A 57,671-nucleotide genomic window follows, 5' to 3' on the forward strand; every position below is an offset into this window, starting at 1 on the left:
ACTACATCGCCCGCAGCCTGCTCGAGGCCGGCGGCTTCAGACCGCAACTACACCCTCGATTGTGAAGAGCCGCTTATGGTCCACCGGTCACGATCGAGTTGCCGAGATTGCCATTGTGACCTTGAGCCCCGAGGGGGAGGTCATCGAGCGTTGGGAAACCCTGATCAATCCGCAACGCGATCTGGGAAAACAATCGTTGCACGGGATTCGCGCGGCCGATGTCCTCTCGGCACCGACTTTCAAAGATGTCGCGGATGAAATTGCCTGGCGTCTGAGTGGAACTGTTCCGGTTGCGCACAACTTACGCTTCGACGCGGGCTTCCTGACCGCCGAGTGGCATCGCGCCGGAACACAGTTCCCCCTTGAGTTTTTCGAGTACGGCCTGTGCACCATGCAAGAAGCTTCCGTGTACTTGCCAGGCAACAACAGAAACTTGGCCGACTGCTGCGCAGCTTTCGACATTACGATTCCCCACGCGCACAGCGCCGGAGATGATGCGGAGGCAACAGCGCAGCTACTTGCGGCATATATGAGGACCGAGACCAACGCAGAAAAGTGGACTCGTATCTTCGAGGCAAGTCAGTCACTCCAGTGGACCGTTACCGAGCCAGCAGCTCGAACCATTTGCCGTTTGAGAAGTAGGAGCGACGCACCTCAAGAAACTCACTTCCTTGAACGCATCGTTCAGCACATTCCCGAAGCGGGTGAAACGGCGGCTGAAATTGACTACCTTGGCCTGCTTGACCGGGCGCTCCTGGATCGTCACTTGTCCCTTCATGAACAAGATGCCCTCGTTGCTCTGGCTAATGAACTGGGGTTGGGCCGATCAAGAGTTGTGACCTTGCACGATTCGTACATGGACCAGTTACTCGCGGCAGCGTGGGATGACGGTGTGATCACGGATAGCGAGGAAGAAGACCTCCGCGCAGTCGGTCAATTGCTCTCCGTCTCCCGAGAGAAAATCGACAGTGGCATCACCACCAGACCTGTTGTTCAGGAAACATCACCCTCATCAAAGCCTTCATTCGGCCCGGGGTCATCAATTTGCCTCACGGGCGACATGTCCAAACCGCGTCCTCAGATAGCCGAAGAGCTTGTTGAGGCTGGGTTCGTCGTTAAATCAGGCGTGAGCAAGAAGCTGGATCTCCTCGTTGCTGCCGATCCGGACTCCCTCTCAGGTAAGGCACGAAAGGCTCGTGATTACGGAATTCCTGTTGTGGGCGAGGAGTACGTGTGGAGTCACTTGCTGACCCGAGTCAATGTTTGATGATTAGCCATCACAGGAGGAGATTCCCGGGCTGAATTCCGGGAATTACGCCTTCTCCGGACTGGCTGATCGGACTAGCCTTGAGCATGCAATGCATGCATGAGGAGGCGACATGACTACCGTGATCATCCGAAACCTTGATGCCCGGGTCATTGCTGCGCTCCAACGCCGCGCAACTTTTCACGGCCGATCCTTGGAAGCGGAAATCCGAGCAATCCTGTCGGAGTCCGTGGCTGAATCACCGGGTTGCGCAACTCAGGGCCTGGGAACACGCATCCATGAATCATTCGCCGTGTCGGGTGGATTCGATCTTCCTGATCGTCCCACTGAGGAAGCACGAGCCGCGGACTTTTCCTGACTGGTGTTTCTGATCAGTTACCAGCGCTGGCGGGAATCGAACTCTCCGTGATGGTGACCGTGACACTTTCGACATCACCTTGCGAGCCATCCTGTCTGCCGGATTCACCCCGCCACCACCCCATGAACTCCCGGGCCGTGAACACCGGCTTACCCCACTTCGCCGCATTCTTGGCCTTATTGGACTGCGAACCGTCCTCGGCGGTGACCAGGACATCGCAGCGGGTCTTGGTCACGTTGACGACCGGCTGCAGACCCCGTTCTGCAGCCATATCTTCCAGATCCTCCCGATAGACCTCTCGCCCATCGGCACCGATCACGGTGCCGGTGAAGCAAATGCGAGCGCCGGCAACCAGCACCGAGTCGATGTCCTGAGTTGAGCCAGCTGACTCGTCCAGAATTTGCTCCCCGGTTTGCTCCTCCACCGCACGCACAACCGCCAGGCTCTCGGCAGAGAACCGCCCGCGCTCACCGGCCTCACGCAATTTCTCGGCCAAAACCGCACCCGGGGTCTCCGCGGCACCCGCACTGCACCGCACGGTGAATTCCGTTGTCTCGGCGGGCCGAGGCATCAGGTACCCGGAACGATCCTGAGCCTCAGGAAACGCGTCCGCTATGGCCTCCGACAGATCCTGTCCGGCGACCAGATCTTGCACGGCACGCGCTCGCTCCACCGCCGTCGGCGCTTCGAGCGCGCGGCGCTGGTGGGCGGAAAGTCGCGTTGCGGCGACGTCGTACCCCATGGGCATGTGCGTGACGTAACCGGTGCGTTTGAGTTCGTAATCGAGGTACCCGAGTTGTCGGTCGAGGTTGATACCCGCAGGCACCCGGCCGGCCAGGTGCGGAGCGAGCGCGGCCCACGCGTCCGTGAGGAGGGGGGCGAGCTGCACTTGACCTGCAGTGATGCCGTACGCGGTGCGGGCGTCGCCCATGTCGCGGGTGGGATTGACGAGGGTGCTGAGTTCCAGGCCGTCGTCGGTGACCAGGGCGATCTCCACGGGGCGGGGGCGCCAGCGGTCGCCCTCGTCTCCCACGCTGCAGATGCCCAAGTACACGCTGCCCTTGGTCGGCTGCGCCGCGTGGGAACCGGAGCGCAAGAATCGGCGGATCCGCTGATCGACCTTGAGGTCGCGGGGCAAAACGTTGCGGCGCAGCACGAGTCCCTCGAAGGATGTGCAGCGGCTCAGCGCAACGTACAACTGACCGTCCGCGAACGTGCCGCCGGTCAGGTCGACCACCACGTTGTCGAGGGTCTGCCCCTGACTCTTGTGGATCGTGATGGCCCACGCGAGGCGGAACGGCAGCTGGGTGTAGGTCCCGATCACGTCGTGGCGGAGCGTTCCGTGCTCGACGACGGGCCGCGTGACCTCCCACAGGTTGGGCTCGACCTTCACGAAATCACCATTGGGAAGTTCGACGAACACGATGAGCTCGCCATCCTCCCAGAAGTATTCGGCCACCTTGGCGATCGTGCCGTTGACCCAGCGGTCGCCGGGGTCATTGGTGAGCATCATGACCTGCGCACCGCGCTTGAACACGAGCTCCTTGTCCACGGGAATCTCGAAACCATCCAGGTCACCGGTGAGGATGGCCGCGTGATGGACCGGCTCGTCCTCGAGCTGCTCGAGCATCATGCGGTTACGGGACGTGGCCATGCGATTGGTGGTGGTCAGCGTCAGCCAGAACTCGTCGATGGGCGGGGTGAATTCCGGGTCGGTGCGGGCGTTGAGTTCGCGGCGGGCCTCCTCGAGCAGGCTGCCCTCGCGCACGGCGTTGAGGATGTCGACCAGGCGGTTGTCCCCGATTTGACGGAACACCGTGCTCAGTTCCACCGTGGCGAAATCATCCGGGTGGTAGGTGTCCGCGGAGAAAAAGTACGGAGTCTTGTAGCGGGTGGAGAAGTGCTCGCGTTCGTAGTCGGTGACCACGGGCGGGAGTTGATACAGATCCCCCACCAGCACCAGCTGTACCCCGCCGTACTTCCGACCGGGCTTGGGACCGAAACGCTCCAACGCGGCAACCAGGCAATCGAACAGGTCGGCCCGGACCATGGATGCCTCATCCACGATCAGGGTGTGCAGTTCCCGCAACGTCTGGGCGAACCTGCCGGGGAAGTACTTTCCGGTGCGCACCTGCTCCGGGGTCATGCCCGGATACAGCGACAGCAGTCGGTGGATCGTGTAGCCCTGCACGTTGAGCGCGGCGATCCCGGTCGGTGCCACGACCACAACATTGCGCCGGGTGTGGGCCATGAACTCCCGGATCAGCGTGGACTTACCGGTGCCCGCCTTACCCGTGAGGAACACGTTTTCGCCGTGGTGCAGCCGCTGTAGGGCTTCCTGAAACTCGTCAGTGAAGACCAGCCCGGAGGATTCGGCTATGTGCACCAGAGCGTGTCCTTTCCGGGGTTTTCACATCAGATTGCACGGGCGACCTTACCGGTCCCCGCGGCTCAGCCGCTGCGATAGGTCTGTCACCGGACTAAATTAGGCTGACTAGTAGAGCGGCGATCTATCCGACACATCCTAGGACGGTTTCAGTGAGCACACCCCAGCATCCCCATGACAACGATGCCGGGACGAATCTGATGGCCGTGGATCTCGCGGCTCGCATCACCGCCGCGGTGGTAGCCAACGGCGGAACCGTTGCGGAAGCCACCCGCTGCGGACGCGAAATATTGCACCATGCCCACGCCCCCACCCCGACCTGGATGCAAGCTACGGCGCAGTTGCAGTCAATTGGACCGACCCCGCCGGTGAACCCAGAGTGCGCATGGAACGTGTGGACTCCTACGGGTTCGACTTCGGGGTGCTAACCCGCGCAACCAATATCGCAGCGGACTACACCCAGAGCACCATTGACCTGCCCACAGCGCGGGAACAGATGGACAACATCGCCACGACTGGTAAGTCATGGTCCAAAAAGGCCACCATCATCGCCACTGCCGCAGCCGGTGCCGCCGCACTCCTGGTGTACGGCGGTGACTGGATCGTCTCTATCGCAGGCGTCATTGCCTACCTCACGCTGGTGTTCATGATGCAGAAGTTGGGCTCGCTGCGGTGGCCCTCCTTTTTCATCCAGATCGCTGCGGGAATCCTCGCGTCGACGGCCGCGGCAGCCATGCGCATCCTGGATCCCAACGTCGATCCCACGTCCGTGGTGATCTCAATCGTCATCATCATGATGGCCGGCATGACCTCAACGGGGGCCGTCCAGGACACCATCACCGGCAACTACATGCACGGCCTGGGCAGAATTTACGAGGGTCTGGTCAATACCGCCGGTCTGGTCGTAGGGGTCCGACTGGGTGCCGCGCTCTTCAATGCCCTGGGCGTTCCACTACCGGTGTCCAACGAGGTGAGCCTGGCAAGTATCCCACTGTGGCTCATGGTCATTGCCGCGGCCCTCGTGGCCGTCGGCAACGGCATCATTCTGCAGTCCCCGGCGCGCGTCGTTTTCTCGGCAGCAACGCTGGCCATGATCGTCTACCTGGTCTACGCGGCCCTTTCCACAGGACAGGGTGCGGACGCATGGGCCCGAGGTGTTGCAGCGTTCGCCGCCGGAATCGGTACAGCTATCTTGCCCCGAATGGTCAAAGCGCCAACCTCGTCCATGGCCATCTCATCGTTCCTGGTCCTACTCCCAGGAACCCTGACCTACCAGGGCATCTGGGGTTCTTCTCTCGCTGGCGACCAGGCGCTTTACTACTTGTCCTCCGCGTTCATCGCCGCGCTCAGCCTGGCCACGGGGCTCATGGTGGGCCAATACGTGGGAGTGGTCACGCTCAATACCCTCAACGTGGTGCGCAACCGGATCTTCACCCCCATGTTCTTCTCCCGCGCATCCAACCACCCGCTCACCCGCCGTGGCGGCAAGACCTCCAACGCTCGGGACACGGAGGGCACTTCGGACACGGACACCCAGGAATAGCCTGAGGTGAGGGAAACGCAGCCGCAAAGTCTCGTGTGATGAAAATGCCGAAAACCGGCGCGGATTCGACACTTCCATCACTTAACACTGTGTTCAAACAGTTTCCTCACTTGACGTTCCGCTCAGCCTGACGACGCAGCCGCGACCGGTCTTTTAGGTCCGCCCAGCATCTGCCCCCTCCGCACCTCGGTACCTCAGCACCCCGGCACCCCGAACACAGCCCACACCGCTCTCACCGCCCTCACGAGGCGACCACTCTCGTCTGCACTTATAGTGAGCTAGACTTTAAGGTGTTAGAGTCGCTCCGACACTAACCGCGCGGCTCCGTGCCGCGACGAGCAGACAAGGAGCCACCATGACTGATCAGCGCGTGCTCCTGGCCGTGTCCACGGTGATTTTCACGGTTCGCCCCACCGGCGCCAACGGCAGCCACGAGCTCTGGATGCCTCTGGTCCGCCGGATCCGCGATCCTTACCGCGGCATGTGGGCCCTACCTGGCGGGCCGCTCCGCCCCAATGAAGCTCTCGAGGATTCCGCCCTGCGCGACCTCACCCTCACCACCGGCCTCGCGCCCACCCACCTGGAACAGCTGGCCACATTCGGTGGTCTGACCCGCTCCGCCGGGGCTGAGGAACGCCAGGTCACGGTCGTTTACTGGGCCTCGCTTCCCCCGCAAGAAGCGGCCATGGGCGAGAACGACATCAATGTCACCTGGCTGCGCGCCACCGACCTACCGGACCTCGCCTTCGACCACTCGGACATCGTCACCCACGCCCTGGATCGGCTGCGGAACCGCATCGCCGAACCCACCGTGGCCAAGGCCTTCCTGCCCGAGACCTTCACGATCGCCGCACTCCGCGAGGTGCATGAGGCGATCATCGGAGACGCCCTGGACCCCGCCAATTTCCGCCGCCACGTCCTGTCATCCGGCCAACTCGAGGACACCGGCGAGCGCTTGGAAGGCACCCGACATCGCCCGCCCAAGCTCTACCGCTTCGCATCGGCCAAACCATCCAAGCTTTTCAGTCACCCCACGTCAGACCGTTCCGAGGAGACATCATGACCTCCGTAGCCACCCAGCTCAACCTTCTGCCCACCCGCCCGTCCGGCACCGCCGTGACGCTGGAGGGCGGCTCGTGCAACAGCTCCCTCACTCAGGATCCGTGGGATTTCCCCACCCCGCTCGTGGAGGGTTACGGCCCCGGCGCGTCCCAGAACGACGTCGCTCCGGCCGGCTCTCCCGCCCAGCCCACCATTCCGCAGCGCTACCGGGATGCCTCCCCCGAGGAACTGGACGCCATGATCGTGGCGGCCAAGGAAACCCTGGGCGAGCGCGCCGTCGTCATGGGGCATTTCTACCAACGTGACGAAGTGGTCAAGCACGCGGACTTCATCGGCGACTCCTTCCAGCTCGCGCAGCAGGCCAAGGCCCACCCCGAGGCGGACGCCATCGTGTTCTGCGGTGTGCACTTCATGGCCGAGACCGCTGACATCCTGTCCCAGGACAACCAGTCCGTGATCCTGCCCAACCCTGCGGCGGGCTGCTCCATGGCCGACATGGCCGACGAGGAATCCGTGGAGGACTGCTGGGCGGACCTCATGGACGTGCTCGGCCCCCACGCCGTGGATGAGAACGGCCAGACGGTCACGGACGAGAACGGCGAGCCCCTCGCCTCCGTGATCCCCGTGACCTACATGAACTCCTCCGCGGCGCTCAAGGCGTTCTGCGGCCGCAACGGCGGTATCGTGTGCACGTCCTCCAACGCGCAGACCGTGTTGGAGTGGGCGTTCAAGCGCGGCCAGCGCGTACTGTTCTTCCCGGATCAGCACCTGGGGCGCAACACCGCCAAGGCCATGGGCGTACCCCTCGAGCAGATGCCCATGTGGAATCCCCGCAAGGAACTGGGTGGCAACACCGCTCAAAGCCTCAAGGATTCGCGGGTGATCCTGTGGCACGGCTTCTGCTCGGTCCACAAGCGCTTCACCGTGGGTCAGATCGAGAAGGCTCGCGCGGAGTACCCCGGCTGCACCGTGATCGTGCACCCTGAGTCCCCCATGGAGGTCGTGGACGCCGCAGATTCCTCCGGTTCCACCGACCACATCCGCAAGGCCGTTCAAGCTGCCGAGCCGGGTCAGACCTTCGCGATCGGCACCGAGATCAACATGGTCAACCGCTTGGCCGCCGAGCACCCCGAGCACACCATTTTCTGCCTGGATCCCGTGATCTGCCCGTGCTCCACCATGTACCGTATCCACCCGGGTTACCTCGCGTGGGTTCTGGAAGAACTGGTGGCCGGTCGCGTGATCAATCAGGTCTCCGTCTCGGACAGCGTTGCTCAGGAGGCCTCCGTGGCTCTCGAGCGGATGCTGGCCGCCGTACCGAAGAAGTGACTGATGACTGACGTGATCGTCGTCGGCAGCGGGGTTGCCGGCCTCAGCGCGGCGCTGTCCGCGGCTGAGACGGGCGCCCGCGTCACCGTCATCACCAAGGCCTCGCTCACCCTCACCGCAACTGATCGCGCGCAGGGTGGCATGGCCGCAATGACCAGCAGCCTGCCCGACGGCCAACCCAAGGATTCCGTCCAGTTGCACGTCCAGGACACCCTGGTCGCGGGCGCGGGTTTGTGCGAGCCGCCGGTAGTTCAGGGCGTGGTCCAAGATTCCGCCGACGCCGTTCGCGACCTCACCGACCGCGGCGTCGCCTTTGATCGCGTGGCGGGGCCCGGATCGCCCTGGGTTCAGGGTTTGGAAGCGGCGCACAGCGTGTCCCGGATCCTGCATGCCGGAGGTGATGCCACGGGTCACGCGATTCAGGAGGCGCTGTCCGCGCGGACGCGTGATGCCGCGGCAGTCGGAGATATACGACTTATGGAATACACACTGGTCACCGGCGTGCTGACTGATGGTCAACATGCCATCGGCGTCACGATCCGCCCCGTACTTTCAGACGGCCAGTTGGGCGCCGAGGAGTTCCTCGCCGCCGATCACGTGGTGCTCGCAACCGGTGGTGCCGGTCAGCTGTATCCGTATACGACCAACCCCGAGGTGGCCACCGGGGACGGCATCGCTCTGGCTCTGCGCGCCGGCGCCGAGGTTCGGGACCTGGAGTTCTTCCAGTTCCACCCCACGGCGTTGGCGGCACCGGGATCGTTCCTGATTTCGGAGGCAGTCCGCGGTGAAGGTGCGGTACTTCGTGATCAGCACGGTCACCGCTTCATGACCGATGTGGACCCGCGCGCAGAACTCGCGCCGCGAGATGTCGTGGCCCGGGCGGTCTTCGCGGTTCGCACCGGCTCTCCGAATGGCGCCGTGTACCTGGACTGCTCGACCATCCCCGTTCCGGAGGGACTGTCGCGAGCGGAGTTCCTGGCCCGGCGGTTCCCGACCATCGACGCGAGCCTCAAGGCTCACGGCATCGACTGGTCCACGGAACTCGTTCCTGTGAGCCCGGCCGCGCACTACCACATGGGTGGCATTGTCACCGATGAGCTGGGGCATACCACCGTGGCCGGCCTGTGGGCCGCCGGGGAGTGCTCGAGCACCGGCATGCACGGAGCCAACCGTTTGGCATCCAACTCCCTGCTGGAAGCGGCCATCTTCGGCCGGCGCATCGGTGAACTGGTGGCCGAACCCTGGTCCGGGGCACAACGTGCGTCCTCGAGCAGCGATTCCGAACGGGCGCCCCACGAAGTACTGCGACCACTGGCCCGGTCCCGACAGGAACAAGAACCTCCGACACCACGGCAACCTTCAGGCTCGACCGATCCTCTTCACGCAGCCGAGGATTCTGCGCTGTCCTACACCGGGCGGACCGCGGAGAAACAGATCGATCCATCCCCCACAGGATCGGTGGAGCCCACCGAATCATTCTCCCGCGAGGCACTTCAGCACACCATGTGGCAGGGCGCCGGGGTCTTCCGAACAGCTGAGGGCCTCGAGCAGGCGAAGGCGAGGCTGGAAGGCTGGCTCGCGGCGTCGTCGGCGGTAGCGGATGCGAGCGCCCCCGAAACCCTGGCCGACGCCGAAAACCGAAATCTCCTGACCGTGGGGCACGCGCTGGCGACCGCCGCGCTGGCCCGCACCGAATCCCGCGGGGCCCATCAGCGTGCGGATTACCCCGCGACCGACCCCCTACAGGCCGTAAGCACCGGGTGGGTTGCCGCGCGATCCGTGACTCCCGCCCACGAAAGGACAGTCCATGCTGACTCGCTCAGCCGTTGAAGCCGTGATCCGCTCGAGTCTTGCCGAGGATGCGCCGTGGGGTGACATCACCTCGGAACTCGTGATCCCCGCGGAGGCTACCGCCACGGCGACCATCACCTCGCGCGAAGAGGGCGTGTTCGCCGGAGAGGAGGTCATTCGTACGGGCTTCACCACCGTGGACCCGCGCCTGGAGGTCACGCTCCACGCACGCGATGGCGACAAGATCACCCCGGGAACAGACATCGCAACTATCACGGGTCCCGCACGGCCCCTGTTGACCGCGGAACGCACGGTGCTGAACCTGGCGCAGCGGATGTCCGGGATCGCCACGCTCACCGCCCGGTACGTGGCCGAGGTCGAGAAGGCCGTTGCGGAGGTGGAGAGCGCCAACAAATTGCCCGCCGGAACCATCACCCGCACCCGCGTGGCCGACACCCGCAAGACCACCCCGGGACTGCGAGCGCTGGAGAAGCACGCGGTGACCTGCGGAGGCGGACACAATCACCGCTTCGGACTCTCGGACGCCGTGATGCTCAAGGACAACCACCTGGCCGTGCTCACCGCCGGCGGCGCGACGATTACCCACGCGCTCCGCGAGCTGCGGCGGAATATGCCTCATACGACGCACATGGAGGTCGAGGTGGATCGGCTGGATCAGATCGAGGACGTCCTGGCAGGCGGCGTGGACACCATCATGCTCGACAACTTTGCCCTCGCGGACCTGGTCAGCGGCGTGGCCATGGTGGACGGTCGCGCGATCGTGGAGGCCTCGGGGGGCATCACGTTGGAGACCACCGGCAAGGTCGCATCCACCGGCGTGGACGTCATCTCGGTCGGGGCCCTCACCCACTCGGTGCGGGCGTTGGACCTGGGCCTGGATATCGCGCTGGACTAGCCCTCACCCACGGCCGTGGATCAGCACCTGATGCCCCTGTTGAAGTGTTTCTTATTCTGATATGTTTCTTGATGTGAGAAACGAGTTCTATGAAGAAACAGTGGTCATGCCACGCTGTCTTGAGATCCTCGCCGCTGCGTTGCCTGACTCCTGGGACCTCGAAACGGTCAACCACAAGGACTTGGGACGCTCATTCCCTGATGCCTTTGTGACCATCAGACCGCCAGCTGGATCATCCGTACTCCTGGCAATCGAAACGAAAGGCACACGTCTCCGAACAGACGCTATCGCGCACTTGAGGTCAACCTTCAGCGACGTCCCTGGGATTCCATGTTTGTTGTCGGAATACTTCCCTCCACGCACTCGAGAGCTCATGGCCGAGGTGGGATTCAGTGGCGTGGATACCACAGGGTGGATCCATATCGTGAGTGATCAACCCCCCGTCCTCATAGACCGACAGGGGGCCACTAGAGCGCCTCGAGAACCAAGAAAAGAGAACATCGAACGATTAACCGGTACCTCCACTGCGCGGGTTCTTCGCTACCTAGTGACGGCGTCTTTGCCACGGGGAGTACGAGAAATTGCTGACGATTGTCATGTAAGCCCGGGCACGGTCTCCAAGTTATTGCCAACATTTGAACGCGAGGGGATTATGCCGCCTCGAGATCGGCGAGGCCCCGTGGAATCCATCAACCGGAAGGACCTGATCGACCGCTGGGCCCAAGACTACTCGCTGGCTAAGGGCAATTTCCGCGTCGAATCATTCTTAGATCCTCGCGGGCTACAGCACGCAGCAGATGCTCTGACGCGCGACGATCGAACCGTTCTCACCGGTGTCCACGGAGGCCTCGCCTACTTGAATGAAAGCCAGACTCCCGTGGTCAGCAGCAAACAACTCACTGCTTACTGTGACAACCCTCAACGTATCGCTCGCGAGATCGGCCTCTACCCCGTCGAAAAATCCAAGTCCAACGTGGTGTTGATAGTCCCGAAGGATCCCGAACTGCTCCAGAAAACCCGGTACAGCGAGAGAGCTGGTGGTTGGGTAGCCCCGTTGGGGCAAGTCTTGGTAGACCTAAAAACCTTTCCCGGCCGGGAAGCGGACTTAGCCAACCAGATCATTGACTCCCTTTCCGAACTAGGCTCCGATTCGGAGTATGGATGGACCATGTGGTCTGAGAAGAAGGAGGCGAAAACGAAATGAGTCTTCCTCCGGAGTACATAGCAGCTAGGTCGGTCCTGTTGGATGGCCTGGAGGCATTACGCGATCACCTCGATCACGTAATACTGATCGGCGCTCAAGCCGTCTATCTATGGGCCGGCGAGGGTGACTTCTCGGTTTCCATCATGACCACAGACGCCGATCTAGCCCTCAACGCCGCTGAGCTGAGTCCAGAGCCGCTGATTCAAGACGTTCTCGAAAAGAATGGCTTCATCACGACAGCTGGGGGCAATCCAGGCCAGTGGATCGGGCCCACCGGGATTGCACTTGACCTCATGGTGTCAGAGCACCAGGCAGGCGAAGGACGAAGATCCGCCAGGATTCCTCCTCACGGGAAGGAGACCGCAAGACGTGGCCGGGGTCTTGCGCCCGCTCTGGTGGATTTCGAAACTATAACGCTCGGCGCTTTGGAACAGGACGACGGCCGTACGTGTCAGGTGAACGTGGCCGGACCTGCAGCGCTCATCGTAGCCAAGTGCATCAAGCTGAAAGAGCGGCTCGAGGACAAAGACACTAACAAGCGGGATCGGGTCAAGCCGAAAGACGCCCTCGATATTTTGCGTCTCCTGAGGGCTGTTGATCTTGACAGAATTGCCGACGGATTCTCCCGCCACCAAATGGACTTGGCTGCCGCACAGGAGTCGAACGAGGCTCTAACTTTCCTGGTTGCCCAGAGCACGACCCTGACGCCCACACTTCCCGACTTAGCCGAACAGGCTGCAGCAGGGGACGAATCCGCAGCACTCAGTTTCACGATCCTGGTTCAAGAACTGTCGAATGTTCTGAATTCTCGATCATAAGGGCCTGCAACAGGACCGTCAGCCCTTACCCACGACCGTCAGCAGCACTACGGAGTCCTCATGAGCATGCAGGGAATGTCGTTGCTGCGGGATCGCAGTGTAATCGGAGGAGTGCAGGGTGATGGACTCGTCACCGGCGATGAGCTCGACCTGGCCGATGATCACCTGGATCGTGGCTTCGCCCGGATTCTCGTGTTCTTTAAGATCCTGACCTCGAATCAGCGCGATCATGGTCTGCTGCAGCGTGTGCTCGCGGCCGCCGTACAGGTTATGCGCGGAGCGGCCGCTGGTCGCTTCGCGAGCCTGGTTCAGCATGGACTGGGCAATGGTGGTCAGCGTGTTTTCTTCCATGCTCCATCTTTGCAGCTCACCGCATCACGCGTCACGGGCACAACACGAGAGTCACCACGAGAGGTCACGTCATGATCTACCTGGATCACGCAGCCACCACAGCACCGCGCCGCGAGGTACTCGAGGCAATGTGGCCGTGGCTCACCCACGAATTCGGTAACGCGTCCAGCCATCACGAGCGCGGCCAGCGTGCCGCACGCGCGTTGGACGACGCCCGCGAGCGCGTCGCGGCGGTCTTGGGCGCCCGCCCGGGAGAGATCATCTTCACCTCTGGCGGCACCGAGGCCGACAACCTGGCGGTCAAAGGCATCGCGTTGGCCCGTCGCGAGCGCCAGCCGGGGCGCAACAGGGTGCTGATCAGCGCCATCGAGCACGACGCCGTTCTGGAATCCGCCCGCTCGCTCGCCCAGTTCGATGGTTTCACCGCCGCGGAGCTGCCCGTGGACGGCTCCGGGTTCGTCTCGCCGGGTATCTTGCGCGCGTTCTTGACCGACGACGCCTCACGGCCCGGTGCGCTCCCCAGCGCGGGCGCATTACCGCGGCACCCCAAAACGGCTGGCGCGGGCGAGCCTGTCGTAGCCAATGCGTCCGGGACCGCGGGTTCCGACTCGGTAGCCATGGCGTCTGTAATGCTCGCCAACAACGAGGTGGGGACCGTGCAGAACATGTCGGCTCTGGCCGAAGTTGCCGCGGAATTCGGCGTACCTCTGCACACGGACGCAGTGCAGGCCGCAGGCACCTTACCGCTCAGGGTCACTGACCTCGGGGTCAGCGCCCTCACGCTGGCCGGTCACAAGATCGGCACTCCACAGGGCGTGGGTTTGCTGTGGGTCAAGCGCGGCACCCCACTACGTTCGCTCATGAGCGGCGGTGGTCACGAGCGTGGGCGCCGCTCCGGAACCTCCAACGTTGCCGGTGCCGTGGGATTGGCCACCGCCCTCGAACTGGCCGAGCGAGAACGAAAGGAATACACAGCCCGTGTCGCCGCTCTACGCGACCGACTGATCGACGGCATCCTCGGGGCCATGCCCGGCACGCTCCTGACCGGTCCGGATCCGCGTAAAACAGTGAATCTCCAGGAAACCGGCGTCGCAGCCAACGCAACCGCGAAAGGCACACACGTGACCGATCCGGACTCGGCAGACATCGCCGCAGGAGCCAGCGCGGCCACGGCAACCGCAGCGGCGTCGGCGTCGGCAGGATTGAACGGCAATACGCGCCTGGCGACCAACGCGTCCTTCTGCTTCCCCGGCGTGAACGGGGAGACCGTGCTCGTGGATCTGGAGAACCAGGGAGTGCTGGTCTCATCCGGTTCGGCGTGCGCGACCGGTTCATCGGAGCCGTCCCACGTGCTCACGGCCATGGGAGTTCCCGCGGAGGTGGCCACGACCTCGGTTCGCTTCAGCCTGGGCAGAGAGACCACGGAGAACGATATCGACACCGCGATCCGCGCCACTGCACAGATCATCGCGGAGCTGCGCAGCTAGCCCGCACTCTGATCAACGGTACGACCTGGACTCGAGCCGGATCCGGCGTTGTCGTCGATCAGTCTGCACAGGCCGCCGACCAAACCAAACGGCAGGTCAGAACACGGCGCGGTCGGCGAAACCTACGGCTTCACCTCGTACGGCGGGGTCTCACCGCGAGCCATGGCCACCGCGTTTTCCGCGGCTTTACGCGCCATACCCGCGCGGGAACCGCCCTCGGCGGAACCCACATGCGGCAGCAGAAACGCATTGGGCAGCTCGACCAGACCGTCGGCCATCTCGGGCTCGTTCTCGTACACATCCAACCCGGCCGCGAAGATCTCACGGTCCCGCAATGCACGAACCAATGCATTTTCATCGACCACGGGACCGCGGGCGGTGTTGACCAACACCGCGGTGGATTTCATCCGCCTCAGCACCTTCCGGTCGATGAGGTGCGTGGTCTCCTCGGTGAGCGGCACATGCAGCGAGATGAAATCGCTCATCTCGACCAGTTCGTCCCACGGCACCTGAGTCACGCGCCCGGCCAAGTCACCCAACTCATCGTCGGACACCGGGCGGTCGTGTGGTGGGCGCTGCGTGAAGATCACCTTCATGCCGAAGCCCAGGGCACGTTGGGCCACGGCCTTGCCGATCCGGCCCATCCCCGCGATACCCAGTGTGGCTCCGGTGATGTCCTGGCCGACCAGCAGGTTGGGTCCGATGCCCGTGAACCGCCCCTCCCGCAGATACTCGGAGGCCTCGTGCGCGCGACGAGCGGCGCCCAGCAGTAGGAGCATGGCGGTGTTGGCCGTGGCGTCGTTGAGGACGTCCGGGGTGTTGCCCACGGCGATCCCGTTCTCCGCGGCGGCCGGTACATCGATGTTGTTGTAGCCCACCGCGTAGTTGGCGATGCCGCGGATCTTGGCCTGCGACAGCAGCTCGGCATCGAATTTGTCCGAGACCTGCGGGAGCACCACGTCGTACTCGCCGCTCGTGACGGCCTCGCGCAGCTCGTCCGCGCTCACGCCGTCCTTGATGACGACGTCGCCCGCCTCCTTCAAGATGGACGGTCCCGGTTCCGGGATCTCACGGGTGACCAGAAAACGAGGTGTACTCACGAAATCTCCTCAGGTATGCAGATAACTCTGGGGTGGAAACGGCTCGGTGGGGCAAAGCGGGCGTGGCCGCGAGCGCCGTCGGCGATCAGTGCGATCGAAAGGTTCCTGCGCGGGGAGAACGAAACCCCGCGCGACAGCGAAGGCTGCCGGGCGGGGTTTCGATTCACCTCACAAAAGCGAGGTACAAGCTGGAAGTCTCAATCAGATGAGGGACTTGGCGCCGGTACGAGCCTTCTCGAAGCGCTCTGCGACGTCTGCCCAGTTGACGATGTTCCAGAAGGCCTTGACGTAGTCAGCCTTGACGTTCTGGTAGTCCAGGTAGAAGGCGTGCTCCCACATGTCCAGCTGCAGCAGCGGGATGGTGGCAACGGGAACGCCGTTCTGCTGGTCGTACATCTGCTCGATGACCAGGTTGCCGGCAATGGGCTCGTAAGCCAGGATGGCCCAGCCGGAACCCTGAATGGTGGTGGCAACCGCGGTGAACTGGTCACGGAAGTTGTCGAAGGAGCCAAAGAAGTTGTCGATGGCTGCGGCGAGCTCGCCCTCGGGCTTGTCGCCACCCTCCGGGGAGAGGTTCTTCCAGAAGATGGAGTGGTTAATGTGGCCACCCAGGTTGAACTGGAGATCCTTGGAGAGCTTGGCTGCACCGGCAGCGTCACCGTTGGCGCGAGCCTCTTCCATCTTCTCCAGGGCAGTGTTTGCACCGGTCACGTAGGTGTTGTGGTGCTTGTCGTGGTGCAACTGCATGATCTGAGCCGAGATGTGGGGCTCAAGAGCGGCGTAGTCATACGGGAGATCGGGCAGAGTGAACTTTTCAGCCACAGTGAATCATCCTTCCTAGCGCTTGGCGTTGATATTTCCACCTAACGCCAGGGCCCTCGACAGGGTCAAGAAGGTTCAGCCACTAGCGTAGGAAAGGTACTTTCCTCGTCATAAGTTGTCATGTGGATGTCTTATTCTCGTGTGCGTGCCTGATTCACCTGATTCATTCGAAGAACTCCAACCCACCCCCGGCCCCATCATCCCTGCCCGTGAGGAACACGCGCAGGGCATCGTCGACCTGCGCAACCGGATCGCCCGCTGGCTCCAGGGCCGCGGGATCGACCAGTGGCGGGAGGGGGAATTCGATCCGCGCGACGTTTCCGAGGAAATCGGCCGTGGCGAGTGGTCGGTGATCGAATCCCCCGAGGATCCGACCGTGGTGCTCGCCAGCGTCCAGGTGCTGTGGGAAGACCTACGGATCTGGGGCAAACAGGAGGAACCCGCCGGCTACGTGCACGGCGTGGCCGTGGACCGATCACTGCGCAGCACCGGCACGGGCCCGGCGCTGATCCGGCACGCCGAGAAGGTCACGCGGGATTCGGGGCGTTCAGTGGTGCGTCTGGATTGCGACGTGAACAGTCCTCGGTTGGCCGAGTTCTACCAGGGCCTGGGATACCTACCGTGCGGAACGCAGGATTTCTACGTGGCACACCAGGATTTCCACGTGACGGTGCTGCGCCACGAACTTCGGCTGAATTGATGCGCTAGGCGGGGCGGGTTACGTGAGCGATTCGAGACGCGGCTCGTCCGGGGTGAGGTCCGACGCCGCTCGGTAACGTTGCGCGCCCGTCTCCAGCAGGTGCTTCAGATTCTTGTTGTCATCGCGTGACTGGTTCTGAAAACTACGTTCCACCAGGCGTTTGATGAACTGCTTGTTCTTGGGCACGTACAACCGGTAGTGGCAGGTCAGCCGGGTGCTCCCGTGATCCTCGACCCACTCGTACGTGGTGTCGATGAAGAACAAACCCTTGGTGGTCCGGTACGCCAGCGTCTGTCCCGGAATGTACTGGGACACGATCTGGATGTAGTCGAAGTGCAGTCCGTACTGCGTGGTCACGAAGGTGACGGTGGTTCCGGGCCTCATGATCGGATCAGACGTTTCCACGTTCTCGCGCATGCACGTGCGCCACTGCGGCAGCGCCGGTGCGTCAACGAGCATGCGCTCCACCACGTTGGCCGGCGCATTAATAATCAGACGTTCCTCGAACTCAACAATGCTGGACTCAGCCAATCCAGTTTCCCCTCACGTTCGTAGACCCCACGAGCGTGCGCCTCCCTTGCCCTGTTGACGCTCGCTCTTCCCCTTCAGCTTAGAGGGTGAACCCTACCGACAACCATGGGTGTCAGGAAACGTCGAGTTCCCCCGCCCGCCGCTGCGCCGAGGGGAAAACATGTCGCGCATGTTCCGTGAGGCGGTGCGGACGAATTTCCGCGCCACTGCTCGCGTCGCCGGTTTCTTCCACCACAGGGGCCCCGTGAGGCGGTACATCGCATCCACCGTGACCAACGTGCCCACCCCCTGCGTCTTCCAGGAGTACTCGATGGTGACATCCACGAATCCCTTGGTAGTGCGCTGAATGAACGACACACCGGAAGTTCGCGCGGCCACGATCATCACATAGTCGAACGACAACGGCCCCACATTGACCGTGAATTCCATGGCGTCGCCCACGTCCAGAGGAACCCCGGATCCCGCGGGGCCAGACAGTTCCAGCTCGTTCCAAGCGGCAATGGATCCTGGGGCCCTGAGCACACGTTCGAACTCATCAGCAGTGGCCGGGACGAATTCCTGGGTGCTGATCAAAAAACCGTGCGGTGTATCCGTTTCGTGCATGGTTTATCCCTCAAGTAGATCCCCAGACGCAACATCTCCCACATACCCACCAGCCCATCCGGTAGGTCCGTGCTGCCGCGTCAATGCCTATTATCTTGGCCCACATTTCTTGGAAGTCCACTCCGCACAAGTGTGGGCGCTCTGTGCACAGGGGTGGAGAAAGTTATCCACAGGTGTGGACACAGTTGTGAATAATTCGAAGATCTGTCTGATTGCGCTCGAGAGCGAACATTCGTTCCGGTCCGCTGTGCCTTGTTTTCAAGGGCTGGGGCCGCTCACCAGTCGAACACTCGTGCGTCACAGCGGTGGAATCACAACCGTGTGAGTTTTCCACTGTGTGGACAACCTCTGTGGATAACCCACACAGGTGTGCGGAAAAGAAACCAAAGAAAATCCCGCCCGGGTCCACCAGGCGGGATTTTTCGGACACCTCAGCGTCCGTCAGACAGTTTTTTCTGCACCTTCGCGCGAGCGGACCGCGTTCTGCTGAACCGGGATCACACGGATCCACCAGAAACTGTGCGCGTCCAACAGGATGCCGCCGCGCAGATCCACAGTCCCGTTACCGTGTAGTTCCACACCCGTGGGCAGGAACCCGGACAGCGTCTCCCCAGTCACGTACTGCGACCAGTCGCTGAAGTTGGCCAGGCACAGCACCACACTGTGCTCACCGGGGCGCTGATAGCCCAGAACATGGGGGTTGTGGGTGTCGAACGGAATCAACCGGGTGCCGTCGAACTCCTCCGTCTGCTGACGCACCGAAATCATCCGCTGGATCCCACCGAAAATTCGACCCTGCACGGAGAAGAGATCGTGGCGACGCTCGTAGTCGGCCCGTGAATACTCGGGCCGGTGCACCCACCGGGCGTCGTGAGAGTTGTCCGGGTTCTCAGCCCAAGCGGGGTCGTTGAGCTGGCCCACTTCGTCCCCGAGATAGATCAGAGGGACACCGCCGGTGCTCATGGCCAGTGAGTACGCCAATAGAATGCGGTCCGCCGCCGGGCCGGGTTCGGTTTCGAGTCCCATGAGCGAGGCTGTGGTCCCGCAGATTCGACAGTCGCCGGTCCGGGGATTGTCCTGGAACGCCACGCCATGGGCGAAACTGCCCTGAAATCGTCCGGTATAAAAGGCGTTCAGGAAGCGACGGTGATCGTAACCGTCGACCCCCACCCGTGCGGCGTCGTCGTCGGAGAAGGTCCACCCGATGTCGTCGTGGCTGCGCACGTAGTTGACCCACGCGGTGCCCTCGGGGGTCGTGTGGCGCTCGTTGATCGCCTGCTGCAACAGCGCGACCTTGCGCGTCGCGCTCGCTTCCCAACCCAGGGCCATCTGGAGCGGGTTGTAGGACAGGGTGCACTGGTCCGTGTCGATGTACCGGATGACCTCGTCCGGGTGGACGATCGCCTCGGACTTGAACTCCACGGCAGGGGCAGCCAGCTTGACCATCGCGTTGAACGCGCGCAGCAGATCGTGGACCTGCGGCTGAGACTCACACGTGGTTCCCAACTGTTTCCAGATGAACGCCACCGCATCCAGCCGCAACACCTGTGCGCCCTGATTGGCGAGGAACAGCATTTCCGTTGCCATGGCCCGAAAGACCGCGGGATTGGAGTAGTTCAAATCCCACTGGAAACGGTGAAACGTGGTCCACACCCAGCGGGGATCCTCTTCCAAACCACTGGCCGCGCGACCGGCAGGGGTGGCGTCCACGCGGGTGAACACACCGGGGTGATCGTCCGGAAAGATCTCGCGAGCGGTTTCCTCGAACTGGGCCGGCACGGTGCGGTCCGGATAAATCCAGTAGAACTGCTCGTAGAACGGATCCCCGGCAGCCGCTGCCTTTGCCCATTCGTGTTCGTTGGAGGTGTGGTTGAAGACGAAGTCCAGCACCAGGGCAATGCCCTCGGCTCGCAGTTCCTCCGCGAGTTCCGCCAGGTCGTCCATGGTGCCCAATGCGGGATCCACACGCCGATAAGAGGACACGGCGTAACCACCGTCGGAGTTGCCCTCGGGGCACTCGTACAACGGCATCAGGTGCAGGTAGTTGAGACCAAGTTCCTTGAAGTACAGGATGCGCTCACGCAGTCCGGCAATAGAACCCGCATAGCGATCCACGTAGCAGACACCGCCCACGGCCTGACGGGACATGAACCACGACGGCTCGGACTCGCGCTCCACATCAAGCTCTTTGAGGCCTTCCGGGCGCTCGGAGAAGGAGTCCCATGCGGTGAGTACGCTGGCCGCGGCCAGATCCCAGAAGTCGGGGCGCTGGCCGTAGACGGCGCGCAGTCCCGTGACGAGTTGACCGACGTACTTGCTGAGCCTGCGCAGGAAGACTTCGCGGTCTGCGGAGCCAACACGGTCATCCTGGCTCAGGCGTCGTTTCATGGCACCGATGAGTTCGTCACGGCTCGTGACGATCGGGAGGATCATTTCTTGTTGAAACATGGTGCGGTCTCCTCGGTCTCCTCACGAACACGGATCTGTGAGGTGGTTCCGAGCTCGAGATCCCCCTTGACGCCGAGCCCTTTCGGACAGTGCCACCATCCGATGAATCGTGGCTTCCCCAGCATAGACATCTTTGTTAGTGCGCTAACAAGGTGACGCGTACGTGTCGCATTTTGTAACCCTACGTTTACTGCACAGGTTGTGCACAGAGTTATCCACAGGTGTGGAAACTACGGCGTGTCGAATGAGAATTGACCTGCTCAAACGTTGTGTTCGAGCAGGTCAACCCCGATTTCCCACAATGCCCACCGGCTGTGGACATCCCCTGTGGAAACTAGGACTGGTAGCCGTTCTCCGACAACCATTCGGCGGCAGCATCTGCCGGGTTCATTTGCTGTTCACCGCTCACCTTGCGGTTCAGATCGATCAGGTCCTGGGTGGTCAGCTTGCCCGAGAACTCGTTCAGCGCGTCCTGGGCCTCCTGCGGAAGGCGGTCCGGAGCGGTCAGCGGGAGCACCTGCTGCGCAATGAAATTGTTCTTGGGATCCTCCAGAACCACCAGGTTCTCGTCCTCGATAGCCGGGGTGGTCGTGAAGATATTGGCCACCTGTACGTCACCGCTCGTGAGGGCCTGCACGGTCAGGGGGCCGGAGCCGTCATTGATCGGTTCGAAGGACTTGAACGTGCAGTTGTACTTCTCTTCCAGACCCTTGACACCGTAGGCGCGTTCCTGGAACTCGGGCGGGCCGGCCATGATGAATTCACCGCACACCGGTGCCATGTCCTCGATGGACTTCAGGGAGTGCTCGTCCGCGGTGGCCTGGGTGACCGCCAGGGAGTCTTTGTTCTCGGCGTCGGAGGCCTCCAGCACGGAGAGTCCCTCGGACTCCAAAGCACCCGGAAGCGCGCTCATGATGTCCTCGGCGGAGGCCTGGGTGGCCTCGGTGTCGGCGAACAGCAAGAGGTTGCCTGAGTAGTCCGGAACCACGTCCACGGACCCGTCCTTGACCGCGCCCGTGTACGCCTCGCGGGCGCCAATGCCCGCATTGGTCTCCACCGTGAGACCCGCATCCTTGAGCACGCCCGCGTAGAGTTCCGCGATCACCTGGGACTCGGGGAAGTCCGCCGACCCAACCGTGATCGTCTCCGAGGACCCGCCCGAAGCGGCGTCGTCACCGGAATCGTCGAGTGGATCGGAACCGCCACCGCACGCGGTGAGCACCAGCGCCAGGGCGAAGAACCCGGCCAGCCACGCGCCCGCGCGCCGGAAAAGTGAAATGGTCATGAGCGTTCTCCTGCCAATCTGAGCCCCGGCGAGGTCACCAGGCGTTGAATCAGAGCCAATATTGCGTCCGCAGCGAGCGCAAGCACCGCCACGAGTACCACGGAGGCCAGCATGCGTGAGTAGTCGCGCACGGCCAGCCCGTCGATCAAGTATCTTCCCAGGCCACCCAGGTTGATGTAGGCCACGATGGTCACGGTCGCGAGCACCTGCAGTGCGGCGTTGCGAATGCCGCCCAGGATCACGGGCAGCGCCACGGGGATTTCCACGCGCGTGAGCGTCTGCCGCTCGGTCATGCCCATGGCGCGGGCGCCGTCCACGAGCGCGGGATTCACCGAGGCGATCCCGGAGTACGTTCCGGACAGGATGGGCGGGATGGCCAGCAGCACGAGCGCCAGGATCGGTGGCATCAGGCCGAGTCCCATGAGCAGGGTGAACAGCGTCAGCAGACCCAGTGTGGGCAGCGAACGCAGGGCGCCGGTGATACCGACCACTACACCGCTACCGCGCCCGGTGTGCCCCACCCACAGCCCCAGCGGCACGGCAATGATCAAAGCGATGGCCATGGTCAGGGCCGTATAGCCCAGGTGTTCGAGCATGCGCTGCGGGATGCCGGCGGCACCGGTCCAGTTCATCGGGTCGATAAGGAATTGGAGGGCCTGGTCGATCAGGTTCATGCCTTCGCACCTCCGGATTCCACGCTGGCGATGGAGCGGGCGCGCTGGGAGTCCTCGTCCTGAGTCTCGCTCTCGGGACCGGCAGCCGAGCGCTTGCCCGTGCCGTCACCACGCCGTTCTCGGCCTCCGTTGCCGCTACTGACCTGCCCCGCCCGGCGCCACTTAGTGAGCACGTGACCGACCAAGCGCAGCAACTGATCCAGCACCACGGCCAGGATCACGGTCGCGATGATGCCCACCACGATCTCCGACATGATGGAGCGCCGCAGCCCGTCCGTGAACAGCGTGCCCAGGGACTGAATACCGATCACCGCGCCGACGGACACCATGGAAATGTTCGACACCGTGGCCACGCGCAGCCCCGCAATCATTACGGGCACGGCTAGCGGCAGCTCCACGCCGAAGAAGCGGCGCACGGGCTTGTAACCCATGGCAGTGGCGGCCTGCAGAATGTCCTTGTCCACGGCCTCGAACGCATCCACGCACGAGCGCACCAAAATCGCGATCACATACAGGGTCAGCGCCACGATCACGTTGATCAGCGAGGTCATTTGGGTGCCCAGGATCAGTGGCAACACCACGAACAGCGTGAGTGAGGGAATTGTGTAGAGCAAAGACGATCCGGTTACGAACAGCGGCCGCAGCCACTTACTGCCGGCGGCCAGCCTGGCCAAGGGCACCGAGATCAGCAGTCCCACCACCACGGGAATCACCGATTGCAGCAGGTGGGTTCCCGTCAGTTCGAAGACCGTGGACCAGTTGTTCGACAGCCAGTTCATGGCCGCTCCCGCCGGTCGGATCGCTCGTTGCGTTGCTCCTCGATGGCCCGCATGATTTCGTCACCGCGCAGGATTCCGGCCAGCGAGCCGTCCTCGTGAACCGCCACAGCCTGTCCCGACGGCGAGGAGAGCGCGGCGTCCAGGGCGGTACGCAGCGAGTCGCCGGCGCGCCACAGCGTGCCGCCCACGCGCAGTTCTTCACGCGGCGCGGGGTTGCCGGCACCGTCCACGGGCAGCCAACCCAGCGGCGCGTTGCGTTCGTTGACCAGCAGGACCCAGCCGTCCGACGACGCCGCTATCGCACCGTTTCGTGCGCCGGCGTGCGTATCGCCGTGGGCGGCGTCGTGAGAACCGCCCTCAGCGCCGTCGGCCTGCCAGGGCGCGGACGAGCCGTGCCCGGAATCGATCCGCGAGCGCTGGCCTGTCTCCGCGTTGAGCACCGTGACGGGGTGGACGGCCACCGGGGCGCGGTAGAAGGTCAGGGAGCGGAAGCCGCGGTCGCGGCCGATGAAGTCCGCCACGAAGTCGTCGGCCGGAGCTCGAAGGAGTTCTTCCGGGGTCGCGTACTGGGCCAGCTTGCCACCGCGGGCGAAGACGGCCACGCGGTTACCCAGGGTGATGGCCTCGTCGATGTCGTGGGTGACGAACACAATGGTGCGGTGCAAGCGCTTCTGCAGGTCCAGGAGTTCACGCTGCAAGTCCTGGCGCACCACGGGGTCCACCGCGGAGAAGGGTTCGTCCATGAGCAGGATGGGCGGATCAGCGGCAAGCGCTCGGGCCACGCCCACGCGCTGCTGTTGACCACCGGACAGTTGCGCCGGGTAGCGGGTAGCCAGGGACTCGTCGAGCCCCACGGAACCGAGGAGTTCACGAGCATTGGCGCGGGCCTTGGATTTGGACACCCCGTTCAACCGGGGCACGGTGGCGATGTTGTCCTCCACCGTGCGGTGGGGCATGAGCCCGGACTGCTGCATCACATAGCCCATGGAACGGCGCAGCTGCGCGGCGGGGACGTCCGCCACGTTGCGACCGTTGATCTCCACGGTGCCGGAGGTGGGTTCCACCATGCGGTTGAGCATGCGGAGCGAGGTGGTTTTGCCGCAGCCCGAAGGGCCCACGAACACGGTGAGTGAGCCGGTGGGGATCTCCAGATCCAGGTGGTCCACGGCGGTGGTCCCGTTGGGATACACCTTGCTCACGCCTGAATAGCGAATGGCCGTTTCGGTCATGCCCTTGAAGTCCCTTCGATGGCGTGCGTTCATCCTATCCAGCGCAATCATCAGTGTGCTCCGTTATTTCGCGGTGTTGTCACATGTTTGTTTTTGAGAACCATTCTTATTAGAGTGACGGTATGCGTTTCGTCATCGTCAGCTCCCTGGATGCCCTGGCACGTCTGGCTGCCGTGAAGTACCTCGCCCGGCGCTGGCCCTCGGCGAGTTCATCCGATGGGACATCACCGCCGACGGCGCCCTGATGCGCAAGCATCACCGCAATGGGAACCTCCGCTTCCTGCACGCCTCACCACTGGATGTCACCGAGCCGGGCCACGCGGACCAAGGTGCCGCAGCCCGGCACGATCTTGCGCACCACGTGGTCGACCAGGCCTCCGCAACCGCGGATGACGAACTCATCGTGCTGCTACTCCCCATGGGGTTCCCGTCCGAAGATGCGGTGGCCGCCCTTAGAGCCCCCGAACGCACCTCCGAGTCCCCCGAGATCCGCATTCAGTCCGTGCTGTTCGCCGTGGATCCCGAAACCGTGGAGGACACTCTCTGGGATGTCTCCCCTGCCGTGGAGTTCGATTCCCGCCCCGCGCTTCCCGCAGTCCATGAGACCCCCAAGGGCGAACCACGCTTCATGCCCGAACGGGAATACTGCCGAACCTCCGGCGAGTTCTTGGCCGCGGAAGTCGCACACAGCTCCAGCCTGCTCGCTGTGAACAACTTGGATTCAGCCTTGGCCCCGCACCACCCCGAACAGTGGGACCGCGGCGTTGAATTGATCGGGGAGATCGCCCCGCACCTGACGATTGTGGACGCCACCGCCACACCACGTCGCAGTTCCTCGACGCACGCCGGGATGTTCGCGAGCTTCGACGAACACGCCGCGAAGCAGCGGCGTCGTCCGGGGAGTATTCCCGAGTACGACGGCGCCGCGGCCTCGACCGTGGTGCTGCGCACCTCCCAGCCGGTGGACCCGGCACTGTCCCATCGCGCCCTGGGCACCATGGTGGCCGGCGCGTGCCGGGTGCGCGGAACCGTGCATTTCCACACGGATCCTTCCCGCACGGTGGCCATCGAGGGCGTGGGGCCGCACGTGTGGCTCGAACCGAAAGAGCAGGAGCCCACGACACTCGACTACATCGCGTCGGTACTGAACGCGAGTACGGCTGCGGCCACGCTTCCCGATCGAGCTAGGCGACACGTCTCGCTGCTACCGGACGGACTGTGCGGATGCACGATCGCCATCACCGGCTCATTCCTGGACGGCGGGCAACTGCACGAGCTGCTCCACGCCGCCACGGGCGCCCCGGTCGACGAGCCGCCGTCGACCAACCCCTGTCAAGACACCCCGCCAACCCAGACAAAGGAGACACCATGAAGGTCCGTAACTCACTGCGCGCGCTCAAGAAGGTTCCCGGTTCGCAGATCGTGCGCCGCCGCGGCCGCACCTACGTGATCAACAAGAAGAACCCGCGCATGAAGGCCCGGCAGGGCTGAACCCGGCCGTGTCCTAACCCTGCCGGTGACTACCCAGGTGGTCACCGGCAGGGTCATCCCCAGCGAGGAACTCGTCCGGGATGTGGTCTGCACCGGCGACGTCAGTGAGCAACCGCGGGTCGATGGGCACACCGCGGCGCAGCACGCTGATGCCACCGCCGGGCTCGTGTAGGACACACGCGATCTCCTGATATGAGCGAATACCGGCGCGACGCAACGCACCATGCAACTCCCAGATCGTGATGTGGGATCGCTTGAGCGTCTTCTCTTGAATGTCCTGGCCGATCATGAGCAATCGCGCCGGGCTGTTCATGAGCTTGTGCACCCGCATCGACGAGCGCAGCTGACCGAAGACCGCCTCCAGGATGAACAGCGTGGCCAGGCCCAGGATGCCGCTGGTCAGAGTGGGCGGGTGTCCCAGGATCACGCGGCCGGCCACCGAGCCGAGCATGACCGTGACCACCACGTCGAACGTGGACATGGCCATGAGCACGCGCTGACCGAATATCCGCACGAACAGCAGGAAGGCCACGTAGATCCCGACCGCGGACAGCACCACCGCGATCGCGTGGGGCCAGGTAATGCCCAGTTCTTCGAACAGCTGATCGGGGAGCGAGAGGTTCATCGGCATGACGACAGATTAGGCCCGCTCACTCGGTGGTGGAGAACTGCGTTTCGTACAGTTCCGCGTACCGGCCATCGGCCTCAAGCAACTCGTCGTGCGTGCCGCGCTCCACGATCCGGCCCGCCTCGATCACCAGAATCTGATCGGCCTGACGAATGGTCGACAGGCGGTGGGCAATCACGATGGCGGTACGGCCGACCATGGCCTCGCCCAAGGCCGCTTGCACGTACACCTCATTGGTGGAATCCAGCGCAGAGGTAGCCTCATCGAGAATCACCACAGGGGGTTGCGCCAGTAACAGGCGGGCAATGGTCAGGCGCTGCCGCTCACCACCGGAGAGCCGGTAGCCGCGCTCTCCCACCACGGTGTCCAGGCCGTCCGGGAGGGATTCAATTACGTGTTTCATCCGGGCGCGATCCAGGGCATCCCACAGGTCCTCGTCCGTGGCCTCCGGGCGGGCCAGAGCCAAGTTGGCGCGAATGGTGTCGTGGAACAGATGACCGTCCTGCATGACCATGCCCACGGTGTCACGCAGAGATTCGAACGTGGTTTCACGGACGTCTTGGCCGCCCAAGCGGACGGCACCGGTGTCGACGTCGTACAGACGCGCCACCAACTGGGCAATCGTGGACTTTCCCGCGCCCGAGGATCCGACCAAGGCCACGGTGTGACCCGGTTGGGCGCTGAAGGAGATGCCATGCAGCACTTCTTCTCCACCGCGCGAATCCAACACCGCCACGTCCTCCAAGGAGGCCAAGGAGACCTTTTCGGCCGAGGGGTAGGCGAAGTGGACGTCGTCGAACTCCACCGACGCCGGGCCCGCGTCGATGGCGCGGGCATCGGGAGCCTCGCGGATCAGGGGTTTGATGTCGAGCACCTCGAACACGCGCTCAAAGCTCACCACGGCACTCATGATGTCCATGTGGGCGTTGGCCAACATGGTCAACGGGGTATATAGCCTGGTCAGCAGCATGCCCAGGGTCACGACGGCACCGGCATCCAGGTGACCCAGGATCGCCTGGGCGCCGCCCACGCCGTAGACCAACGCCAGCGCCAAGGCGGAAACCAAGGTCAGCGCGGTGACGAACGTCGTCTGCAGCATGGTGGTGCGAATACCGATATTGCGCACACTCGCCGCTCGTTCGGCGAACTGCCGGGACTCACTCGAAGGGTCACCGTACAGCTTGACCAGCGTGGCTCCGCCGGCGGCGAAGCGTTCGGTCATGCGGATGGACATCTGGGCGTTGTACTGCGCGGATTGCCGCTGCAGCCCGGCCAGTCGGCCGCCCATGGCACGGGCGGGGATCAAGAAGATGGGGAGCAACAGCAAAGACAAGCCGGTGACCTGCCACGAGATGGTCACCATGACACCCACGGTCAGTGCCAACGAAACCACGTTGGACACCACGCCGGACAGGGTTCCCGCGAAGGCGCGCTGCGCGCCGATCACATCAGTATTGAGTCGGGAGACCAGTGCCCCCGTGCGGGTTCTGGTGAAGAACGCCAGCGGCATGGTCTGCACGTGGTCGTACACAGTGGTGCGCAGGTCGTAGATCAGACCTTCACCCACGCGCGAGGACAACAGTCGGTTGAGCACGGACAGACCGGCATCCAGCAGGGCGACGATCGCGATTCCCACGGCCAGCCACACCACGGCCGATATGTCCTGACCGCCGGTGATGGCATTGACCACGCGTCCGGCAAGCACCGGAGTGACAACGCCCAGCACCGCCAGCGCCACCGAAACCACGATGAACAGGGTGATGGTCTTACGGTGCGGACGCGCGAAAGTCAGGATGCGCTTGATGGTCGCGCCACTGATCTTGCGTCCCTTGTACTCCTGGCCCTTGACGGCGCCCATCATGACCCGGTGCGGACTGCTGTTCATACTCACCCCGCCACTCTAGACCCGGGGCGGGAGCGGCGCCGAGGTGCTTCGGATCCGTGGTCACGCGGTGCGACAGCAGGGCGCTTGAGCGCGCAACCAGCCGAGCGCTCAAGCGGCCAAGCATTCAGCGAACCGAACTGCAGGCAGCCACCTCGTGATGCCACCGAGCTCAGGCGATCGAGCGCAAACCCTTCGCCACGTCCTCAGCCGGTCCGCGGTTGAGGGAGTGGCCGATCTCGACCAGCTGACCCACCTGCTCGGGGCTCAGACGATTGAAGACGATGTCGCGCACGTGGCGCACATGAGCCGGCGCAGCTTGCTGGATGCGTTCGATCCCGGCGTCAGTGATTTCGGCGATGACCACGCGGCGGTCGTCGAGCCGGCCCTCGCGGGTGACCAGTCCGGCCTTCTCCATGCGCGCGACGATGCGCGAGAGCCGTGACTGAGACGTGTTCGTGGCGGCCGCGAGTTCGGACATGCGGTGCCGGTGGTCGGAGGCTTCGGAGAGCATCGCCAGAACCAGGTATTCCGCCAGAGACATGTCCTCTTCGCTGCGCAGCTGTGTTTCCACGGCGCCGGGCAGGCGGAACATGATCGACACGAGCGCCAGCCACGCTTCGCGCTCGTCTTCGGACAACCATTCTGTATCGCTCATGCGCCGATTCTAGGTGGAATATATTGACGCAGCAAATATTGTTCCCTAGAATTGCTTGCAACAGAAACTATTTTGGAAGGAAGTAACCGTCATGAGCATGACCGTTCTCGACCGCCATGAGATGTCATCGGTCCCCCGCTCCGCAGCGCAACCGCGCTGGCAAGACGGTGACGCACCGCTGCCCTCCATCTACTTGAGCCACGGTTATCCGGGGCTCCTCGACGATGAGCTCTGGCTCTCCGAGCTCTTCGAGTGGGCCATGAGCATGCCCAAGCCGCGCGGCGTCGTCGTCGTGTCGGCGCACTGGGAGAATGCGCCCACGTCCATCACCTCGCCCACCGCCAATACCCCGTTGGTCTACGACTTCGGCGGGTTCGAGCAGCGCTTCTACGAGCTCACCTACCCCACCCCGGACGCCTCGACACTGGGTGCCCGGATCGCCGCGATGATGCCGGACACCGAATCCTTGCACGTGGATCACAACCGCGGCTTGGACCACGGCGCGTGGGTTCCGCTGCGCGCCATGTACCCGCTCGCGGACGTTCCTGCACTGCAGGTCTCCATGCCCACGCACTCCCCCGAGCGACTCATGGACCTGGGTCGCCACCTGCGCCAATTGCGCCACGAGGGCTACCTGGTGGTCGGTTCCGGCTTCATGACCCACGGCATGCCGTCTCGCCAGCTGCTGTTGGGGACCACGGCCGAGCCCGAGTCCTGGTCCGTGGACTTCGATTCGTGGGCCGCCCAGTTGCTCGACGACGGTGACGTTGCCGGACTGTCCCGCTTCCGCACCGACGCCCCCGGCATGCCCTATGCGCACCCCACCGTGGAGCACTTCACGCCGCTGTTCATCACGTTGGGTGCCGCGGACGATCCCGAGGGCCCGGTCAAGACCACGATCGAGGGCTACAAGATCGGCCTGTCCAAGCGCTCGTTCCAGCTCGCCTAGCTCGTCGACGATCGACGACGCCGCTCGCTCGCCCTACGCGGGCAGCGTGCGATTGCGTCCGGCCAGAGCCACGAACACACCCTGCGCGATGATCACGCCGAGAATCGTGAGCAGCGGGATGGTCCAGGTGCCCGTAGCATCCCGCAGCACACCGATCATGACCGGCCCCAACGCAGCGAGCAGGTAGCCGACGCTTTGCGCCATTGAGGACAGCCCGGCCGCCTGGTGATAGTCCACGGTGCGCAGCCCGAACAGCGCCATGGCCAGCACGATGGCCCCGCCCGTGCAGAAGCCGATGAACAGCGCCCACAACAGTGACAGTCCGGGCATGGTCAGCAGACCGATCACACCGATCACGGCCGAACTGGTGAACAGGATGCCCAGCCCGGACTGACTCCGGGTCCTGGGGATCATGGATGCCGTGAAGAGGGTGCCCACCAGTCCACATGCCTGGAACGCGAAGTGGTACCAACCGGCTTCCACCGCGCTCGCACCGTTGAACACTTGCACCGCGGGCAACCAGGTCACCATCGTGTAGTAGACAGTGGACTGCAGTCCCATGTACGCGGTGACCTGCCAAGCCAGCGCGGAACCCAAGGGGAGTTTGGCGTGACGGCGAGCGGGCGGCGTCGTCCTTAGAGCGCCGTGTTCGTCACGCAGCTCGGAACGGCCGGGAAGGTCCTTGGTGGGTTTCCGGCGACCCACGATCCACGGCAGGAAGATGGCCAAGCCGATGATCGCCGTGCCGGCCCAGATCCCCAGGGCGAAGCGCCAACCGGACGGGGCTACCTGGGCAATGGGGACCACTACACCCGAAGCAAGAGCGGCCGTGAGCGCGGTGACCGACTGGTACACACCGGTCATGGGGCCGATCTTGTGCGGCCAATCGCGTTTGATCAACGCGGGGATCAGCACGTTCAGCACCGCGATCGCGGCACCCAGCAGCACCGTGCCGATCCAGATGAAGCCGGGCCCGGGCGTCGAGCGAATGATGATACCCAGCGCCAACACGGCGAGCGCCAGGCCCAGGACGCGTTCCAACCCGAGGCTCTCAGCCAGCCGTGGCGCGAACGGCGAAATCACGGCGAACGCAATCAACGGCAGGCTCACGAGCAGCGACGCCTCGAACCCGGTCAGGCCGCCCTGTTGCTCGATGTCCGGGAGCACGGGACCTACCGCGGTGATGCCGGCGCGGAGGTTGGCGCCCAGCAACAACACCCCCACCAGCAGCAAACCGGCACGGTGGCCGCGGTTGACCGGGGGCTGAGCGGGACGCTCGGGCATGGACGGACCACCTCTCTAGGACGTCATGCCACCATAATGGGAACCATGGATTCCATGGACACCTGGCCCACCCCCGTTACCGTTGATGACCGAGGGTTCGATCTCAAAGCCATGCAGCAGTTGCGGCGCAACCCGTCCGCGACCTCGGGCAATGCTGGTTCTTCGCCCGCGAGTAACGCATCACCCGCCGACGGCGCTTCCGATCCAGGCGCCACAGCGTCCGGTACCAGCTCGGCGAGTCCCGCCTCGCCTGCCACACCGGCCAAGGTAGGCACCCGCGAGAAGCTCGCCAACTCCATGATCCTGGTGATCCCCGTGGTGTCGGCGCTGGCCATCGTGCTGTGCTGGATGCGCTACGCGGACACTAACAACGGCCTGTGGTTGGGCGCGATTGCCGTGATTTTGGTTCTGGCCGCACTCACGTGGATCTCCAGCGTGAAGAAGGCCTTCGCCCGCGCGCAGGGTCATCTGGCTACTCGACTGCCGGGTGTCATCGGTTACGGCGTGGGCATCATCCGCGAAGTGGACGTGGACTCCCCGTTCGACGAGAACGGCGTCTCAGAGACGGTCACTGCTCACCTGGTGCTGTCCGTGAACCCGGTACAGGGTCCCAAGTTCCAGGCCCCGGTCGACGCCGTGTACAACACGTCGGATTCGGAGAAGCTCGCCGTGGGCGCGCACGGGCCGGTGCGCTACTTGCGTTCCGATCCCGAGAACACCGTGAACATCGAAACCCGCTTGGATGATGCGCGGATCCGTCAGATCTATCAGGGTGCGGCGATGAACTGATCGTGCCCGTGAGCGCGACCCGCACATACGAACGGCCTCTTACCGAAAGGCGAGAGACCGTTGTCGTGGCGACGCAGCGGCGTCGTCGGCAGAAGAACTACTTGACTTGGTGGGGGTCCTTGGTGCCATCAGCGGCAGGACGGGAACCCAACTTGCCGGCCAGGTTCGCGCGGAGCGCGGAGGAGCCCATGCGCTTTGCGGGCTTTTCGTCCTTGATGGGGGCGGTGGACTTCGCCTTGGGAGTCGAAGGTGCGGCAGGAACGGTCTCCTGTTGCTCGGTGTCAACGTCCGGTTCGATGACCACGCGGGTGCCGTCCTCCACCGAGGAGCGCTTGAACTCGCGAGGGGCGCGAGGATTGTCGTTGACCGCGGTCACGGACACGGCCATGACGTTGAGCACGATGCCCAGGATCACGAAGATCCACGCGGCAACGGGCATGGAGCCGAGCTCGAACAGCAGACCGATCACCACCAGGGCGATGGAGGTGATGTACGCGGGGGTCTTGACACGGTGGAAGTTGAACTTCATACCTCTATTTCACCACGACTCACTGACATGCACCTGACGGCCGTGACTTCACTCATAACTTAACGGCTTGTCAGGGCGGCAGGCGGAGGAGTTCACTGAAAACAGTTTCCCAACGAAAGGATTTCCATGCCTCGCAATGCAACCCTGACCCTCAACGACGGCAACACGATTCCGCAGTTCGGCTACGGAGTCTGGCAGGTTGAGCCGGACGTCGCCGAGGAAGTGGTGACCAAGGCTCTCGAGACCGGCTACCGCCACATCGACACCGCCAAGATCTACGGCAATGAAGAAGGCGTGGGTCGCGCGATCGCCAAGAGCGGCATCCCCCGTGAGGAACTGTTCATCACCACCAAGCTGTGGAATGACGACCAGGGCTACGATTCCGCGCTGAAGGCCATCGACGAATCCCTGGAACGCCTGGGCCTGGACTACGTGGACCTGTACCTCATCCACTGGTCGCAGCCGAAGAAGGGCAAGTACCTGGAGACCTGGAAGGCATTCCAGGAGATCAAGAAGTCCGGTAAGGCCCGTTCCATTGGTATCTCCAACTTCGGTGAGGAAGCCTTCCAGGAGATCATCGACACCGGTGACATCCCCGCCGCACACCAGATCGAGCTGCACCCCTACTTCAACCAGAAGGCCATGCGCGATCTGGATGCGAAGTACGACATCGTGACCGAAGCCTGGTCCCCGCTGGGTCAGGGCAAGGCCGATCTGCAGGACGAGACCATCGCCCAGATCGCCAAGGCCCACGACGCCACCCCGGCGCAGGTCATCATCGCGTGGCACTTGGCCATCGGCAACGTGGTGTTCCCCAAGTCCGTGACTCCCGAACGCATCGAGGAGAACTGGGCCGCGCAGGACCTCACGCTCAGCTCCGAGGAGATCGCCCTGATCGACGGCCTCACCCGCGACGACGGCCGCATCGGCTCCGCGCCGGAGGACTTCAACGACTGATCGCTGTTACCTCCACGAAATGGCCTCGGTTCCCTCAGGGGAACCGAGGCCATTCTCACTGGCGAGACTGAACTCCGTCCCGAGCGCGTCCTGACATCTGTGGCGCAGGATCGCACGCGAATGACGGTTTTCGTTACGAACCTCCGCCAGAAATGTCACCGAGGCCGCGTTGGCGTCTGGGTGACGAGAACATGCCTCGAGCATAGGAACTTTTACCGCCCGATGACCGCCCATTTCTGCCTGACGACTAGGCAATAAAGCTGACCACGAACCGACGACAAAGCCCGCCATGTCGCGTTAGCTCCCCTAACAGGTGCAGAATTGGAAGTTATGACAAACAACACCCCGGGGGAGCCGCGCGCCACAACCGTGCCGGTCACGCCCAATTCGCACATAGCTCCGCAGGATCCCAGCGGAAAAACATTCTTCGGCCAGCCGCGCATGCTGTCCCACCTGTTCAGCGTGGAGATGTGGGAGCGTTTCTCGTTCTACGGCATGCAGGGCCTGGTCCTCTACTACATGTACTACGCCGCGGTGGATGGCGGACTCGGGATTCCCGAGAACGTGGCCGTGGGCATCGTGGGCGCATACGGCGGTAGCGTCTACCTCAGCTCGATCCTGGGTGCCTGGATCGCTGACCGGCTGCTCGGGTCCGAACGAACCATGTTCTACTCCGCGCTCCTCATTATGGCGGGCCATATCTCCCTGGCTCTGCTCCCCAGTGTGGCGGGTCTGGCTATCGGCCTGATCTGCATTGCCATCGGTTCCGGTGGCCTGAAGACCACGTGCGTCGATATGGTCGGTCACCTCTACGAGCGCGAAGATCCGCGCCGTGACGCCGGCTTCTCGCTCTACTACATGGGCGTCAACATCGGTGGTCTGGCCGGCCCGCTGCTGACCGGTGCAGCGTGGGAAGCCTGGGGCTTCCACTTCGGCTTCGGTTTGGCAGCCATCGGCATGGCCATCGGCCTGATCCTCTACACCCGCGCTCGCCGTAAGCTTCCCCAGTCGATACACCACGTTCCCAACCCGCTGCCCCGCTCGGAGTACGGCAAGTGGATCACCATCGCTCTGGCCGCCGTGGCCATCATTGCCGTTGCCGCGCTGCTGGGCGTCCTGAACGCCGCGAACCTCGCCAACGTCATCACCGTGGTCGTGATTTTGGCGGCCATCGCCATCTTCACTATGTTGCTGCGCGACAGGGACCTCAGCTCGGATGAGCACTCCCGCGTGATCTCGTTCATCCCCATGTTCATTGCCACTGCGGCATTCTTCGCACTGTTCCAGCAGCAGTTCACGGTCATCGCGATCTACGCGGACACCCGCCTCAACCTGAACCTCTTCGGCTGGGAAATGCCGCCGTCCTGGGTCCAGTCGATCAACCCCGTGTTCATCATCCTGCTGGCACCCGTGTTCGCCGCCATGTGGACCAAGCTGGGTCGCCGTCAGCCCACCACGCCGGTCAAGTTCGGTCTGGCGTTGCTGCTGATCGGCGCCGCGTTCCTGACCTTCCTGCCCATGGTGGGTCACGTGTCCGTGCCGCTGATGTGGATCGCTCTGATCCTGCTGATCGCCACGCTCGGTGAGCTCATGCTCTCCCCGGTCGGTCTGTCCCTGACGACCAAGCTCGCACCGAACAAGTACCCCGCGCAGATGGTCGCTTTGAACAATCTGGCCGTCTCGCTCGGTACCACCCTGTCCGGCGTGCTCGCGGTCTACTACACCTCGGACACCGAGGGCGCCTACTTCGGCACCCTGGGCCTGATCACCGCGGCGCTGGGCGTTGTCCTGCTCCTGCTGGCCAAGCCCATCACGCGCCTCATGCGCGGCGTTCGGTAAATACTCCACCGACGACGTCGCTCCGGCCGTTCCGAACGCCCCGCACCTCTTCGAGAGGCGCGGGGCGTTCTGCACATCGTGTTGCCCTATGAAGTGTGACGTGAATCGCCTACATTGACCTCACGTAACAATTACGTTCGGCACCGCCTCACAGTCCCTGATCTCACCTCGGATTGTGGACAGCGCCCCCTTGTAGCAAGAGGTCCTCATGAGCAACGAAACGTCCCCCGGCCAAGGTGCCACTGCGTCGTCGGCGGGAGTCAAAGGCAACGATCCGAAAACCGGTGAATCCCACGAACTGAAACGGGTCATGGGACCTGGACTACTGCTGTTGTTCATTGTGGGCGACATCTTGGGCACCGGCGTCTACGCTCTGACCGGCAATATCGCCGGCGAAATCGGCGGTGCTGCGTGGGCACCCATCCTGATCGCTTTCGCGGTGGCCACCATCACCGCGTTCTCCTACCTGGAGCTGGTCACCAAGTACCCGGGTGCCTCGGGCGCAGCTCTCTACACGCACAAGGCCTTCGGCATCCACTTCATCACCTTCCTGGTGACGTTTGCCGTGCTGTGCTCCGGCCTGACATCTGCCGCTACCGCTTCGTCCGCAGTAGCATCCAACTTTGCTAAGGGCTTCCACCTGGAGCTGAGCCCGTTCGGTATCTCCGTGGTAGCCATCGTGTTCCTGGGCATCCTGGCTCTCATCAACCTGCGCGGTGTGTCCGAATCCGTGAAACTCAACGTGGTGCTCACGTGCATCGAACTCACGGGCCTGCTGATCGTGATCCTGGTGGGCTTCTGGGCCGCATCTCAGGGCAATGCGGACTTCAGCCAGACCGTGGTCTTCGAAACCTCCGAGGACAAGAGCATCTTCATGGCCCTGACCGCGGTAACCTCCTTGGCGTTCTTCTCGTTCGTGGGCTTCGAGGACTCGGTCAACATGGTCGAGGAGACCAAGGACCCCACTCGGAACTTCCCTCGCGTCATGCTGCTGGGCCTGAGCATCACGCTGGTGGTCTACGTGCTGGTCTCGATCTTCACCGTGGCCATCGTGCCCATCGGTCAGCTGGGTGAATCCACCACCCCGTTGCTGGACGTGGTACGTATCGGCGCACCGGGTATTCCGATCGACTCCATCTACCCGTTCCTGACCATCATCGCCGTGGCCAACACCGCGCTGATCAACATGCTCATGGCATCCCGTTTGCTCTACGGCATGGCGCGCCAGGGTGTGATTCCCGGGATCCTCGGCAAGGTGCTCCCGGAGCGCCGTACGCCGTGGACCTCCATCATCTTCACCACCGTGCTGGGCATGGCCCTCATCCTGATCGTCAACAACTTCATGGGTAAGGGAACGGCTTCAGCCCTGGGCGGCACCACGGCATTGCTGTTGCTGGCCGTGTTCACGGTGGTCAACATTGCGGCGATCATTTTGCGCCGTGACAAGTCACAGGAGGATCACGCGTACTTCCACGCTCCCAAGGTCCTGCCCTACCTGGGCACCATCACCTGTGCCTACCTTCTGGGCCCGTGGGCGCAGGACCCCATCGAGTACCAGATTGCCGTGATACTCATTGGGCTGGGCGTGCTGCTCTGGCTGCTGAACTTCCTCTACGACCGTTTGTTCACCGGCCGCCGCACCCGCTTCCACCACCCGGAAGATCTCGCACACCTGGAAGACACCGACCGCTAAAGCATTCGTTCCTCACGTACCAGGGAGACACCCATGAGCATTGTCGTCGGCTACCTACCGACCCCCGCCGGACGCGCCGCACTGCGGGCCAGCATCGGCGAAGCAAAACTACGTTCCAGCAAACTGGTCATCGTTCAGGCACCCGCACCCAAGCAACGCTTCGGACGTCCCGCCGAACAGGAATCACCGGCGGCGTCCGCCGAAGACCAGGAGCTGTTGGCCGAGAGCGGCATCGATCACGAATTGGTGTCCGTCCACCCGGACAGCGACCCCGCGGACGCCATCCTGGACGCGTGTGAACGCGTCACTGCCGAGCTGCTGGTCATCGGAACGCGTAAGCGCACGCCGGTGGGCAAGCTCATCATGGCGCCCACCACTCAGCGCATCCTGCTGGAGGCCACTTGCCCGGTGCTGTGCGTCAAGGCCGGGTACACCGTGGACGACTGATTCGCCCAGCAGCTACTAGGCCGCCCGGTCTTCCTCCGCCTCGTTGAGGTCGAAGGTCGGGCGGCTTTGCTGTGCGGTCACGGGCGCTTCCCACGACGACGCCGCGGTCGCGCCAGTTGCGCTTCGTTCGCCAGTCACGGTGCTGGTCGCACGCTTGGATCCCGGCGCAGGCACCGTGACATCTTTCTGTGTCCAGCCGAATCCATAGGCCAGAGCTGGCACCAAAGCATTCGATACTGCACAGCCGATCATCACACCAGCCCACGCCACCGGGATGGAAACCAGCACGTCAAGCGGAAAATGCGCGGTTGCGTATATACGGCTGAGTCCAACGAGAGCCACAAACGCAAGACCGAACAATAGAATTCGGTTGTGTTTGGAAGAGCGGAAATTCACGAGTGTTAAAGCCAACACGATCGCGAGTGCGCCACCAGTGTGTCCCGACGGGAAGGACGTGGCGCCGTCGAGCGCCAGAAGTTGATCACCGGTCATCAAAGACGGGCGTGGGCGCTCTGCAGCGACCTTGACCAGACCGATCGTGGCCCAACCCATGAGGGACGTGATGAGGAACGCGGTGGCGTCCAGGGGTCGTCGCCGGAAGACGGCGAGCCACCCGGTGATCATGGCGATGATCAATACAATGCCCGCATTGGAGAGCACAGCCTGGACCGCCATGGCAATGGCGTCGAATACTGCGTTGCGATATTGGACAAGCCCCTCGAGCAACGCGGTCTCCCCGTGCGTGATTTCCGGTGAGACCACCAGCAATCGACCGACGGTCGCAACCAACAACACCGTGACCAGAGGTACGGCCACTCGGTGTCGCAGTTGCGGCAAGCGCCACGGGGACCCGCCCGGCGAGGGGGAAGTTTTCTGCGCCGGATAGGTCATAGATCCATGGTGTCACTCATCACCGAGTGATTGCTGAAATCGCGCACCAGAGCCGGTGAGCCTGGAGGTTTCACGTGAAACGAAAAAATGTAATGAACCCTTCTTCGTTTGTATTCTCTTATCGGAATGTGCTGTTCGCGACAATTATGACGTCGTTCGGAATCGACTCATCTACTCTGCCGTTATAACTCTGAACTGACCCAATCCACCTCGATCCCAGGAGCCACCGTGCCCGAGAATCCCCAGTACCCACAGGTTTCGCAAGACGACGCACTCAAGCACATCGACAACAACGGCGTGGCCATCTACTGGCGTCCCGGGTGCCCATTCTGTGAGCGCCTTGAATACGGATTGGGTGAGGACGGCCAGAAGGCCACGTGGATCAATATCTGGGAAGATCCGGCGGCCAAGGAGTACGTAGCCTCCCTCAACGATGGCAATTCCACGGTTCCCACGGTGGTCACCAAGAACACCCATTTCATCGCGGCGGATTCGGATGCACCTGACCAGGTTCGTCAACTGCTGGCCAACGCCACCCCCGCGACCGCAGACTGAGGGAGTCAGTACCGGTAATCACAGAAAGCAGGATGACTCATGGCTGATCACTACCATTCTCCGGAAGACCTCAAGCTCCTGGGTGAGCTGAAGAAGCTTGCACCCGAGGAGTTCACCAAATTCGCGACATTCGACGCGGCCATCGGTCGCGAGGGCGGTCACATCGACCCCTTGAACCGTGAGCTCATCGCCATCGGTGTCGCCCTGACCACCCAGTGCCCCTACTGCCTCGAAGTGCACACCAAGAAGGCCAAGGCCGCCGGTGCCACACGCGAGCAGATCGTGGAAGCGGGCATGGTCGCCGCAGGTCTGCGCGCCGGGGCCGCCGTGACCCACACGGCCATGGCACTTCGCCTGTTCGACGAGGCCTGAGCCCAAGCTGTTTCACGCGGCACCGTGACCGCACCGTGAGGAACCGCGCCGCGCGCTTCGTGTCGGCGCGGTTCCTTTCTCGTGTGACTTAGTCGCCGTAGGGCCAAGGGGCTATGAGCACTCGTCCGAGAGCCAACCACGCCTAATTAGTCCGAACCTCTGTCAATCAGGAGCTTTGTCTTCGATAGTTGAAGACGGGCTACACTCCGGTGCAAGAGAATCTTCACAGGAAATCGAGGACGACGATGTCCCTGCACTCCACGTCCGCCCCCTTCGAAGCGGCCCCGGGCTCACAGACGTCTTTGCGCGTGGCCAATCAGCGCCGGGTGATCGATGCCATGCGCGCACTGGGTACCACCACGCAGGCGACCATCGCGCGCGAAACAGCCCTGGCGCCGTCCACGGTGTCCTCCATCGTGCACGAGATGGTGACCGCGGGAGTGCTGGCTATGGATTCGTCACACGGGGGCCGCCGTGGGCAGCTAGTCCGGTTCAGCGACAACGCCGGCTTCGTGGTGGGCCTCGATGTGGGCCACCGCCACCTCACCGTGGCCGTGGCGGATCTCAATCAGGACATCAAGGCTCGTCAGCGATTTGATCTGCCCCGAGGCCATTCGGTCACCGAAGTGCTGGACACGGCCGATTCCACCTTGGACGCCATGGTTCGGAAGCTGAAGATTCCTCGGGTAAAACTACTCGCCGCCGGATTGACCGTGCCGGCCCCCGTAGACCTCGAAGGACGCGTGGTGAGCGCCGGGGCCATCCTTCCGGCCTGGGCCGATACCGATGTCCGTGCCGCTGCCTCCGGCCGACTCGGACTCCCGGTGGCCGTGGAAAATGATGCGAATGCCGGGGCGGTGGGTGAGTTCTCCCAGGGCGCCGGACGCACCGCCCAGAACATGGCCTACATCAAGGTCTCCCACGGCGTGGGTGCCGGCCTGATCCTCAACGGCCGACTGTTCCGAGGAGCCACCGGTTCCGCCGGGGAGCTCGGGCACATGACCCTGGACGAGCAGGGTGACGTCTGCCGCTGTGGCAACCGCGGATGCCTGGAAACGTTCATCTCGTCCGAGGCCGTCCTCACCCTCCTGGGCGCCACCCGCGGCCCCGATCTCACGGTCGCTCAGGTTGTCGACGCCGCTCTGGCCGGGGATGTCGGCTGTGCTCGCGTCATCGGGGACACCGGTCGCACCCTGGGCACCACCGTGGCGAACCTGTGCAATCTCATCAATCCGGAGCTCGTGGTCGTGGGTGGCGGATTGGCCCGCGCGGGTGATCTGCTGTTGGCTCCGCTACGGGAGATCGTGTCTCGCTACGGTGTACAAGGCTGCACCCGGGACCTCGCGATCACCGCCGCTGAACTCGGCCCGGAAGCGCACCTCACCGGGGCGCTGATCATGGCGCTCGAGAACGTTTCTCTCACCGTTTAAGACACACCCACGTTTTTTGTGTTCAAGACATGGACATTTAGTGATCCGGGTCCTAATCTTGATCCACTACCGGCAAGCGTACTTCCGGTTACCGTCCCCACAGCGTCCTATGCCCTGGGGCCTGCATTCTTACTTCGTTACAGCAAGGGAGCTGCGCGATGAGCCAAGCAGCGCACGCAGTACCGTCCGAGCGTCACGACGCAAACACCGGCGCGGTCATCAGAATCACAACGGTCGCTGCTTTCGGTGGCCTGCTCTTCGGTTACGACTCCGCCGTGATCAACGGCGCGGTGTCCTCCATCCAATCCCGCTTCGACGTGGGTCCGGGTCCCCTGGGCTTCGCGGTGGCAGCGGCACTGCTGGGTGCCGCGGTGGGTGCCTTCTTCGGCGCCCGCATTGCGGACCGCACCGGTCGCATCCTGATCATGAAGATCGCCGCGGTCCTGTTCCTGGCCTCAGCGATCGGTTGTGGCCTGGCTAATGACATCACCACGCTGGTCATCTTCCGCGTGGTCGGAGGTGTGGGTGTGGGTGTGGCCTCCGTGATCGCCCCCGCCTACATTGCCGAAGTTTCCCCTGCGCACCTGCGCGGCCGGTTGGGCTCGCTGCAGCAGATGGGCATTGTGCTCGGTATCTTCCTGTCGCTGCTCATTGACGCCCTGTTGGCCTACTGGGCCGGCGGGGCAGCCAACGAGCTGTGGCTGGGTCTCGAGGCCTGGCGCTGGATGTTCCTGGTCATGGCCATCCCGGCTGTCATGTACGGCATCGGCGCGTTCACCATTCCCGAGTCCCCGCGTTACCTGGTGTCCCGCGGCCGTGATGACGAGGCTCGCTCCGTGTTGACCAGCATCCACGGCGATCAGGTGGCCGAGGAGCGCGTGGCCCGCATCCGCGAAACCATCAACAAGGAACACAAGCCCCGCTTCAGCGATCTGCGTGGTTCCCTGGGTGGTCTCAAGCCCATCGTGTGGGTCGGTATCGGCCTGGCAGCCCTGCAACAGTTCGTGGGCATCAACGTGATCTTCTACTACTCCAACGTGTTGTGGGAGTCGGTGGGCTTCTCGGAGTCCGATTCGTTCGTGATCTCGGTCGCCACCTCCGTGACCAACGTGTTGGTAACCATCGTGGCCATCTTCCTGGTGGACAAGGTGGGCCGCCGCCCTCTGCTGCTCATTGGCTCCACCGGTATGGCCGTTTCGCTCGCAACCCTGGCCATTGTCTTCGCCACCGCCAGCAAAGTCATGGTGGACGGTCAGCTCACGCCGGTGCTCGGCCCCGTGGCAGGTCCGGTCGCCCTGATCGCTGCCAACCTGTTCGTGATCTTCTTCGGTGTCTCGTGGGGTCCGCTCATGTGGGTCCTGCTGGGCGAGATGTTCCCCAACCGCATCCGCGGTGCCGCACTGGCCGTGGCCGGTGCCGTGCAGTGGATCGCCAACTGGGCCGTCACCGTCACCTTCCCGGCGCTGTCCAACTTCTCGCTGGGTCTGGCCTACGGCATCTACGCGTTCTTCGCGGTGGTCTCGCTGATCTTCACCATCAAGATGGTCTCCGAGACCAAGGGTGTGGAGCTCGAGGACATGCACGACTGACGCTTTATCCCACCCGATCCGATCGCCCTGGTTCCGTACGCGTGTACGGGACCGGGGCGACGTCGTACCCGCTGCCTTCCGCGCGTGGCTGCGGGAGGGTCATAGTTTGTCGGATTAACAAATATGCCGCTCCGATACCCCCACCCCGGGCGTTCTCGGGTAGTTTCGAGTCTGATATTCGCGGACGATCCCCGTGGAATCGCCCACAATCTTCACGACTTTTCAATGGCGAAATGAGGACCTCACGGTGACCCAATCTTCTTCGGAACAGTCCACAGCAGGACGTAAATCGGCCGGCCACGTGATCGTGGATTCCCTGGTCGCCCACGGCGTGGAACGCGCGTACGTCGTGCCCGGCGAGAGCTACCTGGATGTGCTGGACGGCCTGTACAAGTCCCCCATCAATACCGTGATCACCCGCCACGAGGGCGGCGCCGCGTACATGGCCGAGGCCGACGGCAAGATGAACACCGTGCCCGGCGTAGCCATGGTGACCCGTGGCCCCGGTGCCGCCAACGCTCACGTGGGCCTGCACACCGCGTGGCAGGATTCCACTCCCATGGTGCTGTTCGTGGGGCTGATCCCCTTCGAACATCGCGAGAAGGAGGCGTTCCAGGAGTTCGATCCGCACCAGTGGTTCGGCTCTGGCGCCAAGCGCGTGATGGTCCTGGACCACGCCGAGCGCGCCTCCGAATATGTCGCCGAGGCCATGTTCGCAGCGGCGTCCGGCCGCCCCGGTCCCGTGGTGGTCGGTTTGCCCGAGGACGTCATCACGCGCGAGATCGACGCGACCCTGCACCCGCGGATTCCTGTTGCTGGTGGCGGTATGACCGTGACCGACTGGAAGGCTCTGGAGAGCGCGCTCAAGGAATCCGAGAAGCCGCTGTTCGTGACCGGCGGTAACGACTGGACCCACGAGGGCGCCCAGAAGTTCACCCAGTGGCTCGAGGAACATCACATCCCCGCCGCAGCCGAGTGGCGCACGGAGGGTACCGTGCCGTTCAACTCCCCGTCCTACGTGGGCCCCATCGGCTATGGCCGCCCGCGACCCACCTACGACCTGCTGGAAGAAACTGACCTGCTCGTCTTCGTGGGAACCGTGCCCGGTGACGTGATCACGGACGGTTTCCTGGTGCGTCAGGACTGGTCCAAGAAGAACTTCATCGTGACCATGGACCCGTCCATGCGCGGCCGTTCCGGTGCCGTTTCGCATCAGATCGTGGCCAAGCCGGACGTATTCGTGCGCGACCTGGTGCGCATGGACCTCCCGGTCAAGGACGGCTGGAAGGACTGGTGTGGTCGCATGCGGCAGCAGCAGGTCGACTTCGCCGAGCCAAAGGACACCCACCCGGAGGACGGCCCGGCCACCATGGACACCATGATGGCCAACTTGGTGGAAAACCTGCCGGAGGACGCCATGGTCACCTTCGGCGCCGGAGAGCACACCAACTGGGCGCACCGATACTTCCCGACCAATGGCTACGCGTCCATGATTTCGGCGCGCAACGGTTCCATGGGGTACTCGGTACCCTCCGCCGTGGCAGCGTCCCTGAACTACCCGGGCCGCCGAGTGATCTCGATCGCCGGTGACGGTGAGTTCCTCATGAACGGTCAAGAGCTGGCCACCGCCGCGCAGTACGGCGCCACGCCGTTGGTCATCGTGATGGACAACCAGGAGTACGGCACCATCCGCACGCACCAGGAGAAGCAGTACCCCAAGCGCGTGTCCGGTACCCAGTTGACGAACCCGGATTTCGCGGGCATGGCCACCTCGTTCGGTGGTTTTGGCGTGCGCGTGGAGCGCGAGTCCGAGATCCCGGGTGCGCTCGAGGAAGCCTTCAAGGCCATTGACGAGCAGGGCACGTTCGCGCTCATCCACCTGATCGTGGAGCAGCGCCACAAAGCATACTGATCCAGTTATAGATACTGGTCAGATAGCTGACGACGCCGCTCCTGGAACCTTTCGTACGGAAAGTCCCGGGAGCGGCGTCGTCGCGTTCGAGCGTGGGCGACTAGCGCAGCGGGTGCTCTGCCTGGTCCTTGTGCATCCGACCGGCGAAGACCGCAATGACGCCGAGCAGAGGCGTCACGATGGCCACGCCCCAGAAGATCGCCTCGGGTGGCAGGACCTGTGAAACCGGTCCCGCCACCGCCATGGATACGGGCATGAGCGACAGGGACACGAAGAAGTCCAGGGATGAGATGCGCCCAAGCATGTGCACGGGGACGCGGCGCTGCAGCAGAGTGCCCCAAATGACCTGACCAGCGCCGCCCGTGGCACCGAAGACACACAACGCGATCGCCATGACCCACCACGAATCGGTCATGCCCACCAGGCCGAACGGCAGCGTGCCGAAACCCCACAGCCAGATCATGGTGGTGAGGTAATTGCGCGGCAGGGGCATGGATGCCGTGATGATCGAACCCAGCGCCATGGACACCCCGTACAGACCGAGCATCGCACCGTAACTGGCCACCGTGCCGCCCAGCCGGTCCACGACCAGGAATGGGACGAGCACCTCGAGCGGGCCGATGAACAAGAACACAGCGCTCATGGCCCACAAGAGCGTCCAAAGCAACCACGGAGTGCGCACCGAGTAGAGGAAACCGTCCACCAGATCACGCAAGATGGACGTGGACGGCGCCGTGTTGGAGCCTTGCGGTTCCTCCTCCCCGAACCTGCCGCTCGTTGGGATGCGCAGAAACATCATCAGGACGAACGCTGCGGCGTGGCACACGGCAATGGCCACCACGGCGAGCGCTGGGAAAGCCAGGCCAGCGAGGAAGCCACCCACCGCGGGACCGGCAGCGATCTGCAAGAGCGGTCGGGCGGTCCCCTCCACACCGTTGGCGGCAAGCAACTGACTGGCCGGCAGGATCCTCGGCAGTGCGGCCGAGTAGGCGGGGTAGAAGAATCCCAAGGAGCCTGCGAACACGAACGCGGCGATCGCCAGGTGCCACATCGCAAGGTTGCCGGTCCATGTCAGTAGCACGATCACAGAAGCGGTCAGAAAATTGGTGGCTTCCACGCATCGCAAGATGATATTCAGCCGCACGCGATCTGCCGTCACCCCGCCCACCAGGACGAAAACCACCGCGCCCAAGGCACCGGCCGCGGTGACCATGGACAGATCCACGGCCGAACCGCCCAAGGCCATGACCTTCGCGACCAAGGCGACCGCCCACAGTCCTGATCCGAACACGCTCATGCACATGGCAAAGGCCAGCACCGCGAAGGCCGGGGTACTGAAAGGTTTGAACGCGCGGGGAAGTAACATTGGGATTAGCCTACAACTATGTATCACGTTGTGATATAAAGCGTCGCCCTCCAGGGGGCCAAGCTACTCCATGAAGTACCGTTGAAGCGGTTATTTTCATGCAGTTCCCCCAGCGAAGGAGCCCCAGATGCGCGCAACCCACGTGCCGGAAACCGGAGTCATCACCGTGCGTGAATGGCCCAAACCGCAGGCCACTGAGCCGGGCACGTTCGTGGTGCGGATGACGGCGGCATCAGTCTGTGGTTCGGATCTGCACGCGGCCCTGCACGGCACGCTGCATCCCAAGGGTCCGGAGCGCGCGGGCTACCCGGGCCACGAGGGCGTGGGTGTCGTTTCGGAGTCCAACTCCGAGAAGTTCCCCGTGGGCACCACAGTGCTGTGCGTTCCCCCGGGTGAGTTCGGTGGAGCGTTCGCGGAGTACATGCTGCTCGACGACGACCACGCCGTGGCTCTGCCCTCGGACGTGAACAGTAACGATCTCACCCAGATGCGCCGCTACATGATGGCCCAGCAGCTGGGCACGTGCATTTACGCGTTCGACCTCTACTGGCCCACCGAGGTGCCCGCGCGCACCGCGGGCACGTGCGTGATCATGGGCGCCGGTTCCGCGGGCTTGTTCTTCCTGCAGGACGCCCTGCGCCGCGGTTTCGACCAGGTCATCATTTCGGACAAGGAACCTGCCCGCCTCGAGATCGCCCGCAAGCTGGGTGCCCGCGCCGTGCTGATCCCGGACGAGGACCTGGGCACCGTGGTCTCCGAGCTCACCGGCAACAACGGCGCGGATCTGGTGATCGAGGCCGTCGGTTCCGATGAGTTGCGCACCCAGGCCGTGGACATCGTGGCCAACCGCGGCATCGTGGGCTGGTTCGGCCTGTACGAAAGCTTCGAACCTACTCTCGTGCCGATCTTCGAGGTCTTCCGCAAGTGCGTGCGCCTCCAGGGTTCCGTGGCCGCCCAGTCCGAGCCCGGCCTCAAGTCCTTCCACGAGGCTGTCCGTCGCATCCACGACGGCGAGGTCGAGGTCGACTACTGCCTAGGCCCCACCCACACCTTGGATCAGGTGGCAGAGGTGCTGCGCATCGCCGAACGCGGCGGCGACGGCCAGGTCAAGTTCACCATCGTCCCGTAACCCCGCTTTTCACCGCCCGACGACGCCGCTCGGGTACCTTGCGTGCGCAAGGTACCCGAGCGGCGTCGTCCGCGTCGATGGCAAAAGCCCAGGAAGACTGGCCATTCGGCCATGTCAGAGCGATCTACCCCGGGGTAGATTAGGACGTCAGAGGTAATCAATAAGTCACCGAGCGGACCGAAGGAGTGGATTGTGCCGATCAAATCCTTCATGGGACTCGTGCGAGGCGAGCGCGATCACTCCCGCCCCGAATTCTTCGAGGGCGTCGCCACCCCGGCCAGGATCCTGGTGTTCGTTGCGGCCGTGGTGGCCTATTTCTCGGTGTCGGCCCTGTGCACGTGGCTGCTCCCGGACGTCATCACCCGGGATCTGCTGGGCGAGGTCATTCCGCGCATCATCGCGGTGGCTTCCGCTGCTCTCGTGTTCATGACGAGTGAGCGGCTATTGGCGCACACCGTGGAGGCTACGGAGCATCCTTCGGGAGGGGCAGGGTCACCGTAAAGCGGCAGCGACCGTGTGAGTCCTCATCGACCGCGATGGTGCCACCGTGGGCGAGCACGATCTCGCGGCTGATGGCCAGGCCCAATCCGGATCCACCGGTATCCCGGGCTCGTGAAGCGTCCAGGCGGACGAACCGTTCGAAGACCTTGTTCTGATCTGCGGGGGCAATCGTATCGCCGTTGTTGATCACGGTGAGCACCGCATTCGTCTCGGTCGCGCTCAACCGCACCTCGATCAGCGACTCAGCATGGCGACCCGCGTTGGACAGCAGATTCCGCACCACGTGCTGCAGCTTTGAGGCGTCCGCACGCAGGCGCACCGGCTCGATGTAGACCGTCAGTTCCTGGTCCAGTGCGGGTCGGATCCGGGCGATCTCGTCCGACACCACCTCGTCCATGTCGGTGTCGGCAACGCGCATGTCCAGGCCGGCGTCGTCCGCGCGGGCGAGGGTGAGGAGGTCCTGCACGAGCTGACCCATGCGCTGGGACTGGGAGACGAGCACCGGGGACAGCTCTTTCCAGGCCTCGCCGGAGGGATCGCTGCGGGCCACGTCCAGCGTGGTGGACAACGTGGCCAGCGGCGAGCGCAGCTCGTGGGACGCATCGGCCACAAAGCGCCGTTGTGCCTGATCCGACGCCTGGAGCCGGTCCAGCATCGCGTTCATGGTGGAGGCCAGCTGAGCAATCTCGTCGCGGGTGGGCGGCACATCCACGCGTTCGTCCAGATTGGACCCGCCGATGGTGCGCACCTGGTCGGTGATGCGCCGGACCGGCCGCAGGGAACGGCCCGTGAGCCACCACATGGTCAGCGCGCCCAGGATCACGAGGAGCGGGCCCACCACCAGCACGAACACCGCCACGACGGTGAGGGAACTGGTCTGCAGGTTGACGGGAACGGCCACCACCAAGGTGTGGGGTTCGTCGTTGACCACTATGCCTTCGGAGACATATACAAAATCGTTGGGGATGCGCAGGAGGCCTTGGTCGTCGGTGCGCGATTCGAACGTGGCACCCGGGGTGAGCGCCGGTGAGTTCAAATCAATGTCCCCGGTCATTGCGGGTGAGGAGGCCACGACCGAGCCCTCCTGATCGGTGAGCTGCACCAGGACACCGGGTTGGCCCACCGCGCGCAGCAGATCCTCGGGGTCCGCTTGGGACCACACGTAGATCACGCGATTCTCGGGAGTCTCCTGCCCGTCCACCAGACGCGAGAGCACCTGCTGCTGACTGGTCACCGCTTGATCATGGGCGGTGGAGACAATGTTGCGCTTGAGCACTTCCAGCAGGAGCACACCCGCCAACAACAGCACCACGATCATGAGCAGTGCCGCAGCGAGCGTGGTCTTGCGCCGCACGCCCCACCGCCGGCGCACGCCCAACATGCTCATGCCGCGGAGGTATCCGCGACCAGTCGATACCCCATACCCCGCACGGTCTGCAGCGTGTTGAGGCCGAAGGGAACGTCGATCTTCTTGCGCAGATACCCCACGTAGACCTCCACGATGTTCTCCGAACCCTCGAACGCGGCATCCCACGCGTTGTCCATGATCTGCAGTTTGGACACCACGGTCTCCGCGTTCTGCATGAAGTACTGCAGGATCACGTATTCCTTGGCGGTCAGTTCGATCACCGTGTCCCCGCGGGTGACCTTGTGCCGGGACGGGTCCAGTTCCAAGCTGCCCACGGTGATGTTGACCGGTCGCTCCGGGGCGCCGCGCCGGATGAGCGCTCGCAACCGGGCCACCAGGACCATGAAGCTGAACGGCTTGGTCAGGTAGTCGTCGGCGCCCAGGTCGAACGCGTCGGCCTCGTCGTACTCGCCGTCCTTGGCGGTGAGCATCAACACGGGCGTCCAGTTCTTGGCGGCACGGATTTCCTTGAGGACCGTGTACCCGTTCTTACCGGGCAGCATGAGATCCAGCACGATCACGTCGTACGGGTTCTCCTGGGCCAGCCACGCACCGGTGACGCCGTCGTTGGCCACGTCCACCACGAACCCCTCGTTGGTGAGTCCACGGCGCAGCGACTCCGAGAGGTCCACCTCGTCATCGACGACCAGTACACGCATTCATCAAGCCTTTCCAGCGGAGCGGGTTGTCTCCCAGCTCCCACGGTATTCGACAGCCCATCCGAGGGCACCCCTCAAGAATGCCGCCTATTCACTGAAGGGGTTCTGAGCACCCGCTCCATGTCGGTCCGTCAGTTCTTCTGCGGCCGTACGAACGGGAAGGACAACACGTCGCGGATGGTGGTGTCCGTCATGAGCATGACCAGCCGGTCCAAACCGATGCCCAGGCCGCCGGCGGGCGGCATACCGGTTTCCAAGGCGTACAGGAAGTCCTCGTCCACCTCCATGGCCTCCATGTCTCCGGCTGCAGCCTTGAGTGACTGCTCGGTGAGCCGGTGGCGCTGTTCCACGGGGTCGGTCATCTCCGAGTACGCGGTACCCAGTTCCATGCCGTTGGCCACGAGGTCCCAGCGTTCCACGAGCCCTTCCGCCGTCCGGTGTGGTGCGGTGAGCGGCGATGTCTCCAGCGGGAAATCACAGTAGAACGTGGGCTCGATGGTGCGGGGTTCGACCAGCTCACCATAGAGCTCCTCCAGGACAGCGCCCGGACCCATGCCGGGTCCGATCTCCACGTCGTAGTCGGCCGCAATGGCCAACAACGTTTCAAAATCCGTGTGGATGCTCACCTCCCGCCCCACCACTCGACTGACGGCGTCCGTCACGGTCACGACCGGCCACGGTCCGGACACATCCGTCAGCACGGGAGCCGCCTCCGGATCGCGGACGTCGCGCAGTGGCAGCACCGCGGATCCGTGGAGCGCTACGGCCACCTGCTTGATGAGCGCCTCCGTCAGCCGCTTCATGTCCATGTAGTCCGAGTAGGGCAGGTACGCCTCGAGCGAGGTGAACTCCGGGTTGTGCGTGGCATCCGCGCCCTCGTTGCGGAAGTTACGCGAAATCTCGAAGATGGGCCCCGCCCCCGCGACCAACAGCCGCTTCAAATACAGTTCCGGCGCGATCCGCAGCGACAGGTCCATCCCGTACGCGTTGATGAACGTCTTGAACGGCCTGGCGGACGCACCGCCGTGCACCGTGTTGAGCACCGGAGTTTCGACCTCGCGGAATCCCTGATCCGTGAGGTAGTCGCGCACCGTTTCCATGGCCAGCGAGCGCTGCTTCAGCAGTTCCAGCTTCCCGGGGTGCACCAACAGATCGGTCGACCGCTTGCGCAACCGCGCCTCCGGGTCCTCGAAGCTCTCCCACGGCACCGGTTGCAGCGCCTTGGACGCCATGGTCAGGTGCCGCGCGAGCACGGATTCCGTGCCATTGCGCGAGACACCCCAGTCACCGTCCACGACCACCAGGTCCCCGGAATCCAGATTGACGCGCAGCACGCTCCAGGTATCGTCCATGCGCTCGCGGTCGAGCACCACCTGCACCGTGCGCCCCGCGTCCGTGAGGTCCATGAACAGCACGCCGCCGTGGTCACGGAGCTTGCGGATCCTGCCGCTCACACGCACCGGGGACGACGACGCCGCCTCACCCGCCTCACGCTCGGCCATCAGTTGAGCCACGGACTCCGCCGGGGTCAAACCCACCGGATAGGGTGCGATGCCGGCTTCCGCGAGCGCTCGCGCGTGGCGCAAACGATGACGGGTCTGCTGCGATCGCCGCGGTGCGAGTTCACGCAAGCGTGGCGGTTCGTGATCGAGCTCGCGAATGGCGGCCAGAGCGGCGTCGTCGAGCTGCCGATCCGGTGCGGAACGCACGAACGGCGACGGCAGGAATCCTTCGACCTGCGCGGTGGTGGACGCCATGCGAGGCAACGAAAGGACACTGTCGAAGCACGCGTAACGCGGGAACCATTCGGGGAGGTACTTGGCGTTGGCGCGGTAAAGGCTCTCGAGCTGGAAGAAGCGATCCAGGAATCCCAGCACCGACGAGTTGAAGCGCGTGATCACGCCGGCGCCCAGCTCTTCGGCATCGGCGAAGACACCGCGCAGCATCGCAAAGTTCAAGGACACCTCACGAATTCCGCGAGCGGCACCGTAAGTCATGAGTTCGGACACCATCAGTTCCGTGGTGCCGTTGGGGGCGTCCGGGGAGCGTCGCATGACGTCCAGGGACAGGCCGCGCCGCCCCCATGGCACGAATGACAACAAACCCTTGACCTGACCTTGTTCGTCGCGGGCCACCACCACGGTGCAATCCCCATCCGCCGGGTCACCCCAACGATTCAAGGCCATCGAAAACCCGCGATCCGGTTCGTCCCCGCACCACTGATCAGCGAGCACGCCCAATTCCGCGAGCGCCTCCGCGGACAGTGCATCGTGGCGACTGATCTCGACTTCCAGCCCACGCTGCCGAGCATGGCGAACCGCGCGGCGCACGTTGGTCATGGACGAATTGGCCAGTGAGAAGCGCTCCGGATGCAGAACAGCCTCGTCACCCATGACCAGAACACCCATTCCCTGGGCCGCGAAAGCGCGGGCGCCGTCCGCAGAGGCGGACGTGACTGCCGGAGTCCACCCGTAGTAACGGGCATGCCCCAGCCAGGCCTTCACCGCGGCGGGCCAACTCGCTCGGTCGCCCACCGGGTCGCCCGAGGCGAGGCACACCTGCCCCACGACCCGATAGGTGATGGCCGCGCGACCATCCGGGGAGAACACGGCGTTCTTGTCGCGCCGAGTGGCGAAGTAGCCCAGCGAATCCTGATCCCCGGACTGCGCGAGCAAGGTGCGCAACGCGACTTCTTGCCGGGGCGTCCAGGTGGTCTCCTTGGAGCTGGAACGCAGGAACATGAACACCGCGGCCACCAACGTGAGCGCGAGCAGCACCGACACCAGGCCGGGCAACCAATCGGGCACTTGGTGCCTGAACTGCGGGTTGGGTGAGTAGATCCCCAGACCCCGATTGATCGCTTCTACGAGCACACGACCGTCATCGCTGGCCGACTCCGTGGAGATCAGCAGGATCACGTGAGTCATGGCCACAGTGAATAGGGCACCCACCACGAGCGTGACCATCGCGGCAACGGTGCTCCTGGCCCTGGTGCGGCCAGGGAAGGCCGCTCGCATCCACCAGGCCAACACCAACGTGGTCACGCCCACCACCAGTGCGGTCACATCCATCACGAAGAAGCCCCGGGTCAGTGGGTCTGCCAGCGTTTCCTGGATCCCGACCTCGGCCGCGTCCAACAGATTCAACACCGATCCGAACACTCCCAGGACCTGCAGCACAGCGACCAGGACCAGGGCGATCCGCTTCCGGCGGATCAACGCCCCCGTGACCAAGGCCAACAGTGCGACCGAGGCCAGGGAGGGCGAGACAGGCAGGTTCAGCGCCCCCAGCACCATGTACGGCACCGGGGAAATGACGGCCAGCCATTGCATGACGGTCAGGATGAGACCGAGCAGCGTGGCCATGGCGAACACCCACGTGAGGATGCGCGCACCCCGTTCTTGTGCCGGGGTGGGCAGCTGGAAGTTACGCTGTCCGGATTCCCCCGTTAGCTGGGGGTCACCTGCCAACTTCCTGCTGTTTGACTCTTTGGTCATTCACTCGACTCTCTTCGAATTACTATGTGTGCATCGGCGACACTCTATTTCTATTTCTTGTGGGCATCGGGCGACATCCGACCACAGTATGAAATCTCCAAGAGAAGAGCGACGATATGAGTTTTTTCGAATTAACAGGCTGGCCAGTTTTCGTGATGGCCGTTACATTGGCGGCGATTGTGCTTTTCGTGGCCGTGTTTCTCGTACCGCGGTATCGGAAGCCCGGCGCGTCCGGATACATCATCCAGTTCGTGTCGATAGCGCTGGTCACGATTCTGACCCTGTTGGTCATCTTCCTCAAGCTCAACAACGACAACCAGTGGTACGGCAATTGGGGAGACCTGGCCACGGGAGGGGACGGCGGGTCGGTCGCCACCCAAACGGCCGGGCTCACCGCTCCCACCCGAGCTACCGCCGCGGAACTACCTCACGCCCCGTTCACGAACACCCAACTCGATCCGCGGGGCAGTCAGCAGATCGGTGCGCAGGTGGATCCCTCTGCCACCGGCGGACAATGGGCGACTTTCGAATTATCGGGCAAGGAGTCGCAGGTCACGCAGCAAGTTACCGTTTGGTTACCCCCGTCGTATTTCACGGACAAGGATCGCGCATTCCCCGTCATTACAGCGTTCACAGGATTTCCCGGGAGCGTGAAGACCTACAGCAAATCCATGAATTTCGATCAACATATTAAGACTGCGGTGCGCGACTCTGCCGTGCGAGAACCCATTGTGGTAATCCCCGATGTCTTTCCCGGCAATCACGACACTGAGTGCGTGGACGGCAATCACGGAAAATACGAGACATTCGTGAGCCAGGACGTGGTCTCGTGGATTCGCGAGAACTTGCGAGTTTCCGATGATCCGCAGGCGTGGTCCACTTTCGGTTACAGCGCGGGCGGCTGGTGTTCGTCCATGTTCACCGTGCGCCATCCGGAGATCTGGGGAAACAGCATTAACATGGCCGGATATTTCGCCCCGGATTACAGTAAAGGTCAAGAATGGGTGACCGCAGACCCCGCGGGATACGACCTGGGCAAAGTAGTGGAAAAGAATAGCCCCGATGTGAATATCTGGTTCTTCATCGGCGGCGAAGATACCCCGGCTATCAAAGCGGTGGAGAAATTCAAGGAAACGGTGAAAGATCCCACGGGACTGGCTATTAATACGTCCCAGACCGGGGGCCACAGAGTTCCCCTGTGGACCGCACAGATCGAGACTTCTCTCAAATGGCTCGGCCAGGTGTCACCGTATTTCGCGGCACTGCGGTCATAGACCGGCCAAGCGCAGCGTGTGCCCTCTGGCTTCCGCCCACGCCGGGTGCTCGAGCACGGTCCACGCGTTGTGGTCCGCATCCTCCACCACGGTGAGCTCTGCCGGATCGCCCTTGTCCTTGGCAGCGGTGACATAGTCCTCGGCCTGGTGCGCCGGTATGAGCTCGTCCTCACCGCCCTGACACGCAATCACGGGGATGCCGATGGGTAGAAGCTCCTGTGGGGAGGCCTCCTCATACCTTTCGGGTTCCTCATCGGGTGTGCCGCCCATCAGGTTTCCCACCCGGTCGTTCGCGTCTTCGCGGAACGCGCTGTCCAGGTCGTACACGCCCGCCATGGACACGCAGCCGATCGGTTTCACCGTGGGATCCGCTCCGACTTGGCCTTCTTCGAGTTGCGATCTCGACGTCGCCCACGTGGCCAGGTGCCCACCGGCACTGTGCCCGAGCAGCACGACACGCTGGCCGTCGAGCTCCACCGGCGAGTGCTCCGCGAGGCGAGGGACGAAATCGACTCCCGCGGCGACGTCGTGCCCGGCCGCAGGCCAGCCCGCGCGTGCGGGACCGCGATCCCTCTGATCAGGGTGAATGGTGCCCCGATAGGCGATGGACCACACGGCTACCCCGTAGGAAACCAGGTCCGTGCCGATGTCCGTCATGTAGGACATGTCCGAGGCGTCTTCCCAACTGCCTCCGTGGATCATGACCACCACGGGCACCGCTTCGCTCACCGGTTCGCCGTTGTCCTGGACCGGGACCGCGAGCATTCCGTACTGCGTGCTCTCGTCCGATCCGTAGGCGATCCGCTGTAGTTCGGACACCCCGTACGACCCGGTGGTCTTGAACTCCGTGGTCACGCCGAGCTTCTCCGCGGCTCCGCACCCGGCGAGCACCGCGCCCGCGCCCAGCACGGTGAGCCCGAAGGCCCCTCGGATTACCGCGCGACGACTCACCTGCGCAGAGTGATCCGCCATGTCGCCCCCTTGATCTCAAAAACTTCCCCCGCGGATCACGCTACATGCCGCCGGTGTGGGATGCCCGTGCGAGGAATAAGCTGTGAGGTATCACCCAGCGCTTGGGCGCATCCTGTGCCCCACGGAGGCTCGTTCCGTTGCAGAAACGCCGCGAGGCTCCGCGCTTCGGAGGATCATCATGGCCACTGCGATGTTTCGGCGATTCAGGACCTGGTTGTTCAACGACCAGCCGGATCCGGCCGCCTATCACGGGCCGCATCAGCGCCCGCGCGAGAGCACCCGGACCCGTCCGTGGTGGGCCGTGATGTGTCTGTCCGGTGTCGACTACTTCTCCACGCTGGGCTATCAGCCCGGCATCGCAGCGGTCGCGGCGGGTTCGCTGGCGCCCATCGCCACGTTGGTTCTGGTGCTCGTGACCCTGTGCGGCGCGCTCCCGGTGTATCGGTGGGTGGCTGCGGTCAGCCCTCACGGCGCGGGGTCCATCCGCATGCTGGAGAAACTGCTCCCGCGGTGGAACGGGAAAATTGCCGTCCTGGTGCTCCTGGGCTTTGCGTGCACGGACTTCATGATCACCATCACCCTGTCATCCGCGGACGCCGCAACCCACCTGGTGGACAACCCCGTGATGCCGATGCACGGCACCGGTGCCAAGCTGTGGATCACGTTCGGGCTGATCACGCTCCTCGCGGCGGTGTTCCTCAAGGGATTTCGCGAGGCCATTGCCTTGGCCGTGTTCCTAGTCCCGATCTATCTGGCCCTCAACATGGCGGTGATGGTCGTGGGGTTTCAGCAGATTTTGGCCCACCCGGAGTTCCTCGCCGGATGGACCACCGCGCTGACCACCCAGCACTCCAATCCCTGGATGGCCCTGCTCCTGACGATCGTGGTCTTCCCGAAACTCGCCCTGGGCATGTCCGGCTACGAGACCGGGGTGTCCGTCATGACACAGATCCACCCGGGATCCACCGCCGGCGGCGGCAGCGCTACCAAGGCCGCGCATGACGTCGTCGACGGCGCCGACCCCAGCGACACGACACAGTCGGCCGGCCGCGGTCGCGACCACCCCGGCAAAGCTGACCATCACAGTGTCGCGGGCAAGCACGGTGCCGTTGCCGGACGCATCCGAGGTGCCCGCAAGATGCTCACGCTGGCCGCCGCAATCATGGCCGTGATGCTCCTGTGCTCATCCATGGTCACCACGCTGCTGATTCCGCCGCAGGAATTCGCCGCCGGTGGCGAGGCAAACGGGCGCGCGCTGGCCTACGTGGCGCACGAGTACATGGGACCGGTTTTCGGCAGCGCCTACGACCTGTCCACCATCTTGATCCTGTGGTTCGCCGGGGCCTCCGCACTGGCCGGAATGTTGAACCTTGTACCCCGCTACCTGCCCCGTTACGGCATGGCTCCGGAGTGGACTCGCGCCGTGCGTCCGTTGATTCTGGTCTTCACGCTGGTGGCCTTCATCATCACGTGGATCTTCGACGCGGACGTGGATGCCCAGGGCGGCGCCTATGCGACCGGGGTGTTGGTGCTCATGACCTCCGCGGCGCTGGCGGTGACACTGTCCGCGAGACATCACGGGCGGCCGCGCCTCGCGTGGGGGTACGGACTGGTCACCGCGGTTTTCCTCTACACAACCATCGCCAACGTGGTGGAGCGCCCGGACGGCATCAAGATCGCGGCGGTCTTCGTGGTCTGCATTCTGGTGATTTCCTTCGCGTCCCGCGTGTGGCGCGCCTCGGAACTGCGCATCACGGATCTGCGGGCCGATTCTGCCTTGCGCGCCTCGATGGTCGCGGCACAGGGCCACGCCATCCAGCTGATCCCGCACAATCCCGACCCCTCCGACGCTGACGAGGACTACCGGGAGAAACTGATGACCGAGCGCCTGTCCCACGCCCTGGTGGAGGATGCGGACGTGTGGTTCGTGGAGGTCAAACTGCGGGATCCGTCCGATTTCTCCGACAAGGTGTCCTTGGTTTCGCGCACCGTAGGCTCACACCGAGTCATCCACGTGGACGGTTCCTCGGTCCCCACGTGCCTGGCGGGGGTGGCGTTGTGGATCCGTGACGAGACGGGCGTGCCACCGGATCTCTACCTCGAGTGGTCGTCAGGTTCACCCATCCGCAACTATCTCAGGTTCCTGCTCTGGGGCCAGGGCCAGACGGCGTCCATGGTCCACGAGATCTTGCGTCGCGCCGTGCCCGACGACGCCGCTCGCCCCGTTGTCCACGTGATGTAACGTGACGCGCGTGGTCTCGATCCCTCGGTCATCGGCAGTCGCTGA

Annotated in this window: 52 protein-coding genes; 29 read left to right on the plus strand and 23 right to left on the minus strand. The window is 63.6% G+C overall.

Features of this window, described 5'->3' with window-relative positions:
* Together RF638_RS07980 and RF638_RS07985 are read left to right on the plus strand one after the other, a co-directional pair.
* A partial coding sequence (locus RF638_RS07980) for an exonuclease domain-containing protein (RefSeq protein WP_368841724.1) occupies positions 1–1,267 on the plus strand: 1,267 nt, incomplete at its 5' end.
* Positions 1,268–1,379: 112 nt separating this feature from the next.
* Positions 1,380–1,625, plus strand: a complete 246-nt coding sequence (locus RF638_RS07985; protein WP_095797261.1) for a plasmid stabilization protein — start codon at positions 1,380–1,382, stop codon at positions 1,623–1,625.
* Between the two features lie 13 nt (positions 1,626–1,638).
* Here RF638_RS07985 and RF638_RS07990 read toward each other — a convergent pair whose 3' ends face one another.
* Together RF638_RS07990 and RF638_RS07995 are read right to left on the minus strand one after the other, a co-directional pair.
* The gene (locus tag RF638_RS07990; RefSeq protein WP_368841725.1) at positions 1,639–4,011 is read right to left on the minus strand and encodes an AAA family ATPase; all 2,373 of its coding nucleotides are present in this window, start codon (positions 4,009–4,011) and stop codon (positions 1,639–1,641) included.
* A 149-nt stretch (positions 4,012–4,160) separates the two neighbouring features.
* On the minus strand, positions 4,161–4,316 hold the full coding sequence (locus RF638_RS07995; protein ID WP_158222917.1) for a hypothetical protein: 156 nt from the start codon (positions 4,314–4,316) through the stop codon (positions 4,161–4,163).
* A 14-nt stretch (positions 4,317–4,330) separates the two neighbouring features.
* On the opposite strand from RF638_RS07995, the gene RF638_RS08000 reads away from it, so the two are divergent.
* The 7 genes from RF638_RS08000 to RF638_RS08030 all read left to right on the plus strand — a co-directional run bounded on the left by RF638_RS08000 (position 4,331) and on the right by RF638_RS08030 (position 12,674).
* A complete protein-coding gene (locus tag RF638_RS08000; protein ID WP_368841772.1) occupies positions 4,331–5,554 on the plus strand; it encodes a threonine/serine exporter ThrE family protein in 1,224 nt (407 codons plus the stop codon).
* Positions 5,555–5,909: 355 nt separating this feature from the next.
* Positions 5,910–6,617, plus strand: a complete 708-nt coding sequence (locus tag RF638_RS08005; RefSeq protein ID WP_143469941.1) for an NUDIX domain-containing protein — start codon at positions 5,910–5,912, stop codon at positions 6,615–6,617.
* Positions 6,614–7,945 (plus strand): quinolinate synthase NadA, encoded by a 1,332-nt coding sequence (gene nadA, locus RF638_RS08010; protein WP_095797259.1) that lies wholly within the window; start codon positions 6,614–6,616, stop codon positions 7,943–7,945. The genes RF638_RS08005 and nadA overlap by 4 nt, the downstream gene beginning before the upstream one ends.
* A 3-nt stretch (positions 7,946–7,948) precedes the next feature.
* The gene (locus RF638_RS08015) at positions 7,949–9,775 is read left to right on the plus strand and encodes an L-aspartate oxidase (protein ID WP_129702479.1); all 1,827 of its coding nucleotides are present in this window, start codon (positions 7,949–7,951) and stop codon (positions 9,773–9,775) included.
* Complete coding sequence (gene nadC / locus RF638_RS08020) at positions 9,753–10,652, plus strand: carboxylating nicotinate-nucleotide diphosphorylase (RefSeq protein ID WP_095797257.1); 900 nt, start codon at positions 9,753–9,755, stop codon at positions 10,650–10,652. The genes RF638_RS08015 and nadC overlap by 23 nt, the downstream gene beginning before the upstream one ends.
* 679 nt (positions 10,653–11,331) lie before the next feature.
* Complete coding sequence (locus RF638_RS08025; RefSeq protein ID WP_095797256.1) at positions 11,332–11,856, plus strand: hypothetical protein; 525 nt, start codon at positions 11,332–11,334, stop codon at positions 11,854–11,856.
* The gene (locus RF638_RS08030; protein ID WP_368841726.1) at positions 11,853–12,674 is read left to right on the plus strand and encodes a GSU2403 family nucleotidyltransferase fold protein; all 822 of its coding nucleotides are present in this window, start codon (positions 11,853–11,855) and stop codon (positions 12,672–12,674) included. Before RF638_RS08025 ends, RF638_RS08030 begins: the two co-directional genes overlap by 4 nt.
* Positions 12,675–12,692: 18 nt before the next feature.
* Here the strand turns inward: RF638_RS08030 and RF638_RS08035 are convergent, their stop codons facing one another.
* Complete coding sequence (locus RF638_RS08035; protein ID WP_095797254.1) at positions 12,693–13,025, minus strand: cupin domain-containing protein; 333 nt, start codon at positions 13,023–13,025, stop codon at positions 12,693–12,695.
* 71 nt (positions 13,026–13,096) lie between these two features.
* On the opposite strand from RF638_RS08035, the gene RF638_RS08040 reads away from it, so the two are divergent.
* Complete coding sequence (locus tag RF638_RS08040) at positions 13,097–14,512, plus strand: cysteine desulfurase family protein (RefSeq protein ID WP_238663359.1); 1,416 nt, start codon at positions 13,097–13,099, stop codon at positions 14,510–14,512.
* Positions 14,513–14,634: 122 nt separating this feature from the next.
* Here RF638_RS08040 and RF638_RS08045 read toward each other — a convergent pair whose 3' ends face one another.
* Positions 14,635–15,612, minus strand: coding sequence for a 2-hydroxyacid dehydrogenase (locus tag RF638_RS08045; RefSeq protein WP_368841727.1), 978 nt, complete (start codon positions 15,610–15,612; stop codon positions 14,635–14,637).
* A gap of 201 nt (positions 15,613–15,813) precedes the next feature.
* Entirely contained in the window at positions 15,814–16,434 is a 621-nt protein-coding gene (locus tag RF638_RS08050; protein ID WP_095797251.1) for a superoxide dismutase, read from the minus strand.
* Between the two features lie 145 nt (positions 16,435–16,579).
* Here RF638_RS08050 and RF638_RS08055 point away from each other — a divergent pair, with 145 nt between their 5' ends.
* The gene (locus RF638_RS08055) at positions 16,580–17,134 is read left to right on the plus strand and encodes an N-acetyltransferase (RefSeq protein WP_238663066.1); all 555 of its coding nucleotides are present in this window, start codon (positions 16,580–16,582) and stop codon (positions 17,132–17,134) included.
* A gap of 18 nt (positions 17,135–17,152) precedes the next feature.
* Here the strand turns inward: RF638_RS08055 and RF638_RS08060 are convergent, their stop codons facing one another.
* From RF638_RS08060 to RF638_RS08090, 7 genes are all read right to left on the minus strand, one after another.
* The gene (locus tag RF638_RS08060; RefSeq protein WP_368841729.1) at positions 17,153–17,665 is read right to left on the minus strand and encodes an SRPBCC family protein; all 513 of its coding nucleotides are present in this window, start codon (positions 17,663–17,665) and stop codon (positions 17,153–17,155) included.
* 93 nt (positions 17,666–17,758) lie between these two features.
* On the minus strand, positions 17,759–18,268 hold the full coding sequence (locus RF638_RS08065; protein ID WP_095797249.1) for a hypothetical protein: 510 nt from the start codon (positions 18,266–18,268) through the stop codon (positions 17,759–17,761).
* 441 nt (positions 18,269–18,709) lie between these two features.
* A complete protein-coding gene (locus RF638_RS08070; RefSeq protein ID WP_368841730.1) occupies positions 18,710–20,716 on the minus strand; it encodes an amylosucrase in 2,007 nt (668 codons plus the stop codon).
* Positions 20,717–21,050: 334 nt separating this feature from the next.
* Positions 21,051–22,001, minus strand: a complete 951-nt coding sequence (locus RF638_RS08075; protein ID WP_368841731.1) for an ABC transporter substrate-binding protein — start codon at positions 21,999–22,001, stop codon at positions 21,051–21,053.
* Entirely contained in the window at positions 21,998–22,675 is a 678-nt protein-coding gene (locus tag RF638_RS08080; protein ID WP_129700147.1) for an ABC transporter permease, read from the minus strand. Before RF638_RS08080 ends, RF638_RS08075 begins: the two co-directional genes overlap by 4 nt.
* Complete coding sequence (locus RF638_RS08085; protein ID WP_129700149.1) at positions 22,672–23,454, minus strand: ABC transporter permease; 783 nt, start codon at positions 23,452–23,454, stop codon at positions 22,672–22,674. The genes RF638_RS08080 and RF638_RS08085 overlap by 4 nt, the downstream gene beginning before the upstream one ends.
* Positions 23,451–24,683: an ABC transporter ATP-binding protein gene (locus RF638_RS08090; protein WP_315275728.1), complete on the minus strand. Its 1,233-nt coding sequence runs from the start codon at positions 24,681–24,683 to the stop codon at positions 23,451–23,453. Before RF638_RS08090 ends, RF638_RS08085 begins: the two co-directional genes overlap by 4 nt.
* 122 nt (positions 24,684–24,805) lie before the next feature.
* Between RF638_RS08090 and RF638_RS08095 the strand changes: the two genes are divergently transcribed.
* Genes RF638_RS08095 through ykgO form a run of 3 tightly spaced genes read left to right on the plus strand, consistent with a single transcriptional unit; the run spans position 24,806 to position 26,174 of the window.
* The gene (locus tag RF638_RS08095; RefSeq protein WP_368841734.1) at positions 24,806–24,928 is read left to right on the plus strand and encodes a hypothetical protein; all 123 of its coding nucleotides are present in this window, start codon (positions 24,806–24,808) and stop codon (positions 24,926–24,928) included.
* Entirely contained in the window at positions 24,928–26,055 is a 1,128-nt protein-coding gene (locus RF638_RS08100) for a GTP-binding protein (protein ID WP_368841735.1), read from the plus strand. The genes RF638_RS08095 and RF638_RS08100 overlap by 1 nt, the downstream gene beginning before the upstream one ends.
* Positions 26,052–26,174, plus strand: coding sequence for a type B 50S ribosomal protein L36 (gene ykgO / locus RF638_RS08105; RefSeq protein ID WP_095797243.1), 123 nt, complete (start codon positions 26,052–26,054; stop codon positions 26,172–26,174). The genes RF638_RS08100 and ykgO overlap by 4 nt, the downstream gene beginning before the upstream one ends.
* Before the next feature lie 13 nt (positions 26,175–26,187).
* Here the strand turns inward: ykgO and RF638_RS08110 are convergent, their stop codons facing one another.
* The 3 genes from RF638_RS08110 to RF638_RS08120 all read right to left on the minus strand — a co-directional run bounded on the left by RF638_RS08110 (position 26,188) and on the right by RF638_RS08120 (position 29,342).
* A complete protein-coding gene (locus RF638_RS08110) occupies positions 26,188–26,805 on the minus strand; it encodes a DUF421 domain-containing protein (RefSeq protein ID WP_368841736.1) in 618 nt (205 codons plus the stop codon).
* Positions 26,806–26,824: 19 nt separating this feature from the next.
* Positions 26,825–28,663 carry an ABC transporter ATP-binding protein gene (locus tag RF638_RS08115; RefSeq protein ID WP_368841773.1) on the minus strand — a complete coding sequence of 613 codons (1,839 nt, stop codon included), beginning with the start codon at positions 28,661–28,663 and terminating at the stop codon, positions 26,825–26,827.
* 193 nt (positions 28,664–28,856) lie between these two features.
* The gene (locus RF638_RS08120; protein ID WP_095797240.1) at positions 28,857–29,342 is read right to left on the minus strand and encodes a MarR family winged helix-turn-helix transcriptional regulator; all 486 of its coding nucleotides are present in this window, start codon (positions 29,340–29,342) and stop codon (positions 28,857–28,859) included.
* 91 nt (positions 29,343–29,433) lie between these two features.
* Between RF638_RS08120 and RF638_RS08125 the strand changes: the two genes are divergently transcribed.
* The gene (locus RF638_RS08125; protein WP_095797239.1) at positions 29,434–30,291 is read left to right on the plus strand and encodes a dioxygenase; all 858 of its coding nucleotides are present in this window, start codon (positions 29,434–29,436) and stop codon (positions 30,289–30,291) included.
* 33 nt (positions 30,292–30,324) lie between these two features.
* Here the strand turns inward: RF638_RS08125 and RF638_RS08130 are convergent, their stop codons facing one another.
* Positions 30,325–31,575 carry a CynX/NimT family MFS transporter gene (locus tag RF638_RS08130; protein ID WP_368841737.1) on the minus strand — a complete coding sequence of 417 codons (1,251 nt, stop codon included), beginning with the start codon at positions 31,573–31,575 and terminating at the stop codon, positions 30,325–30,327.
* A gap of 45 nt (positions 31,576–31,620) precedes the next feature.
* On the opposite strand from RF638_RS08130, the gene RF638_RS08135 reads away from it, so the two are divergent.
* A complete protein-coding gene (locus tag RF638_RS08135; RefSeq protein ID WP_095797301.1) occupies positions 31,621–32,364 on the plus strand; it encodes a hypothetical protein in 744 nt (247 codons plus the stop codon).
* Positions 32,365–32,461: 97 nt separating this feature from the next.
* Here the strand turns inward: RF638_RS08135 and RF638_RS08140 are convergent, their stop codons facing one another.
* Positions 32,462–32,893 carry a hypothetical protein gene (locus tag RF638_RS08140; protein WP_095797237.1) on the minus strand — a complete coding sequence of 144 codons (432 nt, stop codon included), beginning with the start codon at positions 32,891–32,893 and terminating at the stop codon, positions 32,462–32,464.
* A 126-nt stretch (positions 32,894–33,019) separates the two neighbouring features.
* Between RF638_RS08140 and RF638_RS08145 the strand changes: the two genes are divergently transcribed.
* From RF638_RS08145 to RF638_RS08160, 4 genes are all read left to right on the plus strand, one after another.
* Positions 33,020–33,850 (plus strand): aldo/keto reductase, encoded by an 831-nt coding sequence (locus tag RF638_RS08145; protein ID WP_095797236.1) that lies wholly within the window; start codon positions 33,020–33,022, stop codon positions 33,848–33,850.
* Positions 33,851–34,180: 330 nt separating this feature from the next.
* Positions 34,181–35,689, plus strand: a complete 1,509-nt coding sequence (locus tag RF638_RS08150) for a peptide MFS transporter (RefSeq protein WP_095797235.1) — start codon at positions 34,181–34,183, stop codon at positions 35,687–35,689.
* 208 nt (positions 35,690–35,897) lie between these two features.
* On the plus strand, positions 35,898–37,382 hold the full coding sequence (locus RF638_RS08155) for an APC family permease (RefSeq protein WP_095797233.1): 1,485 nt from the start codon (positions 35,898–35,900) through the stop codon (positions 37,380–37,382).
* 33 nt (positions 37,383–37,415) lie between these two features.
* On the plus strand, positions 37,416–37,829 hold the full coding sequence (locus RF638_RS08160; RefSeq protein WP_095797232.1) for a universal stress protein: 414 nt from the start codon (positions 37,416–37,418) through the stop codon (positions 37,827–37,829).
* Between the two features lie 15 nt (positions 37,830–37,844).
* Here RF638_RS08160 and RF638_RS08165 read toward each other — a convergent pair whose 3' ends face one another.
* Positions 37,845–38,591 carry a phosphatase PAP2 family protein gene (locus RF638_RS08165; protein ID WP_254049302.1) on the minus strand — a complete coding sequence of 249 codons (747 nt, stop codon included), beginning with the start codon at positions 38,589–38,591 and terminating at the stop codon, positions 37,845–37,847.
* 357 nt (positions 38,592–38,948) lie between these two features.
* On the opposite strand from RF638_RS08165, the gene RF638_RS08170 reads away from it, so the two are divergent.
* The 5 genes from RF638_RS08170 (at position 38,949) to RF638_RS08190 (ending at position 44,578) form a co-directional block, all read left to right on the plus strand.
* Positions 38,949–39,275, plus strand: coding sequence for a glutaredoxin domain-containing protein (locus RF638_RS08170; protein ID WP_095797230.1), 327 nt, complete (start codon positions 38,949–38,951; stop codon positions 39,273–39,275).
* Between the two features lie 39 nt (positions 39,276–39,314).
* Positions 39,315–39,647, plus strand: coding sequence for a carboxymuconolactone decarboxylase family protein (locus RF638_RS08175; protein WP_095797229.1), 333 nt, complete (start codon positions 39,315–39,317; stop codon positions 39,645–39,647).
* 245 nt (positions 39,648–39,892) lie between these two features.
* A complete protein-coding gene (locus tag RF638_RS08180) occupies positions 39,893–41,077 on the plus strand; it encodes an ROK family transcriptional regulator (RefSeq protein ID WP_368841738.1) in 1,185 nt (394 codons plus the stop codon).
* A gap of 158 nt (positions 41,078–41,235) precedes the next feature.
* The gene (locus tag RF638_RS08185; protein WP_095797227.1) at positions 41,236–42,666 is read left to right on the plus strand and encodes a sugar porter family MFS transporter; all 1,431 of its coding nucleotides are present in this window, start codon (positions 41,236–41,238) and stop codon (positions 42,664–42,666) included.
* Between the two features lie 247 nt (positions 42,667–42,913).
* A complete protein-coding gene (locus RF638_RS08190; protein WP_095797226.1) occupies positions 42,914–44,578 on the plus strand; it encodes a thiamine pyrophosphate-dependent enzyme in 1,665 nt (554 codons plus the stop codon).
* A 100-nt stretch (positions 44,579–44,678) separates the two neighbouring features.
* On the opposite strand, the gene RF638_RS08195 is transcribed toward RF638_RS08190, so the two are convergent.
* Positions 44,679–45,944 (minus strand): MFS transporter, encoded by a 1,266-nt coding sequence (locus RF638_RS08195; protein WP_095797225.1) that lies wholly within the window; start codon positions 45,942–45,944, stop codon positions 44,679–44,681.
* Positions 45,945–46,071: 127 nt separating this feature from the next.
* Here RF638_RS08195 and RF638_RS08200 point away from each other — a divergent pair, with 127 nt between their 5' ends.
* Positions 46,072–47,073, plus strand: a complete 1,002-nt coding sequence (locus tag RF638_RS08200; protein ID WP_095797224.1) for a zinc-binding dehydrogenase — start codon at positions 46,072–46,074, stop codon at positions 47,071–47,073.
* A 192-nt stretch (positions 47,074–47,265) separates the two neighbouring features.
* The gene (locus tag RF638_RS08205; RefSeq protein WP_095797223.1) at positions 47,266–47,574 is read left to right on the plus strand and encodes a hypothetical protein; all 309 of its coding nucleotides are present in this window, start codon (positions 47,266–47,268) and stop codon (positions 47,572–47,574) included.
* Here the strand turns inward: RF638_RS08205 and RF638_RS08210 are convergent.
* From RF638_RS08210 to lysX, 3 genes are all read right to left on the minus strand, one after another.
* Positions 47,537–48,961 carry an ATP-binding protein gene (locus tag RF638_RS08210; protein WP_129700161.1) on the minus strand — a complete coding sequence of 475 codons (1,425 nt, stop codon included), beginning with the start codon at positions 48,959–48,961 and terminating at the stop codon, positions 47,537–47,539. The genes RF638_RS08205 and RF638_RS08210 overlap by 38 nt on opposite strands.
* Positions 48,958–49,641: a response regulator transcription factor gene (locus RF638_RS08215; RefSeq protein WP_368841740.1), complete on the minus strand. Its 684-nt coding sequence runs from the start codon at positions 49,639–49,641 to the stop codon at positions 48,958–48,960. The genes RF638_RS08210 and RF638_RS08215 overlap by 4 nt, the downstream gene beginning before the upstream one ends.
* A gap of 131 nt (positions 49,642–49,772) precedes the next feature.
* Positions 49,773–53,138 (minus strand): bifunctional lysylphosphatidylglycerol synthetase/lysine--tRNA ligase LysX, encoded by a 3,366-nt coding sequence (gene lysX / locus RF638_RS08220; protein WP_368841741.1) that lies wholly within the window; start codon positions 53,136–53,138, stop codon positions 49,773–49,775.
* Positions 53,139–53,293: 155 nt separating this feature from the next.
* Here lysX and RF638_RS08225 point away from each other — a divergent pair, with 155 nt between their 5' ends.
* Complete coding sequence (locus tag RF638_RS08225; RefSeq protein ID WP_368841742.1) at positions 53,294–54,412, plus strand: alpha/beta hydrolase; 1,119 nt, start codon at positions 53,294–53,296, stop codon at positions 54,410–54,412.
* On the opposite strand, the gene RF638_RS08230 is transcribed toward RF638_RS08225, so the two are convergent.
* Entirely contained in the window at positions 54,407–55,384 is a 978-nt protein-coding gene (locus RF638_RS08230) for a S9 family peptidase (RefSeq protein WP_095797218.1), read from the minus strand. The genes RF638_RS08225 and RF638_RS08230 overlap by 6 nt on opposite strands.
* 178 nt (positions 55,385–55,562) lie before the next feature.
* Between RF638_RS08230 and RF638_RS08235 the strand changes: the two genes are divergently transcribed.
* Entirely contained in the window at positions 55,563–57,626 is a 2,064-nt protein-coding gene (locus RF638_RS08235; RefSeq protein WP_368841743.1) for an amino acid transporter, read from the plus strand.
* Positions 57,627–57,671 lie beyond the last annotated feature (45 nt).

Source organism: Kocuria sp. CPCC 205235 (genome assembly GCF_040980905.1).
Taxonomy (GTDB): domain Bacteria; phylum Actinomycetota; class Actinomycetes; order Actinomycetales; family Micrococcaceae; genus Kocuria; species Kocuria carniphila.

Excerpts from the sequence above, each read along its gene's own strand:
- RF638_RS08150 (WP_095797235.1), top strand. The coding sequence starts at position 34,181 with ATGACAAACAACACCCCGGGGGAGCCGCGCGCCACAACCGTGCCGGTC.
- RF638_RS08030 (WP_368841726.1), top strand. The coding sequence starts at position 11,853 with ATGAGTCTTCCTCCGGAGTACATAGCAGCTAGGTCGGTCCTGTTGGAT.
- RF638_RS07985 (WP_095797261.1), top strand. The coding sequence starts at position 1,380 with ATGACTACCGTGATCATCCGAAACCTTGATGCCCGGGTCATTGCTGCG.
- RF638_RS08095 (WP_368841734.1), top strand. The coding sequence starts at position 24,806 with ATGCGTTTCGTCATCGTCAGCTCCCTGGATGCCCTGGCACGTCTGGCT.
- RF638_RS08090 (WP_315275728.1), bottom strand. The coding sequence starts at position 24,683 with ATGACCGAAACGGCCATTCGCTATTCAGGCGTGAGCAAGGTGTATCCC.
- RF638_RS08175 (WP_095797229.1), top strand. The coding sequence starts at position 39,315 with ATGGCTGATCACTACCATTCTCCGGAAGACCTCAAGCTCCTGGGTGAG.
- ykgO (WP_095797243.1), top strand. The coding sequence starts at position 26,052 with ATGAAGGTCCGTAACTCACTGCGCGCGCTCAAGAAGGTTCCCGGTTCG.
- RF638_RS08210 (WP_129700161.1), bottom strand. The coding sequence starts at position 48,961 with ATGAGCATGTTGGGCGTGCGCCGGCGGTGGGGCGTGCGGCGCAAGACC.
- RF638_RS08110 (WP_368841736.1), bottom strand. The coding sequence starts at position 26,805 with ATGCCGATGAACCTCTCGCTCCCCGATCAGCTGTTCGAAGAACTGGGC.
- RF638_RS08180 (WP_368841738.1), top strand. The coding sequence starts at position 39,893 with ATGTCCCTGCACTCCACGTCCGCCCCCTTCGAAGCGGCCCCGGGCTCA.
- RF638_RS08075 (WP_368841731.1), bottom strand. The coding sequence starts at position 22,001 with ATGACCATTTCACTTTTCCGGCGCGCGGGCGCGTGGCTGGCCGGGTTC.
- nadA (WP_095797259.1), top strand. The coding sequence starts at position 6,614 with ATGACCTCCGTAGCCACCCAGCTCAACCTTCTGCCCACCCGCCCGTCC.
- RF638_RS08130 (WP_368841737.1), bottom strand. The coding sequence starts at position 31,575 with ATGCCCGAGCGTCCCGCTCAGCCCCCGGTCAACCGCGGCCACCGTGCC.
- RF638_RS08230 (WP_095797218.1), bottom strand. The coding sequence starts at position 55,384 with ATGGCGGATCACTCTGCGCAGGTGAGTCGTCGCGCGGTAATCCGAGGG.
- RF638_RS08080 (WP_129700147.1), bottom strand. The coding sequence starts at position 22,675 with ATGAACCTGATCGACCAGGCCCTCCAATTCCTTATCGACCCGATGAAC.
- RF638_RS08035 (WP_095797254.1), bottom strand. The coding sequence starts at position 13,025 with ATGGAAGAAAACACGCTGACCACCATTGCCCAGTCCATGCTGAACCAG.
- RF638_RS08140 (WP_095797237.1), bottom strand. The coding sequence starts at position 32,893 with ATGAAGTTCAACTTCCACCGTGTCAAGACCCCCGCGTACATCACCTCC.
- RF638_RS08160 (WP_095797232.1), top strand. The coding sequence starts at position 37,416 with ATGAGCATTGTCGTCGGCTACCTACCGACCCCCGCCGGACGCGCCGCA.
- RF638_RS08215 (WP_368841740.1), bottom strand. The coding sequence starts at position 49,641 with ATGCGTGTACTGGTCGTCGATGACGAGGTGGACCTCTCGGAGTCGCTG.
- RF638_RS08065 (WP_095797249.1), bottom strand. The coding sequence starts at position 18,268 with ATGCACGAAACGGATACACCGCACGGTTTTTTGATCAGCACCCAGGAA.
- RF638_RS08155 (WP_095797233.1), top strand. The coding sequence starts at position 35,898 with ATGAGCAACGAAACGTCCCCCGGCCAAGGTGCCACTGCGTCGTCGGCG.
- RF638_RS08005 (WP_143469941.1), top strand. The coding sequence starts at position 5,910 with ATGACTGATCAGCGCGTGCTCCTGGCCGTGTCCACGGTGATTTTCACG.
- RF638_RS08115 (WP_368841773.1), bottom strand. The coding sequence starts at position 28,663 with ATGATGGGCGCCGTCAAGGGCCAGGAGTACAAGGGACGCAAGATCAGT.
- RF638_RS08200 (WP_095797224.1), top strand. The coding sequence starts at position 46,072 with ATGCGCGCAACCCACGTGCCGGAAACCGGAGTCATCACCGTGCGTGAA.
- RF638_RS08015 (WP_129702479.1), top strand. The coding sequence starts at position 7,949 with ATGACTGACGTGATCGTCGTCGGCAGCGGGGTTGCCGGCCTCAGCGCG.
- RF638_RS08195 (WP_095797225.1), bottom strand. The coding sequence starts at position 45,944 with ATGTTACTTCCCCGCGCGTTCAAACCTTTCAGTACCCCGGCCTTCGCG.
- lysX (WP_368841741.1), bottom strand. The coding sequence starts at position 53,138 with ATGACCAAAGAGTCAAACAGCAGGAAGTTGGCAGGTGACCCCCAGCTA.
- RF638_RS08040 (WP_238663359.1), top strand. The coding sequence starts at position 13,097 with ATGATCTACCTGGATCACGCAGCCACCACAGCACCGCGCCGCGAGGTA.
- RF638_RS08125 (WP_095797239.1), top strand. The coding sequence starts at position 29,434 with ATGAGCATGACCGTTCTCGACCGCCATGAGATGTCATCGGTCCCCCGC.
- RF638_RS08135 (WP_095797301.1), top strand. The coding sequence starts at position 31,621 with ATGGATTCCATGGACACCTGGCCCACCCCCGTTACCGTTGATGACCGA.
- nadC (WP_095797257.1), top strand. The coding sequence starts at position 9,753 with ATGCTGACTCGCTCAGCCGTTGAAGCCGTGATCCGCTCGAGTCTTGCC.
- RF638_RS08120 (WP_095797240.1), bottom strand. The coding sequence starts at position 29,342 with ATGAGCGATACAGAATGGTTGTCCGAAGACGAGCGCGAAGCGTGGCTG.
- RF638_RS08185 (WP_095797227.1), top strand. The coding sequence starts at position 41,236 with ATGAGCCAAGCAGCGCACGCAGTACCGTCCGAGCGTCACGACGCAAAC.
- RF638_RS08070 (WP_368841730.1), bottom strand. The coding sequence starts at position 20,716 with ATGTTTCAACAAGAAATGATCCTCCCGATCGTCACGAGCCGTGACGAA.
- RF638_RS08225 (WP_368841742.1), top strand. The coding sequence starts at position 53,294 with ATGGCCGTTACATTGGCGGCGATTGTGCTTTTCGTGGCCGTGTTTCTC.
- RF638_RS08100 (WP_368841735.1), top strand. The coding sequence starts at position 24,928 with ATGCGCAAGCATCACCGCAATGGGAACCTCCGCTTCCTGCACGCCTCA.
- RF638_RS08235 (WP_368841743.1), top strand. The coding sequence starts at position 55,563 with ATGGCCACTGCGATGTTTCGGCGATTCAGGACCTGGTTGTTCAACGAC.
- RF638_RS08085 (WP_129700149.1), bottom strand. The coding sequence starts at position 23,454 with ATGAACTGGCTGTCGAACAACTGGTCCACGGTCTTCGAACTGACGGGA.
- RF638_RS08145 (WP_095797236.1), top strand. The coding sequence starts at position 33,020 with ATGCCTCGCAATGCAACCCTGACCCTCAACGACGGCAACACGATTCCG.